This window comes from Pseudoalteromonas sp. NZS71_1 (assembly GCF_015864305.1).
Lineage (GTDB): Bacteria > Pseudomonadota > Gammaproteobacteria > Enterobacterales > Alteromonadaceae > Pseudoalteromonas > Pseudoalteromonas arctica.
The window spans coordinates 1-57,671 of the sequence record NZ_JADYXM010000002.1; the positions used below are offsets into that span (position 1 = coordinate 1).

At 37.9% G+C, this 57,671-nt stretch carries 54 protein-coding genes and 1 tRNA gene (1 of these 55 running past the window's edge); 21 read left to right on the forward strand and 34 right to left on the reverse strand.

Annotated elements, in window-relative coordinates; genetic code table 11:
• The 4 genes from I6F43_RS02935 to I6F43_RS02950 form a co-directional block, all read right to left on the reverse strand.
• The coding region (locus I6F43_RS02935; protein WP_331460592.1) for a FimV/HubP family polar landmark protein at positions 1–2,444 on the reverse strand (2,444 nt) is incomplete at its 3' end.
• A 354-nt stretch (positions 2,445–2,798) separates the two neighbouring features.
• On the reverse strand, positions 2,799–3,815 hold the full coding sequence (locus tag I6F43_RS02940; RefSeq protein ID WP_007586655.1) for an aspartate-semialdehyde dehydrogenase: 1,017 nt from the start codon (positions 3,813–3,815) through the stop codon (positions 2,799–2,801).
• A gap of 48 nt (positions 3,816–3,863) precedes the next feature.
• Complete coding sequence (locus I6F43_RS02945; RefSeq protein ID WP_197100919.1) at positions 3,864–4,985, reverse strand: 4-phosphoerythronate dehydrogenase; 1,122 nt, start codon at positions 4,983–4,985, stop codon at positions 3,864–3,866.
• 265 nt (positions 4,986–5,250) lie between these two features.
• Positions 5,251–7,473, reverse strand: a complete 2,223-nt coding sequence (locus I6F43_RS02950; protein ID WP_197100921.1) for a TonB-dependent receptor — start codon at positions 7,471–7,473, stop codon at positions 5,251–5,253.
• Positions 7,474–7,881: 408 nt separating this feature from the next.
• Between I6F43_RS02950 and I6F43_RS02955 the strand changes: the two genes are divergently transcribed.
• The 3 genes from I6F43_RS02955 (at position 7,882) to I6F43_RS02965 (ending at position 11,060) form a co-directional block, all read left to right on the forward strand.
• Positions 7,882–8,472, forward strand: a complete 591-nt coding sequence (locus I6F43_RS02955) for a LuxR C-terminal-related transcriptional regulator (protein ID WP_165721603.1) — start codon at positions 7,882–7,884, stop codon at positions 8,470–8,472.
• A gap of 1,037 nt (positions 8,473–9,509) precedes the next feature.
• Entirely contained in the window at positions 9,510–10,640 is a 1,131-nt protein-coding gene (locus tag I6F43_RS02960; RefSeq protein ID WP_007586645.1) for a porin, read from the forward strand.
• Positions 10,641–10,652: 12 nt separating this feature from the next.
• On the forward strand, positions 10,653–11,060 hold the full coding sequence (locus I6F43_RS02965; RefSeq protein WP_165721602.1) for a phosphate ABC transporter substrate-binding protein: 408 nt from the start codon (positions 10,653–10,655) through the stop codon (positions 11,058–11,060).
• A gap of 442 nt (positions 11,061–11,502) precedes the next feature.
• Here the strand turns inward: I6F43_RS02965 and I6F43_RS02970 are convergent, their stop codons facing one another.
• The 8 genes from I6F43_RS02970 to rlmE all read right to left on the reverse strand — a co-directional run bounded on the left by I6F43_RS02970 (position 11,503) and on the right by rlmE (position 19,581).
• Positions 11,503–13,128, reverse strand: a complete 1,626-nt coding sequence (locus I6F43_RS02970; protein ID WP_024590962.1) for a methyl-accepting chemotaxis protein — start codon at positions 13,126–13,128, stop codon at positions 11,503–11,505.
• Between the two features lie 198 nt (positions 13,129–13,326).
• Positions 13,327–13,411 (reverse strand) — tRNA-Leu (locus I6F43_RS02975).
• An 81-nt stretch (positions 13,412–13,492) separates the two neighbouring features.
• Positions 13,493–13,846, reverse strand: a complete 354-nt coding sequence (gene secG / locus I6F43_RS02980; protein WP_002962769.1) for a preprotein translocase subunit SecG — start codon at positions 13,844–13,846, stop codon at positions 13,493–13,495.
• Between the two features lies 1 nt (position 13,847).
• On the reverse strand, positions 13,848–14,597 hold the full coding sequence (gene tpiA / locus I6F43_RS02985; RefSeq protein WP_007586641.1) for a triose-phosphate isomerase: 750 nt from the start codon (positions 14,595–14,597) through the stop codon (positions 13,848–13,850).
• Positions 14,598–14,668: 71 nt separating this feature from the next.
• Complete coding sequence (gene glmM / locus I6F43_RS02990) at positions 14,669–16,018, reverse strand: phosphoglucosamine mutase (protein WP_197100923.1); 1,350 nt, start codon at positions 16,016–16,018, stop codon at positions 14,669–14,671.
• A complete protein-coding gene (folP, locus tag I6F43_RS02995) occupies positions 16,015–16,863 on the reverse strand; it encodes a dihydropteroate synthase (RefSeq protein ID WP_197100924.1) in 849 nt (282 codons plus the stop codon). Before folP ends, glmM begins: the two co-directional genes overlap by 4 nt.
• 78 nt (positions 16,864–16,941) lie before the next feature.
• Entirely contained in the window at positions 16,942–18,885 is a 1,944-nt protein-coding gene (gene ftsH / locus I6F43_RS03000) for an ATP-dependent zinc metalloprotease FtsH (RefSeq protein ID WP_033012393.1), read from the reverse strand.
• Between the two features lie 66 nt (positions 18,886–18,951).
• Positions 18,952–19,581, reverse strand: coding sequence for a 23S rRNA (uridine(2552)-2'-O)-methyltransferase RlmE (gene rlmE, locus I6F43_RS03005; protein ID WP_007586629.1), 630 nt, complete (start codon positions 19,579–19,581; stop codon positions 18,952–18,954).
• Positions 19,582–19,669: 88 nt separating this feature from the next.
• Between rlmE and yhbY the strand changes: the two genes are divergently transcribed.
• The gene (yhbY, locus tag I6F43_RS03010; RefSeq protein WP_002963153.1) at positions 19,670–19,966 is read left to right on the forward strand and encodes a ribosome assembly RNA-binding protein YhbY; all 297 of its coding nucleotides are present in this window, start codon (positions 19,670–19,672) and stop codon (positions 19,964–19,966) included.
• Positions 19,967–20,046: 80 nt separating this feature from the next.
• Here yhbY and I6F43_RS03015 read toward each other — a convergent pair whose 3' ends face one another.
• Positions 20,047–20,550 (reverse strand): SixA phosphatase family protein, encoded by a 504-nt coding sequence (locus I6F43_RS03015; protein ID WP_165739750.1) that lies wholly within the window; start codon positions 20,548–20,550, stop codon positions 20,047–20,049.
• Positions 20,547–21,701, reverse strand: coding sequence for a serine hydrolase domain-containing protein (locus I6F43_RS03020; RefSeq protein WP_197100925.1), 1,155 nt, complete (start codon positions 21,699–21,701; stop codon positions 20,547–20,549). Before I6F43_RS03020 ends, I6F43_RS03015 begins: the two co-directional genes overlap by 4 nt.
• Before the next feature lie 113 nt (positions 21,702–21,814).
• Between I6F43_RS03020 and I6F43_RS03025 the strand changes: the two genes are divergently transcribed.
• The 6 genes from I6F43_RS03025 (at position 21,815) to I6F43_RS03050 (ending at position 27,804) form a co-directional block, all read left to right on the forward strand.
• Positions 21,815–22,618: a hypothetical protein gene (locus I6F43_RS03025; RefSeq protein WP_007586622.1), complete on the forward strand. Its 804-nt coding sequence runs from the start codon at positions 21,815–21,817 to the stop codon at positions 22,616–22,618.
• Positions 22,619–23,046: 428 nt separating this feature from the next.
• A complete protein-coding gene (locus I6F43_RS03030; RefSeq protein ID WP_231614016.1) occupies positions 23,047–23,829 on the forward strand; it encodes a MipA/OmpV family protein in 783 nt (260 codons plus the stop codon).
• Complete coding sequence (locus I6F43_RS03035) at positions 23,819–24,202, forward strand: DUF3019 domain-containing protein (RefSeq protein WP_007586617.1); 384 nt, start codon at positions 23,819–23,821, stop codon at positions 24,200–24,202. Before I6F43_RS03030 ends, I6F43_RS03035 begins: the two co-directional genes overlap by 11 nt.
• A 25-nt stretch (positions 24,203–24,227) precedes the next feature.
• Positions 24,228–24,932, forward strand: coding sequence for a response regulator transcription factor (locus I6F43_RS03040; RefSeq protein WP_010553868.1), 705 nt, complete (start codon positions 24,228–24,230; stop codon positions 24,930–24,932).
• Between the two features lie 19 nt (positions 24,933–24,951).
• Positions 24,952–26,244, forward strand: coding sequence for a sensor histidine kinase (locus I6F43_RS03045; protein ID WP_197100932.1), 1,293 nt, complete (start codon positions 24,952–24,954; stop codon positions 26,242–26,244).
• A 204-nt stretch (positions 26,245–26,448) separates the two neighbouring features.
• Positions 26,449–27,804 (forward strand): sodium-dependent transporter, encoded by a 1,356-nt coding sequence (locus I6F43_RS03050; protein ID WP_197100934.1) that lies wholly within the window; start codon positions 26,449–26,451, stop codon positions 27,802–27,804.
• Positions 27,805–27,883: 79 nt separating this feature from the next.
• On the opposite strand, the gene I6F43_RS03055 is transcribed toward I6F43_RS03050, so the two are convergent.
• On the reverse strand, positions 27,884–28,333 hold the full coding sequence (locus I6F43_RS03055) for a GNAT family N-acetyltransferase (RefSeq protein WP_197100936.1): 450 nt from the start codon (positions 28,331–28,333) through the stop codon (positions 27,884–27,886).
• Between the two features lie 74 nt (positions 28,334–28,407).
• On the reverse strand, positions 28,408–29,151 hold the full coding sequence (locus tag I6F43_RS03060) for a sporulation protein (RefSeq protein ID WP_007586609.1): 744 nt from the start codon (positions 29,149–29,151) through the stop codon (positions 28,408–28,410).
• 265 nt (positions 29,152–29,416) lie between these two features.
• Here I6F43_RS03060 and I6F43_RS03065 point away from each other — a divergent pair, with 265 nt between their 5' ends.
• Together I6F43_RS03065 and I6F43_RS03070 are read left to right on the forward strand one after the other, a co-directional pair.
• Positions 29,417–30,991, forward strand: a complete 1,575-nt coding sequence (locus I6F43_RS03065; RefSeq protein ID WP_007586608.1) for a cation:proton antiporter family protein — start codon at positions 29,417–29,419, stop codon at positions 30,989–30,991.
• Positions 30,992–31,338: 347 nt separating this feature from the next.
• Positions 31,339–31,563, forward strand: coding sequence for a DUF3820 family protein (locus tag I6F43_RS03070; RefSeq protein ID WP_007586607.1), 225 nt, complete (start codon positions 31,339–31,341; stop codon positions 31,561–31,563).
• Between the two features lie 88 nt (positions 31,564–31,651).
• Here I6F43_RS03070 and I6F43_RS03075 read toward each other — a convergent pair whose 3' ends face one another.
• The 6 genes from I6F43_RS03075 to ilvY form a co-directional block, all read right to left on the reverse strand.
• Complete coding sequence (locus I6F43_RS03075; RefSeq protein ID WP_024608150.1) at positions 31,652–32,899, reverse strand: ATP-binding protein; 1,248 nt, start codon at positions 32,897–32,899, stop codon at positions 31,652–31,654.
• Between the two features lie 25 nt (positions 32,900–32,924).
• The gene (locus tag I6F43_RS03080) at positions 32,925–33,617 is read right to left on the reverse strand and encodes a response regulator (protein WP_007584133.1); all 693 of its coding nucleotides are present in this window, start codon (positions 33,615–33,617) and stop codon (positions 32,925–32,927) included.
• Between the two features lie 14 nt (positions 33,618–33,631).
• Positions 33,632–34,012, reverse strand: a complete 381-nt coding sequence (locus I6F43_RS03085) for a DUF3019 domain-containing protein (RefSeq protein WP_024594036.1) — start codon at positions 34,010–34,012, stop codon at positions 33,632–33,634.
• 1 nt (position 34,013) lies between these two features.
• Entirely contained in the window at positions 34,014–34,826 is an 813-nt protein-coding gene (locus I6F43_RS03090) for a MipA/OmpV family protein (protein ID WP_197100938.1), read from the reverse strand.
• A gap of 447 nt (positions 34,827–35,273) precedes the next feature.
• Positions 35,274–36,320 carry a GGDEF domain-containing protein gene (locus I6F43_RS03095; protein ID WP_193371818.1) on the reverse strand — a complete coding sequence of 349 codons (1,047 nt, stop codon included), beginning with the start codon at positions 36,318–36,320 and terminating at the stop codon, positions 35,274–35,276.
• Between the two features lie 116 nt (positions 36,321–36,436).
• On the reverse strand, positions 36,437–37,342 hold the full coding sequence (gene ilvY, locus I6F43_RS03100) for an HTH-type transcriptional activator IlvY (RefSeq protein WP_007584128.1): 906 nt from the start codon (positions 37,340–37,342) through the stop codon (positions 36,437–36,439).
• Positions 37,343–37,480: 138 nt separating this feature from the next.
• Between ilvY and ilvC the strand changes: the two genes are divergently transcribed.
• Positions 37,481–38,953 carry a ketol-acid reductoisomerase gene (ilvC, locus tag I6F43_RS03105; RefSeq protein WP_121955330.1) on the forward strand — a complete coding sequence of 491 codons (1,473 nt, stop codon included), beginning with the start codon at positions 37,481–37,483 and terminating at the stop codon, positions 38,951–38,953.
• Positions 38,954–39,145: 192 nt separating this feature from the next.
• Positions 39,146–41,065 (forward strand): methyl-accepting chemotaxis protein, encoded by a 1,920-nt coding sequence (locus tag I6F43_RS03110; protein WP_197100940.1) that lies wholly within the window; start codon positions 39,146–39,148, stop codon positions 41,063–41,065.
• A gap of 88 nt (positions 41,066–41,153) precedes the next feature.
• Here I6F43_RS03110 and I6F43_RS03115 read toward each other — a convergent pair whose 3' ends face one another.
• Complete coding sequence (locus I6F43_RS03115) at positions 41,154–41,483, reverse strand: GIY-YIG nuclease family protein (protein ID WP_007584123.1); 330 nt, start codon at positions 41,481–41,483, stop codon at positions 41,154–41,156.
• A gap of 107 nt (positions 41,484–41,590) precedes the next feature.
• On the opposite strand from I6F43_RS03115, the gene I6F43_RS03120 reads away from it, so the two are divergent.
• Positions 41,591–41,950 (forward strand): outer membrane protein assembly factor BamE, encoded by a 360-nt coding sequence (locus tag I6F43_RS03120; protein WP_004335706.1) that lies wholly within the window; start codon positions 41,591–41,593, stop codon positions 41,948–41,950.
• 133 nt (positions 41,951–42,083) lie between these two features.
• On the opposite strand, the gene I6F43_RS03125 is transcribed toward I6F43_RS03120, so the two are convergent.
• Positions 42,084–42,407 carry an RnfH family protein gene (locus I6F43_RS03125; RefSeq protein WP_007584122.1) on the reverse strand — a complete coding sequence of 108 codons (324 nt, stop codon included), beginning with the start codon at positions 42,405–42,407 and terminating at the stop codon, positions 42,084–42,086.
• A complete protein-coding gene (locus tag I6F43_RS03130) occupies positions 42,404–42,844 on the reverse strand; it encodes a type II toxin-antitoxin system RatA family toxin (protein WP_007584120.1) in 441 nt (146 codons plus the stop codon). The genes I6F43_RS03125 and I6F43_RS03130 overlap by 4 nt, the downstream gene beginning before the upstream one ends.
• Before the next feature lie 147 nt (positions 42,845–42,991).
• Here I6F43_RS03130 and smpB point away from each other — a divergent pair, with 147 nt between their 5' ends.
• Positions 42,992–43,471, forward strand: a complete 480-nt coding sequence (gene smpB / locus I6F43_RS03135; RefSeq protein WP_007584119.1) for an SsrA-binding protein SmpB — start codon at positions 42,992–42,994, stop codon at positions 43,469–43,471.
• 746 nt (positions 43,472–44,217) lie between these two features.
• Positions 44,218–46,809 (forward strand): TonB-dependent receptor, encoded by a 2,592-nt coding sequence (locus tag I6F43_RS03140; protein ID WP_024608153.1) that lies wholly within the window; start codon positions 44,218–44,220, stop codon positions 46,807–46,809.
• Between the two features lie 58 nt (positions 46,810–46,867).
• Here the strand turns inward: I6F43_RS03140 and I6F43_RS03145 are convergent, their stop codons facing one another.
• Together I6F43_RS03145 and fadR are read right to left on the reverse strand one after the other, a co-directional pair.
• Entirely contained in the window at positions 46,868–47,473 is a 606-nt protein-coding gene (locus I6F43_RS03145; RefSeq protein WP_007378637.1) for a peroxiredoxin, read from the reverse strand.
• 364 nt (positions 47,474–47,837) lie between these two features.
• Positions 47,838–48,551, reverse strand: a complete 714-nt coding sequence (fadR, locus tag I6F43_RS03150) for a fatty acid metabolism transcriptional regulator FadR (protein ID WP_004335692.1) — start codon at positions 48,549–48,551, stop codon at positions 47,838–47,840.
• A 550-nt stretch (positions 48,552–49,101) separates the two neighbouring features.
• Here fadR and dsbB point away from each other — a divergent pair.
• Together dsbB and I6F43_RS03160 are read left to right on the forward strand one after the other, a co-directional pair.
• A complete protein-coding gene (gene dsbB, locus I6F43_RS03155) occupies positions 49,102–49,620 on the forward strand; it encodes a disulfide bond formation protein DsbB (protein WP_007584117.1) in 519 nt (172 codons plus the stop codon).
• 1 nt (position 49,621) lies between these two features.
• On the forward strand, positions 49,622–49,924 hold the full coding sequence (locus I6F43_RS03160) for a DUF6170 family protein (protein WP_010553884.1): 303 nt from the start codon (positions 49,622–49,624) through the stop codon (positions 49,922–49,924).
• 24 nt (positions 49,925–49,948) lie between these two features.
• Here the strand turns inward: I6F43_RS03160 and I6F43_RS03165 are convergent, their stop codons facing one another.
• On the reverse strand, positions 49,949–50,245 hold the full coding sequence (locus I6F43_RS03165) for a ComEA family DNA-binding protein (protein WP_024589927.1): 297 nt from the start codon (positions 50,243–50,245) through the stop codon (positions 49,949–49,951).
• Between the two features lie 313 nt (positions 50,246–50,558).
• On the opposite strand from I6F43_RS03165, the gene I6F43_RS03170 reads away from it, so the two are divergent.
• On the forward strand, positions 50,559–50,876 hold the full coding sequence (locus tag I6F43_RS03170; RefSeq protein ID WP_007584105.1) for a YebG family protein: 318 nt from the start codon (positions 50,559–50,561) through the stop codon (positions 50,874–50,876).
• A 275-nt stretch (positions 50,877–51,151) separates the two neighbouring features.
• Here I6F43_RS03170 and putP read toward each other — a convergent pair whose 3' ends face one another.
• Complete coding sequence (gene putP / locus I6F43_RS03175) at positions 51,152–52,630, reverse strand: sodium/proline symporter PutP (RefSeq protein WP_101217622.1); 1,479 nt, start codon at positions 52,628–52,630, stop codon at positions 51,152–51,154.
• Between the two features lie 332 nt (positions 52,631–52,962).
• Here putP and I6F43_RS03180 point away from each other — a divergent pair, with 332 nt between their 5' ends.
• A complete protein-coding gene (locus I6F43_RS03180; RefSeq protein ID WP_197100942.1) occupies positions 52,963–54,189 on the forward strand; it encodes an EAL and HDOD domain-containing protein in 1,227 nt (408 codons plus the stop codon).
• A gap of 234 nt (positions 54,190–54,423) precedes the next feature.
• On the opposite strand, the gene I6F43_RS03185 is transcribed toward I6F43_RS03180, so the two are convergent.
• The 5 genes in view from I6F43_RS03185 to I6F43_RS03205 are tightly spaced (at most 9 nt apart) and all read right to left on the reverse strand, a layout consistent with a single transcriptional unit that may run on beyond the window.
• Positions 54,424–55,155 (reverse strand): MlaA family lipoprotein, encoded by a 732-nt coding sequence (locus tag I6F43_RS03185; protein WP_007585858.1) that lies wholly within the window; start codon positions 55,153–55,155, stop codon positions 54,424–54,426.
• Positions 55,156–55,164: 9 nt separating this feature from the next.
• Positions 55,165–56,418, reverse strand: coding sequence for a c-type cytochrome biogenesis protein CcmI (gene ccmI / locus I6F43_RS03190; protein WP_007585857.1), 1,254 nt, complete (start codon positions 56,416–56,418; stop codon positions 55,165–55,167).
• The gene (locus tag I6F43_RS03195) at positions 56,419–56,880 is read right to left on the reverse strand and encodes a cytochrome c-type biogenesis protein (protein WP_007585854.1); all 462 of its coding nucleotides are present in this window, start codon (positions 56,878–56,880) and stop codon (positions 56,419–56,421) included. It lies immediately after the preceding gene.
• Positions 56,880–57,449, reverse strand: coding sequence for a redoxin family protein (locus I6F43_RS03200; RefSeq protein ID WP_007585852.1), 570 nt, complete (start codon positions 57,447–57,449; stop codon positions 56,880–56,882). The genes I6F43_RS03195 and I6F43_RS03200 overlap by 1 nt, the downstream gene beginning before the upstream one ends.
• Positions 57,446–57,671: the 3' end of a heme lyase CcmF/NrfE family subunit gene (locus I6F43_RS03205; protein WP_197100944.1), read on the reverse strand. Its footprint extends 1,745 nt past the window's final position; 226 of the gene's 1,971 nt are visible here — the last part of the coding sequence; its start codon lies off the right edge, out of view; the stop codon is at positions 57,446–57,448. The genes I6F43_RS03200 and I6F43_RS03205 overlap by 4 nt, the downstream gene beginning before the upstream one ends.

Sequence of the window (57,671 nt, forward strand, 5' to 3'; positions counted from 1 at the left end):
TCTGGCTCTTCTTCAAGCTCTGGCTCTTCTTCAAGCTCTGGCTCTTCTTCAAGCTCTGGCTCTTCTTCAAGCTTAGGCTCTTCTTCAAGCTTAGGCTCTTCTTCAAGTTCTGGCTCATCGTAAAGCTCTGGTTCTTCTTCAAGCTCTGGTTCTTCTTCAAGCTCTGGTTCTTCTTCAAGCTCTGGCTCTTCTTCAAGCTCTAGCTTTTCTGCAAGTTCAGGCTCTTCTTCAAGCTCTGGCTCTTCATTTAATGATGAAGCAAGCGACTCAATATCATCAACATTTAATTCTTCTTGAGCATCTGCTAAATCCTCAACTGAGTCTGCTAATGCATTATCAATTTCTGAATCTCTTACATCTGAATTTTTTAGTTCATCATCAATTAGGTTATCTATGTCGTCTAAATCAAAGTCGTCACTTTCCTCAACTAATGATTTATCTGCAGTATCAACCGCTGCCTCATCAATTAAGCTATCTATGTCGTCTAAATCAAAGTCGTCACTTTCCTCAACTAATGAATCATTTGCAGTATCAACCGCTGCCTCATCAATTAAGCTATCTATGTCGTCTAAATCAAAGTCGTCACTTTCCTCAACTAATGAATCATTTGCAGTATCAACTGCTGCCTCATCAATTAGGTTATCTATGTCGTCTAAATCAAAGTCATCACTTTCCTCAACTAATGAATCATTTGCAGTATCAACCGCAGCCTCATCAATTAAGCTATCTATGTCATCTAAATCAAAATCGTCGCTTTCCTCAACTAATGAATCATCTGCAGTGTCAACCGCTGCTTCATCAATTAAGCTATCTATGTCATCTAAATCAAAATCGTCGCTTTCTTCTAGAAGTTCATCTTCGTCGAGTAACTCTGCATCAATTGAGTCATCTGCCACATCACTTTTTGGGTCATTCGCTTCATCAATTAAGCTATCTATATCGTCTAAATCAAAGTCGTCGCTTGTATCAAGTTCAGCTGAAGTGTTATTTGAGGTATCTAATTCTGTTGATGTTTGATCTAATAATTCATCTATATCAAAATTATCATCATCTGCAAGCTCCTCACTTAAAGCCGCCATTTCATCATGAGACTCTAAGCTATCATCCTCTAAAGCTTCGCTTGTTTGCGGTGCATCAAACTCAGGTAGACTATCGTCTTCATCAAACAAGCTATCTAAATCATCATTAGTTAGAATTTCATCATTGTTTATTGAGTCATCAGATAAGTCTAAATCAATATCTTCAGCGTTTTCATCTGAAGGTTGATCAAACCCTTGCTGCATAAAAATATCGAGTTCATCATCGTCATCGGTATTTTCATCATCAAAAACAATGTCATCACTTAGTAGACTTTCAAGCTCATCCTGATCGAGTAAATTCTCACCACCTGAAAAATCATCTAGGCCGTCATCCAAATCATCATCAGGCAACATATCATTTTCAAGATTATCATCAAGTTGAACACTCAAGTCATCTAAAGGGTCGGGTACAATTGGATCGTCATTTAAACTTGGACCTAAATCATCATCGCCAGTGTAAATTGGGGTTTGTGGTAAAAAGTCATCATCGTTTTGTGGCTCTTCTTGATTACTTGCTCGTTTGCGTAAAAACATAACAATTGCAAAAATAATCAGTAGCCCAGGAATAAACATTAATAAACCCAGCACTATCGGATTTGAAAATAATGAGCTTAAATCAAACGATTCTTTTGGTACTATCTCTTGTTTTTTTTGTTGTGCAATAATCTCGTTTTGCTTAACAATTAGTTCTTTTAATTGATTTTGAATTTCACTGTCTTGTCCTAACTGCAAGCGTAAGTTTTCGAGTTCGTTTGAAATACCTGATAATTGTTTTTTAAGATTATTATTCTCAACTAAAATTTCTTCTACATTGCTTACAGAATTTTTAAATTGTTGTTGTAACTCAACCAGCTTAGTACTTTGCTCTGTTTTTATTTCATTTAATTCTTTCTGTATCTCTTTTTTGGCATCGTCTACATCGACTTTACGAGCTTGAGTTACTTTTGTTTGTGCTGAGGTAATTTCGCTTTGCGTAAGTGTGCCATTTTTTTTCTTTTCCCATAATGCATCATCTTGCTCTGAGCGTTGTTTTGCAAGCTGTGTATTTACACCTTTTATTTCGGCTAAAGTAGGGATTTTTAAATAGGCACCATTTTGAATATGATTAAGATTTTGTTCTAAAAATGAGTTGGGGTTTTTGTTATACAAGGCCTGCATAACTTGATAAATACTGACGGAGTTATCTGGGCGCACTTTAGCCGCTATACGCCAAAGTGTGTCTGTTGGTTTAATTGGCCCAATAGATCGCCCTTGCGCACCATAGTCAACGCCTTTAGGCCCCTTTAATTGGGTACTGTCTTGAGAGTAAACTGGCGTTACTATCAATGCAGACGCTAATATAATAAGTGTAACTAAACCGCGCATGCTGATCCTTTAATATTTAAATATTAACAAAACACTTAAAGCTTAAGTGCATAAATATTGTTGATTATTGCTGTTATCAGCCAAATGGCTGACTCGCATTTATTATTACAATCTATTTTTATTGCAAGCTCTATTCCAATTACAAACTATAAACCAGTTAAGGCTTAATATCCATCGCAACACCTTGAAAATAAATGCCTTAAAACATCTTTATAAATATTAATTTATTGAGTGTTATCAATCAGTTTTTATACTTTTAAAAATAAACGGCAAAAAATTGACAAGCTCTATAAACAAAAAGCGGCAAACAAATAATGTTTACCGCTTCTAAAGTGTGTTCAGCGCTATTAACTATTACATGTAATTAGCAATAAGCTCTTCTGCAATTTGAATGCTGTTAGTTGCAGCACCTTTGCGAGTGTTATCACTTACAACCCACATGTTTAATCCATGAGGATGAGAAATATCAGCACGTAATCGGCCTATATAAACAGTATCGTTACCACTAGCGTCAGACACTGCTGTAGGGTAATCACCTTCATCATCAATTAGCTCGACACCAGGCGCGTCTTTTAAAAGTTGCTTAACGTGTTCAAAGTCATAAGGCATGCGCGTTTCAATATTAATTGATTCTGAGTGACCAAAAAACACGGGAACACGTACACATGTAGGATTTACTGCAATAGTGGTATCACCCAAAATTTTATGAGTTTCATTTACCATTTTCATTTCTTCGCGTGTATAGCCATTATCCTCAAAGCTATCAATTTGAGGAATAACGTTAAATGCAATTTGCTTTGGAAATACTTTATTATCCATAGGGCGTGCATTCATCAAGTTAGCTGTTTGCTTTGCAAGTTCATCAACCGCTTCTTTACCTGCGCCCGATACAGCTTGGTAAGTAGATACGTTAATACGGTCTATTCCGTAAGCATCATAAATTGGTTTAAGTGCTAACATCATCTGAATAGTTGAACAGTTAGGGTTAGCAATAATATTACGATTCCTAAAATCAGCTAGGCTTGAAGCATTAACTTCTGGCACCACTAGTGGGATTTCAAAATCATTTCTAAAGTGCGATGTATTATCGATTACAATACAGCCGGCATCAGCAGCAATAGGAGCATATTTTTCAGATACACTACCACCAGCAGAAAACAAACCTATATGCGCTTGGCTAAAATCAAAGCCTTCAACGTCAAGTACTTCAATGGTCTCACCACGAAACTTTATGTCTTCACCTGCGCTGCGGCTGCTCGCAAGTAAAAAAAGCTGATCTACAGGAAACTTACGATCTGCTAGCGTTTCAATGATTTGACGGCCTACTAAACCAGTAGCGCCAAGTACGGCAACGTTATATTTTTGCGACATATTTCTTCCTCTATAAACGACATTAAAACAACATCGTTAGTTAAATAATTATTTAGCTATGCTAAAGCCAAGTTGACTAAGTGCTGCTAGTTGTGGGCTATCACCTTGTAGGAATAAGGTGCTAAATTCTCGCCTTACCGGATAGTTTTTACGTAAACTATCAAAGCCCTCACCTTCTAAATGACGAAGTAAAATTCCGTCATCGCGGCGTACGTCATAAATTAAATGCACCAAACGGGCAATATCTTGCTCGCTTAGGCTTTGCGTAACAGTTGTGTGTGTAATAGCAGGTATTGGTAAAAAATCATCCAACGATTTACTCACCTCTACACCTTTTAGGTCACACAATTTTTGATACAACATTTGTGTACCTCGTGCTTTCCCCTCAAGTGTATGCCCTGCGATATGCACACTGGCATAACGCACATGCTCTAGTAATTCAGTTAGAATATTGGGCTCTTTTTCCCATACATCAAGTACTATATCTAAATCAGCCCCAGCTTCCATTACCTCAAGCAATGCTTGATTATCAATTACGTCGCCTCGGCTTGCATTAATTAGCGTGGTTCCTGGCTTAAGTGCTTGTAATCGCTCTTTATTCATCATGTGCAGCGTTTTGTGCTCGCCACTTTTAATAAGTGGAACATGAAAAGTAACAACATCTGATTGCGCTAATAACTCATCAAGCGCTACATGCTCTTGTAGTAAGCCCTGTTCGTGCTTAATTGGATCGCATAACAGTACGTCGACATTTAATGCTTTTAATTTTTGCGACAAACACGTGCCAATGTTACCCATTCCTACAATACCAATTGTTTGACCACACAATGGGCGCGCATTTTCTTGGCTTAATGCAAATAAACTACTAATTACATATTCAGCTACAGCAACTGCATTACAACCAGGAGCACTGGTAAAAGCAATATTTCTATCATGTAGTAATTGCGTATCAATATGGTCAATGCCAATTGTGGCAGTGCCCACAAAGCTCAGCTTGTTAGCTTGTGCCAATAGTTCATGATTAACATTAGTCACTGAACGAGTAAGGAGTACATCTACATTTATTAATTGTTCAGGCGTTAATTTACGACCATCAAAACGCTCAACCTCACCAAAGTCTGCAAAGTACTGCTCAACTAAAGGCATATTTTGATCGGCAAGAATTTTCATCACTGAGTCCGTTTGGCAATTAAGTGGCGCCATTGTAACGAACAACCAAGCCTTTACACAAACTAAAAAGGCGCATTTTAGCTGATACAAATACTTAAAAGTGGTTATGTTGATTGTTTTAAATCAGCAATTTAAATTAGGGATTTAAATTATGTGGATAATAATTTTACTATTGAATATATAAAGGCCGAATCACAGCATGATTCGGCCTTTATTATGAAAAATAAACGTCAATTACATTGAATTTTATTTACTTGATTTTAGTTTATAGCTCAAAATCTTTTTTGAATTTCAAACCAAATTCACTGCGGTCATTACTGCGCATTACCCCAACAAAACCTGATTGTTGTAGGCGACCAACATCGTAAACTTCGTTTAGAACGTTTTCACCATACAGTGTAACTTCCATATCGCCATATGGATTAGTGTACGAAATATTAAAACCAACTAGTTCACGAGAATCAATGGTCTCACTTTGGTTGTAAACTGATTGACCTTGCATTTCACTGCGATACGAATAATTAGCATTAAACGCAAGTGTTGCGCCACTCTCTAAATCCATAAAGTAAGAAGGTGCAACCATGACAGTCCAGCGTGGCGTCAGTGCTGGTGAATCGCCTTTACCTATGCCTTGTACGCCCTCAGCCACTTCTGTTATTTCAGAATCTAAATAACCAACTGCACTACGAATAGTAAAGTCATCGGTAATAGCAACAGTTGTTTCAAGCTCAATACCTTGCGCTTTAGATTGACCCGCATTTTCTACAATTGTTACAAAGCCACCACCCGCTGTTGGATCTGAAAACGGTAATGCTAAATCGGTGTAATCAGTCACAAATACCGCAAGCATCATAGATACATTTTCGTGTACTTGGCCTTTTAAGCCCATTTCGTAGTTAATCGCTTTTGTTTCGTCAAACGATACAAATTGATCTGGTCCACCAAATGGACGCGGTGGAAAACCACCTGTTTGATAGCCTTTTTGAATCTGGCCATAAACATTCATATTATTGCTAAGCTGATAAGATGCATTTACATCCCACGTAACCGCATCAAAATCTGCACTTACATATTTACGAGTTGGAAATGATGGGAATATAGCATTTGCATCTTTTTCATCTTTTGAATAACGAAGGCCACCACCTACCGTTAAATCGTCAGTTAAATCGTAGCTGGCATTTATATATGCTGCATACGAATTAGTTTCTTGGTTAATTTCAAATTCGCCGTAACCGCCAAATGATTCTGTTTCACCATCATTCAACAAGCCATTAGGTGTATTAAATGGGCTAAATACAAACGGGCCTGAACGTGTAAAGCCATCTTCATTAAAAAAGTAAAGACCAGATACAAAGTCCATATTATCGAATGTTGCATTTAGCTGAACTTCAAATGAGTACTGATCAGCACCGCCCTCCTCTGGAAACTCAGACAAGTTTAAAGGTGATGCATCATCATCTAGGCCACCTTCATACTCAGATGTACGGTAGCTTGAGATAAACTTAGTGGTATAAGTATCGTTAATTGCCCAGTCGGCTGAAAACGATGTGCCCCAACCTGAGTAAGAGGTAGATTCAATACCTGCAACAGTTGTGCCTAAATCATCAGGGTCTGATGGAATTAAATCTTGAGTCAATAATGGGAAGTCGCCATTAAAAACATCATTTGAGTCTAGTGGGTCTGTCAATTCAATTGTATAAGGCGATTGGCCAGATTCGTTATCAACACCATCTAAAGAAAAAGTGAATGCTAAGTCGGTATTTGCTTGCCATTTAAGTGCAACACGACCACTAAATTCTTCTTCTTCACCAATTTCTTTTCCTGGGTTTGCTAAATTAACAGCTTCGCCCACACCATCACGTGTTTTGTACGATGCACTTGCAGACATACTTACATCATCTGTTAGTGAGTTATTAAAATAAACATCACCGGCAATACGTCCACGACTTCCCAGCTTAGCTGTAGTAGTAACAATACCTTCATCACCAGGTTGCTTTGTAATTACATTTACAGCGCCACCTAATGTATTACGACCATATAAAGTACCTTGCGGGCCACGAAGCACTTCAACACGCTCAACATTAGGTAATGATAAGTTAGAACCCATTTGGCGACCTAAGTACACACCATCAAGATACACACCCACACCCGGATCGGTAGTTATTATGTGATCTTGCAAACCTATACCGCGGATAAATACAGACGCATGCGCAGAATTGCCCACGCCATAGCGGGTAATATTCAAGTTTGGAACATATTTACCAATATCTTCTAGGTTACTCATATTGGCTTTATCAATTAGGTTAGCGCCAATTGAAGTGATAGCGGTTGGAGATTCAAACAGGCTCTCTGTACGTTTACGAGCTGTGACTTCTATCTTTTCAAATGCGTCTTGTTTAGCTGTTTTTTTAGTTTCTTCGGCGTTTACAGAGGTAGTGAGTGCAGCAAAAATTGCTAGACTTAACTGTGAGAGGTTACGTAATTTCAAAATATTCTCCAAAGGATACCGTGTGATTTAGTTATGCATTTATACTTAAGAGTATAAATTTCAGGCATAAAAAAAGATGCGTAATGCATCTTTCCTCTGGATGGGTATTATATGACAGAATTGTGAAGGAATGTATAAATTATTTGAATAAATGTATAAAGAATAAAAGCAATTTAGGCATTGTTAGCTTTAGGTGGATTATCATAAATGAAGAACATTAATATCAACCTAACTAAAAAGTTGTTTTAAAACAAAAAACCGCATAAATACAATTTTAAAAAGCACATAAAACGTACTTTACACATGTACTTTAGTGTATAAAAAAAGAGCTACAACACATTCTCCTACCATTGAAATTAACTAAAAATAAGAATATAGTACTAAAATGTAGTCTATGGATAGAATATTATGAATATTGAAAACACAGCTGATAAAAGCCTCAAATGCTTCACAAATCCAAATTACACTTCACTTTTTTGTGTTGCAGCTGACTTCAACGTTTTACTTGTTAATTATCAAGCTTTAAACGTCATTACCAATTATGAACTTATTAATCAATTCATGCTAAAAAATGGTCACCAAGGACTGGTAATTTTTGATGTCCCAAAAGACTGCGATGTACTAGCATTAAAAGAGTGGCCAAATTTAAAAGGATTGTTTTACGAAGGCACTGACGAAGTACTACTTCAACAAGGATTAGAAGCCATTGAACAAGGAAAGTTATGGTTCCCTCGTGCAGTAACCGATGATTGGATGAGGCAAATGCTAGCGAGTGAACAACAAACTACTCTGCAATCAAACAACTTAACCTGCAAGGAAATGAAAGTATTAAACTTATTATTTTCTGGCTTACATTCAAGTGCAATTGCAGACACCCTATTTATCAGTGAGGCTACTGTTCGCGTCCATTTACATAAAGTGTATCAAAAGATTGCTGTGAAAAATAAACAACAAGCATTACTTTGGTGCCAAAAAAACTTAAATAAGATCAATAGTTAAGCGGGCTTACTTGAAACCTTATTGTGTCTACTCGACTCTGACTCTGACTCTGACTCTGACTCTGAATTATTATTTCAACTGAAAGCATAAAGTCAAAGTTGGACCCACTTAAATACCCTATACAACCAGCAACTTTCTTTTCTTAAACAGCACTCTGGAAGTGCCTTTCATGTCGAGTCAATATCAAAAATCCACTTTTTCGAACTTAATACTGCAAATAAAAATTATACTTTTCTCCTTACTATTTATTAATACCTGAAATAATTACAAGGTATTGATATTACTTATTGTATAAAGCAGTGGCCCGGCACCACAAACTTTCAGATCTCCAGCAAATAATGGACCAGGCCCTAGAGTAGTAATTACTGATAACGAAGGCCACCACTTTCAGAATGCTTGACTCTCCATAGGTGAATTACAATTAATCACTAGTTTTATACTCACGAGGTCATCTGAAAATACTGCAAAGTATTATTTTGTGTAATGGAGACGCTAAATAGCGAGATATAACCTATCAAAAGACTTACTTCATCGTAACCGTATGCATTCATTGCAAAGCAGCATAATAAAAACAAGTTAGCTTCTTCATGAGCGCTATTTCCTTTGGACAATCTCGCTAAAAAAAATTTAATCCTATAATAAAACTTCCGTTTAGAAAGTTGCTATTTGCTTATAGCTAACTTTACTTATTAATAATTTCGACTATATATTTACATAAAATATAAACATTTAAACCAAGTAACTTATGTGAAATACATAGAGTTAAGTAATAGCAACTTTATGTAGCAGTAAATACAGCTCTGATGGCTTACAGATAAAATTATAAAAATAAGTTACAGGAGGCATATTTTTGTACCCGAAGACAGGGCTAAACATTTTTAAACACAAACATTCGCACCTGATTAATTTAAAAAACAAAATAATATTGACTAAAAATTAAATAAAAACCTTAAACCATTCTGTTTATTAGATAAATACTCGTTATGCACTTATACTAATAAAGAAATCAACATTTAAATAACAAATAGGAACAACATATGAAAAAGCTATCTGTAGCAGTGGCTGTATGTGCAGTTTTAGCATCTAGCTATGCTAGTGCTGAGGTAAGAATTAATGGTTTTGCATCAATTGTCGGTGGTAAAAGTCTGGATAGTGACAGTACTTTGTACGGCTATGATGACGATATCTCTTTTAAAAATGAGAGTAAATTCGCTTTACAATTATCTGCAGACCTACATGAAAAGCTAACAGCTACGGCTCAAATTATTGCGCGTGGAGAGGATGACTTTGACGCTACATTCGAATGGGCATACGTTACTTATGAATACAGCGATGAACTGCAATTTAGCGCTGGTAAAATGCGTGTTCCTTTTTACAAGTATTCTGATTTCTTGGATGTAGGTTATGCTTATCGATGGGTACGTCCGCCAAAATCAGTATACGGTATCCCATTTTCAACTTATGAAGGAGTTAGTGTAGTTTACAACTCTCAATTGGGTGATTGGGATTCTACGCTTCAAGGCTTTTATGGTGCGTTCGATGGTGATATTGACGTATTTGGAACAGAATTACCTGCTGAATTAAATAATTTAGCCGGTATAAACTGGAGTCTATCATACGACTGGTTCAGTGCGCGAGCTGCATACATTGTAGCCGACACTAGCATTTCATCAGAGGATAGCGGCCTAATTGGTCTCGTAAGTGTATTGTCTGATAGTGGCTTGACTAATACTGCGAATGACCTAATCACTGAAGAAGATAAAACGAGCTTCGTTGGCGTTGGTTTTTCTGTTGATTATGAAAACTTTTTGTTTGATGCCGAATATACGCAATTTGAGGTTGAAGACAGTATACTACCAGAACAGTCACAGTATTACGCATCAGTTGGTTACCGTATTGACAGTGTAATTGTTCATTTTACTTATGAAGACAATGATGACAAACATGACTCATCACGTTTTAATACCATTGAGTCAATACCAACCTTAAATTCAGCTGTAAATGGTGCTCTTGAAGGTCTTCGTGCACAAAGTAACGTATACACAATTGGTGCACGTTATGATTTTCATCCTTCCGCTGCTTTCAAGATCGACTTTAGTCGTTTTGAAGATGACATAACTGATACAGAGACGGATGTTGTAGCTGTCGGTGTAGATCTTGTCTTTTAATTGGAGCTTATGATGAAAAAATTAATTTTAGTAAGTGCACTTTCATTGTGCTCAATTAATGTATTTGCAGAAGTTGCTGTGATTATTAATCCAAGCAATGCTAGCTCTGTAGATGCTGACACAATAAAAAAGATTTATCTGGGAAAAAGTAAGTCATTTAGTAATGGCGATAAAGTTAATCCTATAAATCAAGACGGTACATCTGTAGCTGATGAATTTAACGACAAAGTAGTGGGTAAGTCTAGCAGTCAGTTAAATGCATATTGGTCAAAGCTTGTATTTACAGGTAAAGGTACCCCGCCTGAAAAACTAACAACTGACCAAGCTGTTATTGATTTTGTTGCAGCTAATGGAAATGCAATTGGCTATGTTGATAGTGCTAAAGTGACCGATAAAGTAAAAGTAATTGCGACCTTTTAGCAGTGAAATTGATATAAAAACCACCCAGAGGTTAATACAGATAGGTTGAGAAATATTTAACCAATCGATAAACCGGCCTTCTGGTTCGTTTATGAAGGCTTCTGAATTTATTCAGAGGCCTTTTTTTTGCAACCCACTACAACACTTTCTCTAGCCAATAGCTACGCACCCAATTCAGAAGACTTCTGTCAACTGAGTGTTACGACGTGTGCAATTAATATTATTAACTTAATTCAGACTATGTTTATTGAGAACTCAGGGAGTATCCCTAAATAAATAGAGCAATAGTAAGCTAAAGTAGAGCATCACATATTACTAATAAAGCGGGAGTGGACATATACTAGGTATGTCAAACCAGATATCCAAACAAAAAAGCCAGTCAGCGGTTAACTAACTGGCATCAACCCTAGGGTAGATTTTTATACTGACTCAGTACTAAGCTTTACTCGATTCTAAACTTAGCGGTTGCATCTAATAGGTTATCAGATAGGTAATGTAGGTTTTTGGCTACGTCGCGTACAGCAAGTAGTGAGTCCATAGTATCTTCGAACGATACATGCATATTTGACACATTATCTACTACCATAGCTGCAACGGATGTTTGTTCTTCAGTTGCTGCTGCTATTTGCGAATTCATACCATTAATTTCTAACATTTGCTCTGCGATTTTCTCTATTGAAATACCTGTTTTTTCTGCGGCTGTAGCATTATCTGTTGCCATATCACGTGCTGAAGTCATAGCAGCTACAGATTCATTTGCGGCAGTCGTTAATGATCCCAATAGTTCACGTATTTCATTAGTAGAATGTGCAGTGCGAGAAGCCAGTTCACGAACCTCATCTGCCACTACAGCAAAGCCTCTTCCATGTTCACCTGCTCGTGCAGCTTCAATAGCAGCATTAAGAGCAAGTAAGTTTGTCTGATCTGCAATAGACGTAATTACATTCAAAATCTGCGATACATTTTTTGTATCGTCCGCAAGCTTATTAATAGTCCCTGCAGCTCGATTAATTTCATCACTGAGCGTACGAGAAGCGGTAACTGACATCTGTACTTGTGTACGACTTTGTTCAACTTCTTTCTCGGCCGTTTCAGCTGCGTGAGAAGCGTTAGCTGCAGATTCTGATATATCACCAACACTCTGTTTCATTTCTTCCATAGATTGCTTAACAATTTCAGCATCAGTGGTTTGCTTTGTTGTAGCACGCTCAGCTTGTTCCATACCTTGAACTAGTCGTGTTGAGTTTTCCATTAAAGGCTCACATACAGCAATAACTTCAAGAACTGTTTCTCTTAGTAAGGAAATAAATGCGTTAAAATTAATAGAGACTTGGCCAATTTCGTCTTCTGAGTTAACAGATAGCTGTGTGCTTAAAGAACCATTGCCGCTTGCTAATAAACTAAGGTTGTTAGCTGCATCACTCGCAGATGAACCTATATTCTTAGCAATCCAAATAGCCATAAACAATAATAAAATTAATGAAATAATGGATACAGCTAACATTAGAGTTAATGCTTCATCAGAGCGCGCTTTAGTGTTGGCAACCAGTTCAAAAAAACGATTATCCGCTTTTTGTTGAGCGCCTTTAAAACTTTCTAAAACAGATCCATATAAACTTGTTTTAAGCTGCGCTTGTTGCTGAATCTTACTAAAATCAGCAGTACCGTTAACCATACCTGTAGCAATACTTGAGGATATTTTTTCATAATCTGACAACTCATTAATAATATCGTTATTAATGTAGGAGTTATTAAGTTGCGTTATTAAGGTAATATTAGACTCTAAAGTTTGATATACCTCGTCTGCTTTAACTATAAGATCTTGCTCACCAAACGTAACCGCTTGGGTATAAAGTTCATCAAGTTTTTCTAAAAGCCCTACGTTTTGCGACGTTATTTTTACAACTTTATACGATGAGTTACTCATTTCATCGAGAGAAACCTTATTATCATTCATAGCTAAATAGTTTATCAATACGATCACTATGAAAGCCACTACCGCAATGCATGTTATTGCATGTATTTTCTTTGTTATGCTTAGGTTTTGAAAAGAGAAGCCTGAAGCCATACTGTGCTACCTTATTTTATTGTCTATATCTATTATCGGCTTGATATCTATAAGTGTGAGCTAAATTTGTAATATTTCTAGTTTTTTCTAACAAATAGAAGAATTATTTAACAATAAACACACATCGCTCATAAAACAATCACAATAAATTACAGATACAAAAAAACCAGTAACATCACTGCTACTGGTTTCTAAATTTGGTGCGGATGGGGGGACTTGAACCCCCATGCCCTAAAGCACCACCCCCTCAAGGTGGCGTGTCTACCAATTCCACCACATCCGCATTTTTTAAGCTTTCGCTCAATTGTTAAACATGTGATTTATTTGAGGACTACAAATCGTTTAACGATAGCTTTACGCTAAATTAGTTTGGTACGTCAGAGCTTTGCTCTTTAGTAGATGTTACTGGAACATCTTCTTCAACAGGAACTACTGTTTCTACTGCTGGAGCTGCTTCTAGGTTTTCCCATTCGTCAGTCTTTTTAATTTGACCAGCAGTTAGGTTTCCTAACACAATGCTTAATACAAAAAATACCGTTGCTAAGCTTGTGGTTGTTTTTGTCATAAAGTTACCTGCACCTGACGAACCAAAAACTGTGCCTGATGCACCAGCGCCAAATGAAGAACCCATATCTGCGCCTTTACCTTGTTGAATTAAAACCATTCCAACTAGAGCCAAAGCCACAACTAAATAAACTACTAATAAAATTTCGTACATCTTATACAGTCCCTTTTGCACTGTTACAGATTGCAGTAAAAGATTCTGCTTTTAGACTTGCGCCGCCAATTAAGCCGCCATCTATATCTGTTTGTGCAAATAATAATTCGCTATTTTTTTCATTAACGCTACCACCATATAAGATGGTAAGCCCTTGTGCTAAATTGCTATCAAGTGATGCAATTTTGTCACGGATAAATTTATGAACAGTTTGTGCCTGCTCTGGCGATGCAGTCTTACCTGTGCCTATGGCCCAAACGGGCTCGTATGCTATCACAGAATCTTTCAGTGCTGCTACACCTAATTTCTCTATTACTGCATCAATTTGTGCAGCAACTACTTGTTCGGTTTGACCGTTTTCTTGCTCACTTTCGCTCTCGCCTACACATAATATTGGTGTTAACCCAACTTGCTGTGCTCTAGCAAACTTTTCAGCGACTGTTGCATTACTTTCGTTATAAATACTGCGGCGTTCAGAATGACCAACGAGTACGTAAGTTGCACCTAAATCTTTTATAAGCTGCGCATCAACTTCACCAGTAAATGCGCCAGGTGTATTTTCAGAAACAGTTTGAGCTCCTGTAGAAACACCGCTAGCTACCATTGCTGGTACAAGTGGGAATGGAGGAAATAAAACAATGTCCATCTCTTGTGATTTTACATCGTTAATAGCGTCAGACATTTGTTTAACTAACTCTAAAGAGCCATTCATTTTCCAGTTGCCTGCGACCATCGCCTTGCGTATTGCCATTATCCACTCCACATTAGAAAGCGGGCGAGATATTAACTTTTCTCGCCCAAAGTTACAAGAGATTATTGTTATTAATCAGTTTGTTTGCTCATAGATTCTACAACAGCTGCAATTTTTTGAGCGCTGTCTATTACAATCTTTTCTTGCTCGGCTTCAACCATAACACGAACCACAGGTTCAGTGCCTGATTTGCGCAGTAAAACACGGCCTTTATCGCCTAAAGCAAGCTCAACTTCTGCTACAGCTGAAAGCACTTCTGGTGCTTTTGTAGGGTCAGTTCCAGCTGTATAACGCACATTAATCATCTTCATTGGATACTTGGTAAAACCAGCACCTAAGTCTTGCAATGTGCGATTTTGTGCAACCATAGCAGCAAGTACTTGTAAGCTTGAAATAATACCATCACCCGTACTAATTAAATCTAGGTTTAGTACATGCCCTGAGCTTTCACCGCCAATTTTCCAGCCTTTTTGCTGTAGTAATTCCATAACATAGCGGTCCCCTACTTTACTGCGAGCAAACTCGATACCTTTTGCTTTTAAAGCGTTTTCAAGGCCCATGTTTGACATAACAGTACCAACTACACCACCACCCAAATTATCATCTTGGGCTGCTTGGCAAGCAATAATATAAACCAGATCATCACCATCAAAAACACGGCCATTATGATCAACCATCATCACGCGGTCACCATCACCATCGTATGCAATACCTACGTCGGCTTTAAGTTCAAGCACTTTACGTTTAAGGGTATCTACGTGAGTAGCGCCACATTCATGGTTGATATTAACGCCGTTAGGCTCACACGCATGTGTTATTACTTCTGCGCCAAGTTCACGCATAACAGAAGGTGCAATATGATAAGTTGCGCCATTTGCGCAATCGACAACAACTTTAAGACCTTCTAAAGACAGGCCTTGCGGGAACTGGCTCTTACAAAACTCTATATAGCGGCCATCCGCACTGACTAAACGCGATGCTTTGCCTAATTTATCTGAAGCAACACATGTCATTTGCTCATCAAGCATCGCTTCAATTTCAAGTTCTACTGCATCATCAAGCTTTAAGCCTTGACCATTGAAAAACTTAATACCGTTATCGTAATACGGATTATGTGAGGCACTAATTACAATACCTGCTTCAGCACGAAATGTTTGCGCTAAATAAGCAACGGCCGGTGTAGGCATAGGACCCAATAATACAACATCAATACCAGCAGCAATTAAACCAGCCTCAAGTGCGGTTTCAAGCATATAGCCCGAAATACGCGTATCTTTACCAATAATTACTTTTTTAGTACCACTTTGCGATAATACACGCCCAGCAGCCCAGCCTAGCTTCATTGCAAATTCAGGGTTTATTGGAGCAGCGCCTACAAGTCCACGCACGCCATCGGTGCCAAAATATTTTCTTTCTTTCATTGTGAAATTCCTTGTTCGCAGGCTTGATATACACCAAGTACATCTGCGGTTTCTTTTACGTCATGTACACGAATAATTTTTGCGCCATTTTGCGCTGCGATTAACGCACCCGCTAAGCTGCCCGCTAACCGTTCATTTGTATTTCTGTTTAATAAATTACCTATCATCGATTTACGAGATAATCCGGCCAATAATGGCAAACCTAATTTATTAAAATCATCAAACCCAGCCAATATTTGATAATTATGGCTAAGCGTTTTTCCAAATCCAAAACCTGGGTCTAGAATAAGTCGTTCAAACTTAATCCCAGCTGTTTCACATGCTTTAATACGTTCACTAAAAAACATACTTATATCAGCAAACAAATTATCGTAATGAGGTGACGATTGCATGCTCCGGGGCTGCCCTTGCATATGCATTAAACAAATTGCTACATCTTCATACTGCGCAACCGTTTCTAAGGCGTCTATTTCTTGTAAAGCTCTAACATCATTGACTATATCTGCCCCTGCAAGTATTGCTTGTACCATTACCTGTGCTTTACTGGTATCAATTGAAATAACGCAATCACTGTGCTGACGTATCGCTTTAATAGCGGGGATTACTCGAGCAAGTTCATCTTCTAAGCTAACATCAGGCGCGCCTGGGCGAGTAGATTCTCCCCCTATATCTAAAATTGTCGCACCGTCATCTAATAATTGCATTGCGCGTTTTAGCGCTATTTTGGGATCTAAAAACTGCCCACCATCAGAAAATGAATCCGGCGTTACATTTAATATTCCCATAATAACGGGCTTTTCAAGATTAAGCGTACGCCCTCTCGGAAGCTTTAATATGTTAGTCATTGCCAACCTTTATTCTTTTTCTAAATAGCTGATACAAAAAAGCCCCGAAGTTCGGGGCTTTCATTACTATTTTAACGATTATTCAGCTTTATCATCAAGGTTTGTTTCATCTTTTTTTGATGAATCATCAGTCTTTTGACTTTCATCAGCAACTGGTTCTTGAGGTTCTTCCGCTTTTACCGGTTTAGCTTCATGACGGTCATGTGCATCACGCGGTTCACGTACTGGTTGGCGTGCCATTAAATCATCAATTTGCTTTGCATCAATAGTTTCGTATTTCATTAACGCATCTTTCATTGAGTGAAGAATATCAATATTTTCTTTTAATATTTCTTCTGCTCTTTGATAGTTACGATCTGAAAGTAATCGAACCTCTGCATCAATTACTTTTGCCGTGTCGTCCGACATGCTAGATGAACGACTACCGCCACCACCCATATACATTTCGTTCTGATCTTCAGCGTAAAGTAACGGACCTAGTTTTTCACTTAAACCCCAATGTGTAACCATTTTACGCGCTATATCTGTAGCTCGTTCAATGTCATTACTTGCACCCGTTGTTACTTTATCTGCGCCGTAAATAAGCGCTTCAGCAATACGGCCACCATAAAGGCTAGAAATCATTGATTCTAAAAGCTCTTTTGAATGGCTAACACGATCTTGCTCAGGCAAGTACATTGTTACACCCAGCGCACGGCCACGTGGAATAATAGATACTTTATAAACTGGATCATGTTCTGGCACCATACGACCAACAATTGCATGGCCAGCTTCATGATACGCTGTCATTGCTTTTTCTTGCTCGCTCATCACCATGGTCTTGCGCTCTGCGCCCATCATGATTTTATCTTTAGCAGCGTCAAATTCAGCCATACTTACAACACGTTTATTACCACGCGCTGCATAAAGTGCAGCTTCGTTTACTAAGTTTGCTAAATCCGCGCCAGAGAAACCTGGAGTACCACGTGCTATAAGAGCAGCTTCTACGTTATCGCCTAATGGCACTTTACGCATGTGTACTTTAAGTATTTGCTCACGACCACGAATATCAGGTAAACCGACTTCAACTTGACGGTCAAAACGACCTGGACGAAGTAATGCAGGGTCTAATACATCTGGTCGGTTAGTTGCTGCGATAACGATAATACCTTCGTTACCACCAAAACCATCCATTTCTACTAGCATTTGGTTAAGTGTTTGCTCACGTTCATCGTTACCGCCGCCCATACCAGCACCACGTTTACGACCAACAGCGTCAATCTCATCTATAAAGATAATACAAGGCGCCGCTTTTTTAGCTTGCTCAAACATGTCACGTACACGTGACGCACCAACACCCACAAACATTTCAACAAAATCTGAACCAGAAATTGTAAAAAATGGCACTTTAGCTTCACCAGCAACAGCCTTCGCAAGTAACGTTTTACCGGTACCTGGAGGACCAACCATTAGTACACCTTTAGGAATACTACCGCCAAGTTTTTGAAACTTAGAAGGATCTCGTAAAAAGTCTACCAGCTCAGTAACATCTTCTTTCGCTTCATCACAACCTGCAACATCAGCAAACGTTGTTTTAATTTGATCTTCACTCATTAAGCGAGCTTTACTCTTACCAAATGACATAGCGCCTTTACCGCCGCCGCCTTGCATTTGACGCATGAAGAATATCCATACACCTATAAGCAGTATCATCGGGAACCAAGAAATAAATATACTTGCTAAGAATGATTGTTCTTCAGGTTGTACACCCTTCACATTTACATCATTTTTAAGTAAATCATTTATTAAGTCTTCATCGTACATTGGCATCGTTGTTTGAAAACGCTCACCACTGCTCTTAGTACCAGTAATATTTCCTGTACCGCGGTCGATAACAACTTCTTGTAAAGAGCCACTGCGGACATCTTTTACAAATTGAGTGTAACTTGTTTGACGATCAACTTGCTCGCCGCCATTAAAGCTCTGAAAGACTGACATCAGCACAACTGCAATCACCAGCCATAGTATTAAATTTTTCGCCATATCGCTCAAGGGGTTAACCTCTTGTATCCAATTAATTTAAATTCAACTAAACGCCAAGCAACTGTACTACAGTTTGTATCCAGTCGCTACTATATATACTTCCCGAGAACGGGCACGTGAGGCATCAGGTTTGCGTATTTTCACTGCTTTAAAACTATTACGTACATCTTGCAAGTATTGATCAAAGCCTTCTCCTTGGAAAACTTTAACAATAAATGCGCCATTTTTCTTTAGTACTTGACTACACATATCCAGCGCAAGTTCTACCAAATACATACTACCCGCTTGATCTACTGAGTTATTGCCACTCATATTTGGTGCCATGTCAGAGAGTACCACATCAACATTTTTACCATCAATACGTTTTAACAACGCATTTAATACAGCCTCCTCACGAAAGTCACCTTGTAAGAAGTCAACACCCGCAAGTGAATCCATCGGTAATATATCACACGCGATCACTTGGCCTTTGTCACCTACTTTTTCAGCCAAATATTGAGACCAACTTCCTGGAGCTGCCCCTAAATCAACAACTGTCATACCTGGACGAAGTATTTTATCTCTATTTTGTACTTCATCTAATTTAAAAACCGCTCGGGAACGCCAGCCTTTTTTTTGCGCTTCTTGAACATATTTATCATCAAAATGTTCTTTCAGCCATCGCTGTGAACTGGCTGACTGTTTTTTATTTGTCATAAATTAACACGCAACTAATTAGTAATATTCTCTAGATGGCGTTAGAATACCCTTAATTCAAGCCATATTCAGCAAAATTTGTATAAACATGACATTATCAAACAAACAAAAGCAATTTTTAAAAGGTCAGGCACATAGCCTTAAGCCTGTAGTTTTACTAGGTTCTAACGGTTTAACCGAAGGCGTAGTAGTAGAAATTCAAAGTGCATTAGAAATTCACGAATTAATCAAAGTTAAAGTTCCAACTGACGATCGTGAAACAAAAGCACTAATTTTTGAAGCAATCGTACGTGAAACTGGTGCGACTAAGCTACAAACGATAGGTCACACTATTGTGCTTTATCGTCAAAGCGTTGAGAAAAAAATACATTTACCGCGTAACTAATTATTCCTGTTAAAGGATTTAGTGCGTTTAAATTAAAAAAACCAGCTTAATGCTGGTTTTTTATTATTTAACGTTTTAAATCAAAAACTCATTTTATGATGGGTTACATCATATTCACTACCATTACTACTGGGCTTCTTATTCAATATAAAGTACTGAGTAAATTGTGTTTCACTCATTGCTGGCACTTTTTCATTCGAAAGTAGCTCGGCTAGTTGCGGTGTTGTATTACTGTGCCCAATAACAACAACTACACCTTTTAGTTTTAGTAACTCATTTTTTAAATCACTTAGCTCACCTGCGTTATACACATTTACGTCGGTATTAAAATATGCCTGCAAAGGGGCCGCTGTTTGTAACGTGCGTTTATAGTTGCTGCTGAAAATATGTATATTTTGATACTCTTTGAAAAAAGTAACTAAATTATTTGCACGTGCCTTTCCCACCTCTGAGAGCGCTGGATTTTTACCCGTTAACTTTTCGCTATGACGAAACAAATATATCTCATCAGGTGCTGCAAACACTAAACTACAATTGAATGACATGACTAAAAAAGTGATTGCTAATATTATTTTATTATTCATATTTTTTTACCTCGTTTGTATTCTAATAGCCTGTCGATAAATTCAGTCGTTAGCTCATTGATTACGCCGGTTTCAGCATTAACTATTAAGCTAAAACCAATATTTAAGTGAGGAAATACAACCACATCACTTCTATAACCTTGCACCCAGCCACTATGATAGTAAAGTGTTTCATCAGCATAGTTATAAACGCGCCAACCTAACCCATAATAAGCTTCATTAAGGTGTTTTTTCCACACCCTGCGATGCATTTCTTTTTTTGTATGTGTATAAGGGCGTGTTTGTTTTGCTAGAGTATCCAATGACAAAACATCAGGATATTGGCCCAGCTGCGCTCTTAACCAAATAGCCATATCACTTGCGCTAGCGTTCACACCAGCTGCAGGTCCCACTTTATAATAATTTTTTTTAAGCTTAGCGCTATACCAGCGCTTTTTACCCCGCACATGAGGTAGAGCATAATTATTGTCATGCACCATTTGTTCAAAACCTAAGCTCGCATCACCCATTTTTAATTGCTCAAAAATAGCTTCTCGTAACCACTGTCCGTAACTTTTATCGGTGCTTTGTAATATCACATCGCCTATAAGACTAAACATAACGTTTTGATAGCCATAACATTCACCGGGTTTGCAAATTGGTTTGACGCTAAGCAGCTTTTCAACAATACCTGGGTAATCCATACGAGATTCAATTAAATTGTCGTATGCATTAGGAACTAATCCACTTGAATGGCTTAAAAGATGAAACACCTTTAAATCATCTTGATAAACAGTCCCTTTAAAATCAGTTATGTATTCGCTAACAGGCTTATCTAATTCCAGTAGGCCGTTAGCAGCCAATTTAGCTGATAACGAGCCTGCAAATGTCTTCGAAACAGACGCGAGTCTAAACCGAGTATGCTTATTAACTTTTTGTCCATTTCGTGATTTAGTTACGCCCATGGTGTGGATGTAGTCTGAATTGTTTATATTTACAATCGAAAGCGCTGCACCGGGTATACCTTTACTTTTTAATTTTTTTTGTGCGTAACGGCCGTACTTTTTTACAAATGCATCCCAATCAGGATCCGCTTTTGCTGCAAAACCCACAGAACTAAACAGCAAACACAAAGCAGATAGGCAATACGATAAAGAGTTGAGATACTTCATTTTTTATAAAATTTATCTTTTTAACTACATCTGCGCAGATAATATCATGAAGTTTTGTTTGTACTAACGTACAATACGACGATTATTTGGTTTTAAGCGAGTGTTTAGTACTTATGCGTTTTTTAGTTGTGTCACTTTTTATTTTATTATCAACTGGTTGTGCTATTACAAAGCAACCGGCCGAACCACTGGCTATGCCATTAAAGCCAACATTAAAAAGTCAGACCTATCAACTTGAGTACACTACAGAGCACTCATCTCCAAAAGTTAAATCGGTTCAACTTCCTGCACATAAAGTAGTTAGAAACCAAACAGTAAAAATCATTACCGATAAGGCAAGCGTAACCGATAAACTTCTATCGCAAATTAGCCAAGCACTGAACGATAAACAACTAAAAGTAACAACTAAAAATAACAGTGACTACACACTGACTATTCAGCAACTCGATTTAACTTTCACAGACGATACTAAGTACGCAATAAAGCAACCAGAGAAGCCATTTACTTTATATTCAAATGTTGCCCAGCAATACCCAACACAGCAGTGCGCTGCAATATTTGCACAAGTTAGTATGCGTCTCACGCACAAGTCATCGGGTGATGTTGTTTGGTTTGCTAAATCTTCAATCGACAGCGCAAGTTTTCATCGTGAACCACTAATTTACAATTTCACTGAAGAGCAAAAAATCACAAATGAGCTTGAGGTTGTCGCTTTTATTCATCAGCAAAACACTGACGAGGCCCGTATTGAAAGACTTGGCAAGGATATTCAAATCCCTCAGTACAAAACGTTGTCAAAACTATCTAGCCTTACCAAACTTAGCGGTCCATGTAACAGAACAGAAGTAAGTGCATTAACACCTATGATGCAGTTTTACTTGAGTAGTATATTAATCGATAAAATTAAAGTTCAGTAAATTAGGGTCTGTTGATCTTTACGGATTAAAATTTGTTCAAACTAGGGGCTATTTAATCGCGGCGCGAGATTTGTAACCTAGTGGGCTAAGTCAAAACCGAGCAACAAAGAGTAAATAGCCCCTAGGAAGAACCCTTTGGGCAGCGCCTGTTTGGCATTAATGCTACGTTATCGCCCATTTATGGGGAATACCACACTGCATAGGCTCTGCCTTACCTAAATACCAAACAGACTGCTGCAAATTTAACCTTGAAAGATCAACAGACCTAACACTTACTACATTTTTTTACAGATTAAAGGAACGAATTAACAATATACTACGCTTAATAACAAATAATAATTAGGCCCTAAGGGATGAGAAACGCTTTGCTTAACCATACTTTACTGAGCATAACACTGCTTTTTTGCTGCATTTTTAGCACGTCGAGTATGGCAAGTAACCGCTATTATGCAGATAATACGTTAGAGCCAACCCAAGGCTTTGCGTGGGATTGGAGTGCTGGTGCGGGCTTTTATATTGAAGATTCTTACCTTGTCGGCATTGAGTCTTACGATAAAGGCGTTGAGCTCGACTTAAGTCTTGCTGTTTCCTACGATAAATTTTACCTTGATTTCGATCACAATCAACTCAGTGGCGGCCTTGTAATAGGCTACAGTCTTATAGATAAATTTGATTGGGGCCTAGATATATTAGGCACAAATACTCAAGCTGGATTTGACGAAAAAGGCCTCGGATTTTATAGCCATGGTGTTATAAAAGAACTCCAAGGTATAAAAAAACGTAATTACGACTTTGACGTCGGCCTTCGACTTTCTCGTCGATTTGAAAATTCTCAATTCTCTTTTGAATACCTTCATGATGTATCTGGCGCGCACAATGGCTGGGTTATAAATAGCTTTTTTAGTCACATTTTGCCGTGGCGAAACTGGGAGTTTAGATCTGGTGTTGGTTTAAGCGCCTACTCTGCTGACTTTACCAATTATTACTTTGGCATTGATAGCGATGAAGCCACCAGCCTTCGCCCGATTTATAGCAGCAATGCCAGTACTAGTATTATTTTTGAGTTCCATGCTGAGTACCCAATAAGCCAAGATTGGGTGTTTTTATCCGGCTGGCTTACCACATGGTTTTCAAAAGAGATTGACGACAGTCCAATTATTTCCCAAGGATATCAACACAAAGCCAAGGTAGGCCTACGTTATGTATTTTAGATGGATCTGTGTATTACTGATCTTCCCCAGTACTTTTACTGTTAAAGCTCAGGAACCTCCTGAAGCACTCATAGCAGTTCCCGATACCTGCGTTGCATTGCGCGAAGGGCGAAATTGCTATGCTGACGTTACGCTAACGTGGGAGCAACCTATCATTGGTAATTACTGCCTACGTGACGCCACCTCAAAGTACATAATGCAATGTTGGCTCAAGCAACAGAGCGGTACCTTTAATTATGCATTTGATTCACAGCAAAGTATTTCATTTGAACTATTTGACAGCAATACCTCTAAAATAATTAGTATTGCCGAAGTAAAGCTTCAATGGGTATATCAAAACAGGCAAAAAAAGCGCCGCTGGCGACTATTTTAATACCAATCGCATTAAGGATATTTTCATGGATAACTATGGCACTATTTTACTCGTTGAAGACGATGTATCACTTGCTCAATGGGTTGCTGAATATTTAACAGAGCAAGGCTACACAACGCATGTTTGTCACAGAGGTGACGAAGTAATTAGCCAAGTCAAAACGTTAAATCCAAATATCGTGCTCCTTGATATTATGCTTCCAGGGCAAGATGGTATAAGCGTGTGTAGAGAACTTCGTAGTTTTTATAATTCGCCCATTATAATGCTCACCGCACGCGATGAAGAAATGGATGAGGTCATTGGTCTAGAAGTAGGTGCAAGCGACTACATAATGAAACCTGTACGCCCTCGTGCATTGCTAGCGCGTATAAAAGCAGCCCTTCGCCAAAATAATGAGCCAAATACTCCACACGTTAACGAGAGTGTTATTAATGTTGGTGCGCTTAGTATTGATACCGAATCTAGAAATGTAAAACTCAACGAGCAAGACGTAAACATATCAAGTGCTGAGTATTTACTGCTTCATTACCTTGCGAGCAATGCAGGCCAAGTGGTCTCGCGTGACGCTGTATTTAAAGCAACCAAAGGCAGAGAATACGATGGGCTTGATAGAAGTGTTGATGTACTTATTTCTGCACTTCGTAAAAAGTTTAATGATGATCCACAAAACCCTGAAAAAATTAAAACTATTTGGGGCCGTGGATATTTACTTGTTTCTACTGCGTGGTGATAAAGTGATGAATAAATAAATGAAAAAGTTTTATATATCGCTTCTAGGCAGTGCACTTTTATCTATTGTGGTATTGGGCTGGCTTATTGATGCTTTTAGTCAACAAGCGCATACCCCACAGGATGAATTTAGTCAGCAAAGTAAAATGATCATGGGTTTTAGCAAGCAGTTAGCTAACATACCCACATCTGAGCGCAGCGATTATGTAAAACAACTGGCGCTAGAGTTTGATGTTTTAATTGATTACAAACCTAATGAATCACTTGCTTTACCGCCTTCTTTATTATTACAAATGCACACGCCGGGTGGGCTGATTTTAGAAGATCAGCAAGGCTTTTATATGCTTTATAGCAGCGCTGTTTTAAATCCTTTTCACTTATCAATGCGTTTAGATAAAATTTTTGATAGCGAGCAACATAACGACATTATATTAACCTTACTCTTTTACGCAGGCCTATGTGTATTTATGGGGTTTATTATTGCGCCCTTGGCTAAACGATTAACCGTGTTAAATGAAGCCGCTAAAAAGTTTGCCTCTGGTAATGTTCAAGCCCGAATAAAAGTATCGCATTTTACTTACATAAAAGACGTAGAGCTTACCTTTAACCGCATGGCCAGCCAAATAGAGAAACTTGTCGCTGAAAATAAACTAATGGCTTCAAGTTTATCTCATGATATACGCACCCCTATCGCGTGCCTGCGATTTGGTTTAGATGCGGCATTAGATAGCCATGATGAGCAAAAAGTAAAACAGTATTTAACCCGTATGGAAAATGATTTAGACCATATGGAATCGATGCTTAGTAGCTATTTAGCTTTTGCTACTTTAGAGCAAAATGCTAATAAGCTGACCTATTCATCAACAAACATTAAGTCCTACCTTGAAGATATTTTAGTGCAGCTTGCACCAAAACTTGAAATGCAAATGCTTAACGTACAACTCAATAGTACAGATAAAATAATAAATGCAGATCTTCACTGGCTGGCTCGTGCAATTACTAACTTATTAACTAACGCATGTGATTTTGCAAACCAACATATTTACCTCAGTGCAAGGTTACACGAGCAACAGCTTATAATAACGGTAGAAGATGACGGTCCGGGTATCGCTCGAGAAAATTTTAGTAATGTATTTAGCCCATTTTTTAGGGAAGAAGATCACCGTAACAGAGCTGATAAAAGTTACGGCCTTGGTCTAGCTATTGTTGAAAAAGTAGCCGGCTGGCATCATGGCAGTGTTAAAGTAAGTAAAAGTACCCAGCTAGGTGGTGCGTGTTTTACTCTCACTATTGCACAGCATCATAATTCGTAAAGCAATAGTTACAGACTGTAATTAACAATTATTAAACAAAATCAACTCGTTATTTTAAACGACTCGATAACAACAATTAAAATCGATGGTTATAACACACACTTTACTTATTAAATTGTGCTAGATCAGCAAATAAGCACTTTTTATTTTTTAACATTTCCAGTAGATTGTCACCGCCGTCACACAATAGAGAAGTACAATAATATGAGCGCAGTTAGAGGCGAGTTCAGCTCTCGCTTTGGTTTTATTATGGCCGCCGCGGGTTCTGCCGTTGGTTTGGGCAATATTTGGGGATTCCCTACACAAACAGCAAGTAATGGCGGTGCTGCATTTTTAGTCGCATATTTAGTGCTTGCGTTCTTTTTAGCCTACCCCGCTTTAATGGCTGAACTTATGATTGGTCGTCATGGCCAAGCAAACGCGGTTTCATCACTTCAAAAAATATCTAATAAGCCATGGCAAAAACACTTTGCTTTTATTGTTGGTTTTGGCGGTATTTTATGTGCTGGCTTTATATTAAGTTTTTACGCCATTGTTGCTGGTTGGATGCTCAGCGCTACAGCTGAACCCATAGCTACTCTTGTCGGTGCCGACACAGCATCGACATGGCTAAGTGAGCAATCACTTACCCGAAACATTATATTCACTCTCGTCTTTATCGTACTAACTGTCGCTATTATCAGTAGAGGCGTTGAGAACGGTATTGAAAAATGGTCAAAACGTTTAATGCCCGCTCTTTTGGGGATTTTATTTGCACTTATTGCTTATGTAATGACCCAAGATGGCGCAATGGAGGGTTTAAAGGCTTACTTAGTTCCTGATTTTTCGTCTATTTTTGACGCAAAACTATTAGTTAGCGCACTAGGACAAGCTTTTTTCTCTTTATCGCTAGGTACGAGCGTAATGATTATTTACGGCTCGTACATTAGCAAAAAAGAAAATCTTGTTTCTTTAGGTGCCTATGTAACCCTTATTGATGTATTTATAGCCTTTGTAGCGGGTTTACTGATTATTCCGGCTATGTATGTAGCGCAAGCTCAAGGCGTTGAAATATTCTCGGCCTCAACAGGTAAATTACTCTCTGAAGATACGTTAGTGTTTCAAGTACTCCCTGCTTTATTTGATGGAATGGGCGAAGTTGGCTTATTTGTGGGCTTTTCATTTTTTGCGTTAATGAGTATTGCCGCTTTAACGTCATCTATTTCAATGTTAGAGGCGCCAGTATCATACACTGTAGAACGCTTTGGGATGAAACGCGTTCAGGCAACCTGGTTGATTGGAGCTTTAATTGCTATCGTTAGCATTATAATTGTGTGTAACCTTAGCAGCTTATTTGGCTTAGTGATTACTTTAACTACAAAAGTAGCTCAACCTTTGCTTGGCCTGATGTGTTGTATATTTGTAGGCTGGATTTGGTACAGAGGCTCATTACTTAAAGCAATTAAAGAAGGTAATCCTGAGGTCCATAACACATTGTTTTGGAAAATATGGCCTTGGTATACCAAGTTTGTGTGTCCACTTGCTATTGGTATGGTGTTTTTACACTCACTCTTGAGCTAAATAATACCTTAACCTTAAAATAGTCTTAAATTAAAATAGCCCACATTAGTGGGCTTTTTTATAGCTGCTTAAATTGGATTTATTTAGCGAGTTTTAAAATCATATCTTGATGAGGTATACCGTCTTCTAAATATTCACTTTTATAATCCTCAAAGCCAAAAGAGCGGTAAAAATCAAGCAAGTAAGTTTGTGCACCTATATAAATATCTCGCTCAGGCCACCGCTCTTTACAGCAGTCTATAGCTTTACTTACAAGTAAAGTGGCGTCGCCTTTGCCACGCGCGCTTTTACTTACCAGCACGCGTCCTATTGCGCTGTATTGCTCATTTTTTTCATAGCATCGCGCATAAGTGTGTAGCCGCCCATTGTCTAATGTATATAAATGCTGTGTATTTAAATCAATATCTACATCATCAAGTTCAGGGTAAGGACATTTTTGCTCTACAACAAACACATCAACCCGCCCACGCATAATAGTAAAAAGAGTCTGTGTATCAAAAGCGTCAAACTGCTCACATTTAAACTGCATATTAAATCCTATAAGCAAAAAACCCAGCTTAGGCTGGGTTTATTAAAATCACTCGCTAGCTTAGTTAGCTTATACTAAGTAAATAAGCGCTCTAGCTGATCACACAACTGCGATAAATTCACATGATCGTGCTCTATGGTCAAATCTACATAACCATCGCCTTTAAAGGCTCTGTCTAGCTCTATAAGCACATGTGTTTTATGTGCCTCTGGTACAAACGATAATTCAATCTCCTGAATGCCAAATAAGCTGCGGCTATTAGGTTTATACTCAAGTTCTTGGTAACACCCAGATAATGACTGAAAAGTTGAAGCCCGTAAGTGGCCTTTTTCTACGTCAGCTTTCATTAAACTAAAACCTAACTTTTCCATCGCTTGCATACACGTTTTAACCGCTTCATTAGGGTAAATGTGTAAATGATCTTTATCTGTTGGGTCAAGTGCTAAGTCTATATCTAGGCCTGTTTCTAGCCATACATGTGATTGATTATAACCTGCATTAATTTCTGTAATAGGTGTTTCAGAATGAAGACGTGCTTCAAAAGGGATGTTTTTAACTTCGCCTGGCTCAATTGTACCAATATCTGTAATTCGCCATTGCTCAATTACATGATTAGTAAAATAATCACCATCATCACCCGCAACTTTAACACGAGTCATTAATAATAAATCTAAGCCTGCGATATCTTGGCTAACATCCCCTGCTGTGATAACTATTTGTGCGTTAAAAAGTTGACCTGGTTGTAGGTGTTCAGTTTCTAAAATAGTGTCTACTTTTGCAGCACCAATACCTACCGACGCTAAAATCTTTTTAAACATATCTCTCTCCTTAAGCTGAGCTGCTCTATTATTTGCTCTGGCTTAAACTTCTTCGTTATCGCATCTTAACCATATTTAAAAGCTAATGTCAGTGAAAAAATGTTATTTACATACTATTTACGATTAAATAAGTGTTTAATGCGCATTTTTCATACGCAGCAAGGCAAGTAATTGATTAGACGCGTTCATTTTTAGGTCTATTATATTTTCAATGGCATAAATTTTTCGTTACACTGCAACACCAAATGAAGTGATATTAAGAATTATGGAACTAATCTATTTTGCTGCCGCGTTTGTTTGTGGTTTTGCCGTTTATCAATTAAAACTACCTCCTCTTATTGGATTTTTATTAGCAGGCTTTGCTTTAAATTTATCGGGATATAAAAGTACAGAGTTGCTCGATACAATTGCAGCACTTGGCGTAACCCTTCTTCTTTTTAGTATTGGCTTGAAACTTAAAGTTAACAGTTTAATTAAACCTCAAGTTTGGGCGCCTGCAACATTGCATATCATTTTTAGCAGTGCGTTATTTAGTGGTTTTATGCTGTTACTTGGCGTATTCGCTATTCCACTATTTGTTGATTTAAGTTGGCAAAGTGCTTTATTGGTTGGATTTGCACTGAGTTTTTCGAGCACTGTATTTGCAGTAAAAGTACTTGAAGAGCGCGGAGAAATGGCAAGCTTACACGGTAAAATAGCCATTGGTATATTGGTAATGCAAGATATCTTTGCTGTTATCTTTTTAGCTATTAGCACCGGTAAAGTCCCAAATTTATGGGCAATTGCACTAATAATTGCTTTGCCTTTATTACGACCTGTAATGTATGGCGTATTGAACCGATCTAAACATGGTGAACTATTACCATTGTTTGGTTTTTTCTTTGCTCTAGTTGCTGGTTATCATGCATTTGAATTTGCAGGCCTAAAAGGCGATTTAGGTGCATTAATAATAGGAATGATGTTTGCCCCTCACAAAAAGGCAGGCGAGCTATCAAAATCCCTACTTAATTTAAAGGACATATTGCTAGTTGGCTTTTTCTTAAGTATTGGTTTGAGCGCAGAGCTAACCACTAACTCCTTGATTGTTGCTATTATACTTATTTTAGTATTACCCGTTAAAATAGCGCTTTATTATGTGTTCACTAACATATTTAAACTACGCGCGCGTACATCATTACTTACTGCTTTTAGCTTATCTAACTACAGTGAGTTTGGTTTAATTGTATGTGCAGTGGCTGCAACTACAGGCATGATCACCTCTGAGTGGCTAGCTGTAATGGCAATTGCTGTTTCTATTACCTTTATAATTGCCTCCCCATTAAATAAGCGTTCAAACGAGTTGTACGTAAAAATAGAGCACTGGTTATTAAAGTTCGAAAGCAAAACTCGTTTAGCTGAAGAGCTACCTGTTAACCTTAACGATACTAGAATAGTCATTTTTGGCATGGGACGGATTGGTACTGGTGCTTATGAGACTATCAACGCGACTCACCCAAATGTTGTTGCAGGTATAGATATAAAACCTGAGGTGGTAGATAAGCACGTTAACAGAGGCCGCAACGTCTTAATTGCTGATGCAACCGACCCTGACTTTTGGCAACGAGTAAATCACTCGCAAGTAGAAATGGTTATGCTTGCGATGCCAAAACACATGCAAAATATCTTTGCCTTAGAGCAACTACAAGCCTCCGGTTATAAAGGTCAAGTAACAGCTATTGCAAACTACCCTGATCAACAAAAAGAACTAGAAGAAATGGGTGTTCATTCTACTTATAACTTTTACCTAGAAGCCGGTAGTGGTTTTGCAGAGCACGTTAAACAAGAACTATTTAACGAATAATTACTTTTTATGACGTCTATAATATAACAAGGCCTTAATCAGTTAAGGCTTTGTTATTAGTTTTTAAATAAAAAGCAATTCTATTTACATTCCTTTACAAGCCAATTCACCACAACAATGAAAAACAGGTAGACTAACTGTGTTGGTTAAATAAGAACCCATGTTCTAATAATAACTTAATTAGATCCCAGCTAATTAAAGTTCAACTAGGTTTATATCAACATAAAATTATTAAATCAGAGGGCCTACTCCCTCGCAAAATAGGCTGTTTCTTGCCCGTCACAGCCTATTTTATATCTCTAAAATCCCTTACACTTACGCATACTTTAAATACATAAGTAGTTTTTATGGATCCAAAACAACTAAAAATAGCTATTAATACCATAATGCCGTTTGGAAAATATGCAGGACGGCCATTGCTTTTACTGCCAGAGCCTTATTTAGTCTGGTTTAATCAGCAAGGGTTTCCTGACTCAAAACTAGGGAGTCAACTTGCGATGATGTATGAGGTAAAACTAAATGGCCTTGAGCAAATGTTAATGCCATTACTTGAAAAAAATAAAAATAGTTGAGAACTTTTTTAAGTACTTGCGGTCTATTATATTGCTACTTGTTGATTTTGGTTTTTAACCGCAAAAAAAGCGCCTCTAGGCGCTTTTTTTATGTCTTTAATTTGAGGGGTAAATATACAATAAATTTAGCACCACCTAAGCTTGAGTTTTCTGCTTTACACTCTCCTTGGTGCCACGATACAATTTTAGCAACTATAGCGAGTCCTAAACCAAAACCACCGGTATCCTTGCCTCTACTTTTATCTAGTCGAGTAAAAGGTTTAAATACATTTTCTCGCTCAGCGGGAGCTATCCCCTCACCATCATCTTCAACAATCAATACGATGTGTTTTGTCTCTTGTAGCAATGAAATTTTAACTTGTTTATGAGTGTATTTGAGCGCATTGCCAATTAAATTTTGAAATACTCGCGCCATAAAGTGACTATCACAGTAATAATTTAAATGCTCAGGGAGGTTTACAGAGAGCGTTGTTCGGGCTTCAAAGTTTAGCTTTTCAACAGTTGTTTTTACCAGCCCAGCTAAGTCACAGTTTATTGGCTGTAAACTAGGTTGTTGAGAGTCTAATCGCGCGTATTCAAGCATTTCAGAAACTAGTGACTCAAGCTCGCTAATGTCTGTTTGCATATTTGTTAGGTATTTCTCACCTTTTTCGTCAAGCATTTGTTCTTGCAGCATTACTATTGCAAACTTTAAACGTGCTAATGGTGTTCTAAACTCATGCGACACCGATGAGGTAAGTTCTTGCTGCGCACTAAGTAAAAACTCAATACGTTGCTGCATTACCTTTAATGTATCAGTAATAGGTAAAAAGAAAGACTTAGAAGAGTCGTTTAGTTGAAAGTCTTGCAAACCCTCTACCGCTTCACACGCTTTACGTAGCTTTGCAAAGTCGCGCCATAGTAAAAAGCTCCACAGCCCAACAGGTATACCTACAATAATAAGTAGTAATAAATACGGCCAAACAGAAGATGATTCCTGCGTTAATACACCTACCGGTCCTACTTGAAGTAATGAATCATTACCGAGATCTACATACCAAACAATGCGTTGTTGCTTATCGTATAAGTATAAGTAGTGGTTTTGGTTGAGCTGCGATTGTTGTTTTTGAGGGAGTATTAAATCACGTCGTTCAATCACTTTACTTTCAAAGTTGTGCTTTAACTTTTTAAGACCATTTGAAGTTTGTGAGAGCAACCAGAGTGATTGCCCAAACTCATCATCTAAGAAGACCTGCTGTTGCGACTCTTCGTAAGGCCACAATTGCTCTATAACACCGCTCACTACAAACAAAGAAACGATGATATATAAATATAAGCTGGTAAACAGTTTTCCCATTAAAGCCGACTAACCTTAAATAGTTCTAAAGATCCCATGCATCAGAAACAAATAAGTAGCCTTGTCCCCATACAGTTTTTATACGATATGGCTTATCGCTGTTGTCGCCTAATTTTTTACGAATTCGTGATACGCGTACATCCACCGTTCTATCAAGTCCATCGTATTGGCGACCAATCATATGTTGGTGCACATGTTCTCGACTTAGTACTTCACCCGCATTTGACGCTAATAGCCATAATAACTCAAACTCGTGCGAAGTTAATACAATCTCCGAATCACTTAGTTTTACAATACGACTTGTTTTATCAATGACTAAATCACCAAACTGGAGCTCTTCGCTTGATTTTACCATGGGTTGTCCACGACGCAGTAATGCATTAATTCGCGCTAGTAATACACGTGGCTCTGCTGGTTTTATTACATAATCATCAGCGCCAAGCTCTAAGCCAAGTACTTGGTCGAAGTCTTCACCTTTAGCAGTCAACATTAAAATTGGTAGAGTAAATTTATCTCTTACTTGGCGGCAAACGCTAAAGCCATCTTTACCTGGCAGCATAACGTCTAAAATCATTAAATCGGGTGTATTGTTTTCTAGGTAATTAAACACTTCGTCACCACGGTCTAATACTTCGACTTCAAGGCCATTATGTTCAAGGTAATCTTTTGTTAGTTGTTGTAAACCGAGATCATCTTCAACAAGTAAAATTTTTGGCATTAGTTGCTCCTAAATTAAAAAAAGCTCCACGGAGAGCGAAGCCTACGCCTATTTTTTTTAGCATGGGCGCTTTGTACTTCAACCTGTGTTTTTGCTATTAACACACCCGTATGAGGATTGATTAAGGAGTATATGGTCTCCACCTGAACACGCGCTTTATAATTAAATTGCCCAGAAAGTTGTTGCTCCCAGCATTGAAGCCGTTGCTCTTGCTGATACAAACAGACATCACTGTAGGTGTTTAATTGCCATTTAAATTGTAAATCAAGATCGCAAAAACCCTGCTGTTCAGAGACGACGCAGACTTTTGGAGAAACGCTAAAAAAAGGGGTTTGTGCCACACTAAAACCACTAAAAAAAGTGGTAATAAAGACAACTAATATTGAATACTTCATATTAAAAAGTACGATCGAATCCTATAAATGCAGTCATTGAATAAGTACGTTCAAAGAGCGGACTGCCATCCATAGCCGAATAGTCGTAATATGCTACATGAAAACGAAGAGAGTCAGCCTTACTCAGTGGCCAACGGGCGTCGATTTTAGCATAAGGTTGCCAACTACTACCAACGTCTATTTTGCCAAATTGAGTTTCACCCTCATTAAGTCCATAAAAATAGCTATTTAGTTCCGCAGATTTATAGTTTATTCCAAGTGTTGGCTTTATTTTGAGTTTTCCTATCACAGTATGATACTGCCACTGTAATGCTGCGCGTACACCTCGATAAACATCGGTTATATCATGCAGAGCCTGAACCGAAAAAACATGGTCTTCATTTACATAGTGATATGCAATACCCGCATCCAGTGCAATTTGCCGTTTATATAAATTATCAATATCAACATAGCGAGAGGACCAGGCTTCATCTTGCATTACGAACTGATTGTTGAGGGCACTACTTTGTAGTGTAAATACATTTTTAGGATGCCAGTCTATAAAAAAGCGAGACTCAGAGTTGAGTTCACCAACTAGATTAAAGTGATGCTTAGGGGTTTGCGAAAATGAATAACCAAGACGGCCATTATCAAAAAACCATTGCTCTGCATAAAACGCAACTTGAGGAATAAGCACGAGCGGAATATTATCTCCACCATGCAAAGGGTTGGTTATAACTCCAGCCCCCACGCTTAAACTCAAATGCAGACGATCGGTTGTTATATCTTGCTCTGTATAATCGTCAGCATGCTTGCTTGCCTGTGTTGCTTGCACCGAAAGGCAAATAAACAAAGTGCTAAAACATAGAGCTGTTAATAATGAGAAGGCATACCGCATCAGCGTAAATCAAAGTATCAAAATAAGTGAGTTCCCCATACTAGCAAGGTCTTTTTAAACTAGCTCTAGCTGGTTACAATTATTCACAATTTGTATACAAAAATGTTAACTTTATGCTTTTCGGACTATTTATCTTTCAAGGTAGTTGTGTCTAAGGATTGTACTTTGAGTTGCTTGTGTAGTTTTTGACTAATAGTACTTTAAGATACTTTGAAAATGAGGCACAACGTAGCAAATGCAATTATTCAAATAAAAAATTACTAAGAGCTAACTCGCTACAGCTCTATTGGGTTTTACCTGCTTGTTTACCAAAACTGAAGTTGGATTAAATCGCCCTAAATTGAGCGGCTTTAACCCAAATAAATCAAAAACCTCTGGCACTTATTAAATATCAGGGGCTATTTCTATACGATTTCGTCCATGTGTTTTGGCAATGTATAAGGCTCTATCTGCACGCTCAACTAAAACAGTACTATTTGTAAATGGCCGTAAAATTGCTAAGCCAAAACTTGCTGAAATAGCACGTTTTGCAGTTACATCATGCTTTTTACGAATCGCCAATTTTGCTATTGCTAAACGAATACAATCTGCAAATGCTATTATATCGTTAATAGTGTCAAAGTAGGCTGTTATGCAAAACTCCTCGCCACCGTATCTATACACATTTGCAGCTTCAGTTGTATTTTCTCTCACTTTTTTAGCAACTAGCCTAAGCACTTCATCACCCTTTTGATGGCCAAAATCATCGTTAAAGCGCTTAAAATGATCAATATCAAACATAATGAGTACGGCAAGAGAGTCTTCTTGCGCTTGCTCTGAGTATTCGAGGCAAAAGTTTACAATATCAGAATCAAACTTACCTCGATTATAAAAACCCGTAAGCGTGTCGGTATCGGCTGCTTCCTTTGAAATATTGAGTGCTTCTTTTAAATCTTTTATTTCATTGTAGGCAACGGCTAATTTAGTCTGAAACTCCCGAGCATAATCTTGCATTGCAATAGAATCGTCGGTTAAACGCTCAACACAACCTAGTATCTCATTGTAAGAGTTTACATCAACAAGCATATTTAATTCATTTTGTGAGTCAACTAAACTCGTCGTAAAGCTTTTAGAGTGATCAAGCGTTGTGCTTATATCTTGCTGAACTTGCTCCATAGTTGTATGAAATTTTTCAGTCATTTCTTGAAAAAAAACGAGATCGTCTTGCGTTAAATGTTTATCAAAAATTTCTTTTGCTTTGTCTTGTGAACATGTTTGTTGCAGAGCAATAACATGGTCTAACTCAGCATTTAATGAAGGTTTGTTTCCTTGAATATAACAGTACCAAATTGCATAGTTGATGGGTGTAACCGGCATTCGGTATTTTACCATCAAAGGAATCGCCTTTTTTAGGCATTGAGCAGAATGAGCAAGTGATACGGCGTGGTTCATAAATAAACTCTCAAGCGTCATTGTTTTTATTATTAGCGCTCAATGTTAAGTAATAGTAAACTTATACGCAACCTATATTCATACTATTTAACTAACTTGCTTATTCTCTGCGCGCATTAAATCGCTTTTGCATCTAAAGTTTGCGCAATATTCCACAAAGCACTGATTGCAGGGTCATTTAACTCTTTCCTTAATACTGCCAAACCAATATCAAACCCATCAGGCGCTTGCATTTTTGGTGTTAGTATTTGTACTTTATCTTGCAGCGGGCTGTTATCTAGCACTATTTTAGGGACCATTGCGACACCTAATCCTAAGCTCACCATAGATACCATTGCTTCGTGCCCAGCAACTTGTGCGTAAATTTTCCCGTGAATATTATTTTTGCGCCACCAGTGTTCTAACCTTTGGCGAGAAAAACCTTGTTCTGGCACTATAAATTCTAAATCAGACCAATTAATGTCATCACCATTCTGCGTTAGTTTTTGTGTGATCGGGCATTGAATTTTTGGTCCAATTAATAAAAGTGGAGAATGCCCTATATCTACAAAAGCAATTTGCGCCGGTAACTTATTTGGCTTAGCTGCAATAGCCATTAGCTCGTGCCCATCTAATACACGATTTATAGCAAGTGCAGGGTCGCCTGTATTTAATGTTATTTCTATATACTGATGCTGCGCACGAAGTTGCTCTAATATTTGATGTAAAAAACTATAAGATGCAGTAACCGAGCAATAGATACTTACTTTGCCGTAAATATGTTGTTGTGGGTCTTTCACATTCGTTTTAAAACGCTGCCAATTAGCAAGCGTTGCTGTGGCGTAATCAATAAACGACTCACCCTCACGCGTTAATTTAACACTGCGGTTATCGCGTACAAATAATGCAACACCTACCTCTTCTTCTAAGTGTTTTATATTGCGGCTCAAAGTGGGTGCGCTTATATGACAAAGCTCGCTTGCGCGTCCAAAATGAAGTGTTTTAGCCAGTGCTAAAAAGTAGTTTAAATGTTTATGATCCATGCCAAACCCAGTATTTCATATTATGAAACACTTTAATTCAAATATATCATTTTACGCAAGCAACGATTTTACATATGGTGTTTGTAAGCGCAACAAACCTTGCGCATCTAACAAACATGACTTTATAGGACACTAACAATGGCGAATTATTTCAATACCTTACCTTTACGCGAGCAATTAGCGCAATTAGCGCAATGTGAATTTATGGACGCAGGCGAATTTGCCGATGGCGTTGACGCACTTAAAGGTAAAAAACTAGTTATTGTAGGCTGTGGCGCACAAGGTTTAAACCAAGGCTTAAACTTACGTGACTCTGGTTTAGATGTTTCTTACACATTACGTGCTTCAGCTATTTCTGAGCGTCGCCAATCATTTTTAAATGCGTCTGAAAACGGCTTTACTGTTGGTACTTATGAAGAATTAATTCCTACCGCTGACGTAGTACTTAACTTAACGCCAGATAAACAACATACCGCTGTAGTAAGTGCAATTATGCCACTTATGAAAAAAGACTCTACACTTGCTTACTCTCATGGTTTTAATATCGTTGAAGAAGGCATGCAAGTACGTGAAGACATTACTGTAATCATGGTTGCACCTAAGTGTCCTGGTTCTGAAGTACGTGAAGAATACAAACGCGGTTTTGGTGTACCAACTCTGATCGCAGTTCACCCTGAAAATGACCCTCAAGGTCTTGGTTTAGCACAAGCTAAAGCGTATGCAGCGGGTACTGGCGGACATCGTGCAGGTGTACTTAAATCATCATTTATTGCTGAGGTTAAGTCTGACCTAATGGGCGAGCAAACCATTTTATGTGGCATGTTACAAACTGGCTCTATTTTATGTTTTGATAAAATGATAGAAAAAGGCGTTGATGCGGGTTATGCATCAAAACTAATTCAATACGGCTGGGAAGTAATTACCGAAGCACTTAAGTACGGCGGCGTAACTAACATGCTTGACCGCCTTTCAAACCCAGCAAAAGTAAAAGCGTTTGAACTAAGTGAAGAGCTAAAACTAATTATGCGCCCGCTTTATAATAAGCATCAAGATGACATCATCGACGGCACTTTCTCACGCACTATGATGGAAGACTGGAATAACGATGACGTAAACTTACTTAAATGGCGCGCAGAAACAGCAGAAACTAACTTTGAAAAGACCCCTGCTGGCGATGTAGAAATCTCTGAACAAGAATTTTTTGATAACGGTATTTTAATGGTAGCAATGGTTAAAGCAGGTGTTGAACTTGCATTTGAAACCATGACAGCAGCAGGCATTATCGAAGAGTCAGCTTACTACGAGTCATTACACGAAACGCCATTAATCGCCAATACTATTGCGCGTAAAAAGCTTTTTGAAATGAACCGTACTATCTCTGATACTGCAGAATACGGCTGTTATTTATATAACCATGCATGTTTACCATTACTTGCTGATTTTATGAAAAACGTTGATACAGACATTATCGGTAAAGGTCTTGGCGAGCACAGTAACCAAGTTGATAACCAAACATTAATTCAAATTAACGCTGCATTGCGCGAACACCCAGTTGAGAAAGTAGGTGCTAAATTACGTGGCTACATGTCAGCAATGAAAAAGATTGTTTAACCCTAAACAATAAATGTTTCGCTTGTTAGAAACCAAGCCCGTATGCTTTTTGCATGTGGGCTTTTTTATGCCTGTTAATAAAACTTTAACCAATCTGGTATATCTTTGCCTATTCTGCTTAGCCAATATTTAGTTCCAAATAAATAATGTGCTAATATGTTTTTCTATTTAGTTGTAAAATTAATTAATATCATGACGATACAAAATCTTTCGATCACTCAAAAAATCACAGCTTTAGGCAGTGTTATTGCTATATGCGTAGCCGCACTGATTGGTTTGACTTCCCTACACAGCTCAGAGGATATTATTGAGCGACGTATGATTGAGTCAGAGCTCCCTAGTAAACTGCAAACAATCAGCAATCACATAGGCGGTGAAATCAACGAGTTACTCGGTGCTGCTCAGCAACTATCATCAAACGAATTTATTTTACAATGGGCTCAATCAAACAACCAAGACGATACATTACTATTAAAAGAATTAAATCGCGTTGCCCAGCAATACGATTTAGCCACAGCATCTTGGGCAAATAGAGACACTGCACAGTACTGGAACCAGAATGGGTTTTTGCGTGTGTTAAAAAACGATGCAGCCGATGGCTGGTTCTTTGCTTTTAAGCAATCAAAACAACCTTACTCTATCAGTATTTATCAAGAGTCAGCCAATGATGTGAAAATGTTTGTAAACCATCAGCAGGCCAATGGTACTGGTTTAGCAGGTCTTGCAAAAAGCATCACTGATATGCAAAAGCTATTACAGCAATTTAAAATTGAGCAAACAGGCTTTGTATTCATTGCAGATAAAAATGGATTGATTCAGCTTCATAAAGATGCAAGTAAAGTAGCTAAAGCAAATATTGATGATTTGTATACTGCAAATATCCACAGCCAACTATTTAATAGTAATGGCTTTGCACTAGAGGAAATTAATTTAAATGGCGAACCGACACTTGTAGCTGCTATGCCTATTAAAAACACCGATTTATATGTTGTAGCTCAAGTGCCAAAAAGTGAAGTTTTCGCAAGCGTAAACACCCTCCAATGGCAAATATTTACTTTTACGGTAATTACAGCATTGGTTGCGAGTTTAATCAGTTATTTGCTTGCTCGCTCACTTTCATCTCCACTTTCTAAAATGGCTGAGTTATTTTCACGCCTAGGCTCAGGCGATGCAAATTTAGCGTACCGCTTACCAGAATCGAGCCAACCAGAGCTTAACAATCTAAGTAATGGCTTTAATCAGTTTATTAATAAAATAGAAACAGCCATTACTCAGGTTGCAAGTGAAAGCCACGATATACGTCAAAGTTCTGATCATGTATTTGAACAAGCAAAACGAAACTCTCAAGCAATAGACAACCAAAAAGAGCAAACAATATCTGTCGCAGCAGCAATCAACGAAATGGGCGCTACAGTACAAGAAATAGCGCAAAGCGCAGCAAATACAGCAAAGTTAACCGATAACAGTCGCGAAAACACCATTCAAAGTCACAAACAAGTGCTCCAAAGCCAAGCAACTATATCAGCCCTTGCCAGCGATATTGATGGCATAACAGAGCAAGTTACTTTGCTTTCTAAAAAAACGGTTGATATAGCAAGTATTGTTGACTCAATTAGAGGCATATCGGATCAAACTAATCTACTTGCTTTAAATGCTGCAATTGAATCTGCTCGCGCAGGTGAACACGGACGCGGCTTTGCTGTTGTTGCTGATGAAGTACGTGCACTGGCAAACCGTACATCGCAATCAACCACCGAAATTCAATCTATGATTGAAGAGCTTACAAAAATATCTGATGATGTAGTTAATGATATTAGCCAATCGAAAGATAAAGCTCAGCAAAGCGTTGGTGCAATGCAAAGCTCTGTTGAATTACTTGATACGATAACCGAAACAGCAAATCAAATAAACGATATGGCTACGCTTATAGCGACTGCAACTGAGCAGCAAAGTAATGTGGTTGCCGATGTAAGTCGTAATATTGAGCAAATTAGCGAAATTAGCGATAAAGCAATGAGCGAACAAATCAATACAGAGCAAGCGATTCGCGACTTAGCCAACAGTGCACAAACACTTGATGCGCTTGTAGCTACCTTTGAAAAGCATCGCTAAGCAGCTCTAATATTACACGCCAGCTATGAGCAAAAACTATATTCGAAGATAGTTTTTGCTCATAACGAATATGCTTAATTTACACAAACTAAGTACTTTTGCTATCGCCAGTATTAAATGCTGAAACATACGCTTCCTTTTTAGCTCTAGGGAGCTTTTTTAATTGATACTCAAGCTTACTTGCTTCACTTTTATTACCTACTTGTTGTTGATGGATAAGTAAAAGAGGCCCTTTTCCTCTAAGGTTTTTAGCCCCTTTACCAGCTTGATGAGTTGCAAAGCGTTTTTCAACATTAGTCGTGATCCCTGTGTACCAATGACCAAATCGTGTTTCAACTATATATAAAAACCAAGTAGACTCAGTTTTTAAAATATTCGTTTCAATATGCTGTAAACTTTTTTCATTATCAGTGGTCAAAACATTACCTTAATGCCCTTAACATAAAACAATTGCTTAAAAGGGTTTTACCTTCAGTGACTAATCGGTATCATGCAGATTATAAAAAATAAGGATCACAACTAACAATGCAGTCGTTAAAAACTTTTTCTCTTTGGCTTATCGTCGCTTTAACACTTAGCTCAGCAGCAGGTTGCTCTAGCTGGGTATACCGAATTAACATTCCACAAGGCAACTTTTTAGAGCAATCGGATGTTGAAAAACTTCGTGTAAATATGACCCGAGAGCAAGTTGTTTATGTATTAGGTAGACCTATTGCCGAGGACGCCTTTGATAACAATACTTGGCGCTATATTTACAGCTTTAATAAAGGCCGTAAAAACGAACAAAATAAAGAGTTAGTAATTAACTTTGAAAATGAAAAGTTAGTTTCAATCTCAGGTGATTATGACCAACCTGAAAACTTTACTACACCGCTAGAGCAATAAACGTCTCAGGTAGTAAAAAAGGTGAGCATGGCTCACCTTTTTTATTGGTTTACTTAAAAAGCTTTTACCATTTTAAACGACGTTAGCGTGTGATTTAATCTGTTAAATTGTTCGAAGTTTATGCCGATTGGTATTACTTCTCGAGTGGGCGACCACCCGTTATTTTATTTGCACGCCCCTCTTCTTTTGCTTTTTCTGCACGTTTTCTGCGGGCATCTTTAGGATCTGCAATTAATGGACGGTATATTTCTATACGGTCACCGTCTTTTAATTCATAGTTAGCTTTTACAGTTCGATTCCACACACCTAACGTTAGCGATGTGGCATCTATTTCTGGGCACTTTTCTATAATACCTGACTGAATAACAGCTTGCTCGACTGTAGTCCCTTGTGGCACTTCAATTGATAAACACGTGGCCGTGGTCGGTAATGCAAAGACCACTTCAACATTAATCATACTCGCGCTCCATAAACCTGTTTTGCACGTTGAGTAAATGCACTCACCATATTTTTTGCTACATCGTTAAAAATTTTTCCAAAGGCAAGCTCTATTAACTTACTTGAAAATTCAAACTCTAGGTGCAAATGAACCTTACATGCTTTGGCGTCAAGCTCTTGAAAATGCCAGCGCCCTTTTAACGTCTTAAACGGACCATCAACAAGGCGCAGTAACACGGTTTGCTCATCAACAAAGGTGTTTTCGGTGGTAAACCACTTTTTTATACCCGCCTTAGATATTTCTAAACTCGCGGTCATGTTATTATCGTGCTGTGAAACAATTTTTGAGTCTGAGCAATTTGGTAAAAACTGTGAATAAGCTTCTACATCATTAACTAGATCAAACATCTCTTTAGTGCTGTACATAACCAGCGCACTTTTTTCTATTTGTGGCATACTCACTCCCAACTGTGTGGGCGAATTTTAGCAAGCTTTGCGCGTTTCCCCAAATTTTCATGCGGCTTAAATTAAAGCTAAATTTTTAAAAGCATTATTAAAAAAATCGATGTAAAACATCTCACATTACGTATATTATAGGGCACTATGGCTAAGAAAAATTCATCAAAATCGACAAGTAATACCATCGCGCTAAACAAAAAAGCGCGACATGAGTATTTTTTACACGATAAGTTTGAAGCGGGTGTTGAACTACAAGGCTGGGAAGTTAAAAGTATCCGAGCTGGTAAAGTAAATATCACAGAAACTTATATTCATCTTAAAAATGGCGAAGCATTTTTACTTGGCAGTCAAATTCAGCCACTTATAAGTGCATCGACCCACGTAATTTGCGACCCGCTACGTTATCGTAAATTGCTATTAAGCAGACGCGAACTTGACCGTTTATTCGGTGCTACAGAGCGCGATGGCTATTCTTTAATAGCTACAGCGATGTACTGGAAAAACTGCTGGGTAAAACTTGAGTTTCATTTGGCAAAAGGTAAGAAATTACACGACAAACGCGAAGACGGTAAAGATAAAGACTGGTCGCGTGAAAAAGAACGCTTAATGAAGCATAAAGCATAATTAAAAACGCCTAATTTATTAGGCGTTTTTAATTTCACCTATATAAAAGCTCAAATAATACCAATTCTCTTAATTAAATAATCTACTTTGAAATAAGAAAATCGTATCGATAACAAGACAAAACTTGTTATACCAATCTGCTTATATATGGGGTCTATTTAACGTTAAGAAAATTACGCTAGAACTAGGCAAAAATTTTTATATCTAGTTGTTCTAAATAAAAAATTTTTAACGACGTTATAGTGCAATTTAATTCGTTAAATTGATCAAAGATTTATGCAGGTTGGTATTACTTAGCCATTATCAGCAATTACTCCTGCATTACCCCACCTCCTGTATCTAGCAGTCGTAAATCAGAAAATTTCAATGCCTTTAGCATCAGCTTTAACCCCTCAAATTGATTAAGTATTACTGCGAATTGGTATTACATAATTGAATAAATTAAAAGCAGAAAAACAAACATAAGTTTTAATTTATAGAAATAAATTATTACAAATTATTTTAATCATTAGCTATTCCACACATGGCTTCATCTAGCTATATAACAATTATTAACCCTATGTCCTATTCACGCTTAGTTTCACCTAGAAAACAAAGTATAAATAAGGTCATAAAACCCACAAAAAAGCATTAAAACTAATACTTAAATCACAAATTAAGCTAATTGCTAACACTTAAGTTACATGATATTAATACCCGCGCTTGTTAAGCAAATAATTTTATAATATATCAACAAGGACTTAAGGATGAAGCAATCAACTGCATTTACACCAAGCATTATTGTGGGCGCAACACTCGCATTATCAGCAGGTTTTACAACAACAGCCTACGCAGCAGAAGAAGCTAAAAAAGTAGAGCGAATTCAGGTTACTGGTTCTCGTATTAAGCGAACTGATATTGAAGGGCCTTCTCCGGTACAATCAATCGGTAGAGCTGAAATCGAAAACATGGGTTACGATAATTTACAGCAACTTCTAGAAAGAATGCCTGTAGCAGGTAGCGGTACTTTCTCTACTCGTGGTAACAACCAAGATTCAACCGCTAACGGTTCAGCTGCAGTAAGCTTACGTGGCTTAGGAGCCGATGCAACACTGGTATTAATTAATGGTCGCCGTGTATCAATTAGTGCCTTTGCTGAAGGTATCACCAACTCATTTGTAGATATTAACAGTATTCCTGTTTCTGCTATTGAGCGTATCGACATACTAAAAGATGGCGCTTCAGCTATCTATGGCTCAGATGCAGTAGCGGGTGTAGTTAACGTTATCTTAAAGAAAGATATTGATGGTGTTGAGATTAATCTAGGCTATGGTGGTACAGATGGTCCAAATTATGAAGAAACAACAGCAAGCCTAGTTTGGGGTACAACAAGCGAAAAAAGTAGTGCATCTGTTATTATCGATTACTTTAAAAACACATCTCTTTCTTCTGATGAAATGGGCAGCCTTGGCACTGCAAACCAAGCACCTTATGGTGGTGAAGATTTCCGTTCATCTCGTGGTTTCCCAGGCTACTTTTATGTGGATGGCGTTAAAACAATCGACCCTGCCTGTCCTGCTGAAAATGCAACTTCAAGTGGTAGCTGTTTATTTGATTACGGCCCATATGGATATGTTGCCCCAGCATCTGAGCGTGTAGGCGCTATTTCACAATTTGAATACCGCTTTGATAACGGCATTACTGGCTTTTTAGAAATGGCTGTTCAACATAACAGCTCTGTCGCTGCAGGTGCACCAACACCACTTGATGAAGATGCAGGCCTTACGGTACCCGCTAATCACCCAAACAATCCATTTGGTGAAGACATTCAAATTGGTCGTTACCGTACAGTAGATGCAGGCGCTCGCCAATGGGACATTGAGTCAGACACCTTACGCTTTGTTGCAGGGTTAAAAGGCGAAATAAACGATTGGAGCTGGGAGACAGCGGTACAAAAAGGTCGCAGCAAATCACTACAAACAGGCGATCGTACACAAGGCTGGGTACGCACCGATTTCTTACAACAAGAAATTGATGCCGGTAACTATAATCCATTCGGTGGCACATATAACGACCCAGCTGTAATTGACAGAATCACAACCAGCTTAGTGCGTCGCGGTGAGTCTCATATGACCTCTTTTGACGCTAACATTACAGGTGAAGCGTTTAGTTTTGGTGGCGAAGCTGTAATGATGGCCGCCGGTATTGAGTACCGTGAAGAAGATGTAAATGATATCCCTGATGATCAATTTCAACGTGGCTTAATATTTGGTACTGAATCAGTATCAGCTTCTGCTGATCGTGAACAATACGCTGCATATGTTGAGTTCTCAATCCCACTTGCTGAAAACCTCGAACTACAATTAGCCGGTCGTTACGATGATTATAGCGACTTTGGTACAACTACAAATCCAAAAATAGCTCTGCGCTGGGCACCGACTGATGAAGTAACGGTTCGTGGTTCTTGGGCGCAAGGCTTTAGAGCGCCTTCATTAGCGCAAATAGGCTTAGGTCCATCACAAAAAAGCCAATTTTTTGTTGATACACAGCGCTGTGAACAAACAGGATTAGATTGCCAAGCACTTGATTACAACATTGAGTTCTCTGGTAACCCTGATTTACAAGCAGAAGAGTCAGAATCATGGAACGTGGGCGTTATCTGGGCACCAACAGCTGAGTTTGGTTTAAGTGTTGATGTATGGAGCATTACTCAAGATAATAAAATCGATGAAGAAGAATTTGGTCCTATTTATGCTGCAGAATGTGGTAACCAAAATAGTACCGTATGTGTTCGTTTAGCTCCTACAGGCGGAGCAAGCTTAGGCACAATACAAAAAATACACAGCACATTTAAAAATTTATCATCGCAAGAAGTGTCTGGTGTTGATGTTTCAGCAAACTATAACCACTCTCTTGATGACTTAGGTTTACTTAAATTCAATCTAGAGTGGGCATATCAAGATAAGTTTGAAAAAGATGGTCGTGATTACACGGGTGAATATGGCTACCCAGAGCATCGCTTTATTTTCTCAACCAACTGGGAAATTGGTGAGTTTAACACCAATGTAAATATCAGTTATGTAGGTGAATTTGAAGATACGCCTGATATCGACTTTGATGGCAATTTAGACTTTGATAGCAATACTTCACGTATGATTGACTCGCAAACGCTTGTTGATTTACAAACGTCGTACCGTATTACTGAGTCAGCTAAAATATCTTTAGGTGTTAATAACTTATTTGATGAAGAGCCACCATTTGCAATTGGTGATGGCGATGGCGATTTATACGGTTATGCATCAGCTGTGCATAACCCTCGTGGCCGCTACTTGTACACTAAAGTAAGTTTTTCTTTCTAATTAAAGACACAAAAAAACCGCCAATTGGCGGTTTTTTTATTTAAAACTAAGGGCTAAATTATAGCTCGCCTTCGTTTTCAGATAAGAACTTAGCAACGCCTTCAGGGCTTGCGTCCATACCTTTTTTACCTTCAGTCCAACCAGCAGGACATACTTCACCGTGCTCAGTGTGGAACGCTAGCGCGTCAACCATGCGAAGCATTTCGTCGATGTTACGACCTAGTGGTAAATCGTTCACTACTTGGTGACGTACATTGCCTTCTTCGTCGATTAAGAATGAACCACGAAATGCAACACCTGCTTCTGGATGCTCAACGTCATACGCTTTACAAATTTCGTGTTTAACATCTGCAACTAGTGCGTATTGAACTTTACCAATACCGCCGTCTGCAACAGCAGTGTTACGCCATGCGTTATGTGAGAATTGTGAATCGATAGAAACACCAATTACTTCTACGCCACGCTTTTGAAACTCTTCAAAACGCTTATCAAATGCAATAAGTTCAGAAGGACATACAAACGTGAAATCTAGTGGGTAAAAGAAGATAACTGCTTTTTTACCTTTAATTGTTTCATGAAGGTTATAGCTATCTACAATTTCACCGTTACCAAGAACAGCTGCAGCGGTAAAGTCTGGTGCCTGGCGGCCTACTAATACACCCATTTTATTCTCCAAATATTTTGAGTTTGTTTTCAATTGCTTTCGCAATGCTGGTACTTATATGGGCGCTAAAAATTAAAAACCAATAGCGCACACATATAATTAATTGGCATTCTAAAGTTATTCACTACAAAAGAACAATCGCATTTAACGATGTGAGCAATCGAAAATAACGAACACTTACAACTTGCATTAATCTGCTTGAATAATAGGTCTATTTTGAAGTGTAAATTGCGTTGTAATTAGATAGAACTTTTGACGTTACTGAAGAAGGGTTAATACATTAAATTGTTTAAAAATTCATATAATGTGGTATTAATTTTTACAGGTACAAAAAAACCTGCAAATGCAGGCTTCTCGTTTAAATTTAATCCATTATATCTGAGGGCATATCGCCTCGGATTTTTTGCCAAATCTCACCTGTTTGATGACCGTATTTACGCATCATCGAAATAGCACCATCGTGCTCTTTATTTTCTGCCAAGATTGTTAAATCTTTATAAAACTGACGAGCAAGTTCACGAGTTCCAGCATCAGAGAAGTAATGACAACCAATCTTTGAATAAAAGCCTCTAAAACCGTTGAGTATTAATACATAAATACGGTTATTACCCGCAACGGCTAATTCATGATGAACTTTGTAATCGTAGTCAGCAAATGCCTGCGCAGTATCTTCTAGCTCATGACTTTGTGATAAAATTTCAATTACACGTTCAGGATTTAACTTAATTGCAGCACGTGTATAAATAGCACTAATATTAGTACGTGCAGATAAAAGCTGATCTGTCAGCTCAGGCATCTTGTCTTCATCTAAGCGCGCTAGTGTTTCAAGAATATTTAAGCCAGACGTTTCCCAAAAGTTATTTACTTTTGTTGGTTTACCATGCTGAATTGTTAACCAACCATCACGTGCTAAACGCTGTAATACTTCTCTCAAGGTCGTTCTTGTTACACCAATTAACTCTGAAAGTTCTCGCTCGGCAGGTAGAATTGAACCTGGAGGGAAATCGCCGTTCCAAATAGATTCAACTATATATTCTTCAGCAAATCCTGCTGGGCTTTTCGCTTTAAAAATTCTCATCCAGTTCCCACTCGAATTAATCAACACTCATCGTTTTACACGAATAACTGACTGATTGTACCAGACGAAGCATAACTAACAAGTAAAGTCAGGTATATTAATAAGCAAATGAGTAGAAATTAAAGATTAATAAATAATAAATAATAAAATTTAGGTTTTTCTAATATAGCTACAATGTATAAATATACAGAGCAATATTCATTGTAGGTACATTGTAATTATTGGTATTTTTTATTTACACCATACCTAGCTTAATCAACTTAAAACACATAAGTACATTAAAAAGGAACACCTATGCAACAGAGCGTTCTAACCGCAACTTTAAAGAATTGATTAGGCAATGTACCATGTAGTATAAGTAAGCGATATAACTAAGCTTATGTATCAATGGGAACTAAGTAGAGCGTCATGTAGCCTCTGCTGAGGCTGCATTGAGTGGTCAATAATTTCATCTTATAAAAAGCGACTTCGGTAGCTTTTTTTTCCTTTTTGTTGCCGCATACATTATCCTAGGTCATAATCTAACGTCTTATTTAAACGCGGAATTTTTATGAACTGGCTTGCCCAATTACCCACCCAACGTACCCCGTGGCTTTTATTTACAGCTATCGTTTTTTTACTTGAAGTGACCGCCCTTTTCTTTCAATACCAAATGGGATTGGCGCCTTGCATAATGTGCATATATCAACGTACAGCCGTACTGGGTCTATTAGGCGCAGGAATCGTAGGTTCGACTAAACCACAGAGCAAAGCAGTTCGTATATTAGCGTATGTAATTTGGGGTGTATCGAGTGTTTGGGGATATTTAATTGCTCGCGAGCATATTGATATGCAAACCACCACAGACCCTTTTGCATTTAGCTGTGAGTTTGAACCAAACTTTCCGTCGTTTATGCCGTTACATGAATGGATACCTAGCTTTTTTCAGGCGACCGGGGATTGTGGAAATATAGATTGGCAGTTTGTTGGTTTGAGCATGCCTGCTTGGATGGAAATTATATTTGGGATTTTCTCACTAACACTATTTATTATAGTTATTGGCCGTTTATTAATTAAAAAGTCGATTTGATATGTTTACATTTTTTTCAAGCCAATTAGATGAGCTTAAACATCTAAAAGTACGCAAGCGCCAAGACGTAATAGCACTTTCTTTAAGTATGTTATCGCCAACTGATAAAGTGTTACTGCGTATTATTAAATTAATATTACTAAGTCCACTATTTTTAATATTCACGGTATTTAAAGGTTGGATATTAATCCCGTTTTTGATACTCGGCGGACTTTGCTACCCACTTTTAACAACACCTATTGAAATCAACTTTGCTAAAAAACACTTAAGCGATGCATTAAAACAATTTAATCAGGGCGCATAGCGCCCTGATTGTTATCTACTGCTATTAAAGTGAAATTTTCCCCTCTAATTTGGCTAATAGTTTTTTACCAATTCCTTTAACTTGCGATAAATCACTAACGCTTTTAAATTCGCCGTTTTCTTCACGGTAATCCACAATTGCCTGCGCTTTTTTCTTACCTATACCCGGTAGCTTAGCAAGCATATCTGCATCAGCATTATTTATACTAATTGTCTCAACTTGAGGCATTTGCTTAGTTACTTCCGATAATTGTGCATATACGGTAGTTGCAGGTAGTAAGCATAATAAGCTTATTATGAATAAATTTTTTAACGTTTTCATCAAACTTGTCCCTATTCTTCTTTTCTTAATTTTGAATGTTGCTCAGGAAAACCAAAAAGTAAGGAACTGAAAAGCTCATCATTTAAAGTGTACCTAAACGCATTATCACTATGATCCGAAATCCTGAAAATGCAGCTGGTACAACAAGTGATTGCTTAACTAAAGTAAAGTTACCGTTTTTTGTCAAATTTAAGACACCTAAAAATTAATACTTCGCGCTTGCAAATTTACGCCCAAACCATTACTGTACATAAAAACAGTAATCTAATGGTTTTTACAAACCACGGTGCCAAGCAATTTTGCAGGAGAAATCATGGCTGTTGTTGTTAAATATGTTGTAGAACGAAACGGAGTCGAGCGTATGACGTTTACTACCAAAAAAGAAGCTGATGCTTATGACAAGATGCTCGATATAGCAGAATCACTTGAGCTAATGCTAGAAAAGGTAGACGTACCGCTTAGTGAGCAACAAATTGAATCACTTGCTTTAGAAATAGCGAAAAGCAAAGATGACTTTATGACCATATTAAAGGGCGGCAAAGATCCAGTTGTTACCAAAGCGCCAGCAAAAAGTAAAAAGTCAGATAACGTTGCATCAATTGAAGATAACAACGATAAAAAAGCAAGTTAACTCGTAGATTGCCCTCTCCTCGGACGGGACAAACTAAATAAAAAAGGGAGCAACTTAGTTGCTCCCTTTTTTATTATACCAATTCGCTTAATTAAGTGATCTATTTTGAGGATGGAAAAACGTGTTGATAGCTAGGCAAAAAATTTGATATTTAGTTGTTCTAAATGATAATTTTTTAACGCCGGTAGCAACACGTTTAGCACCGCAAAATGATTAAGTATTATCGCGGATTGGTATTACTTACTACTCATTTTAAAATGAATAGTAATTGCTATTTAAAGCTCTTTTTCTACTTCATCAAATAAAGCAGTGATATTTTGCTCTGGCTCTTTTGTTACTAAGCTAACAACAACAATTGCGATACTCGCTAAAATAAAGCCAGGTACTATTTCATACATGAAGCTACTTAAACTTTCACCATTAATAGTAAACGGACCATAAATCCAAACAAGCACTGTAAACGCACCTACTAACATACCAGATAAGGCGCCAGCAAAATTCATACGTTTCCAATAAAGGCTAAACAATACAAGTGGTCCAAAAGCAGCACCAAAGCCTGCCCATGCATTACTTACTAGGTCTAAAATAGAGCTATCTCTATCGTACGCTAAATAAATTGCAAACAGGGCAACAAATGCAACGCTAATTCGACCAACAGTAACTAATTCAAAGTCGCTAGCATCTTTACGTAAAAATGTTTTATATAAATCTTCAGTCAATGAACTTGAGCTTACTAGCAATTGCGATGAGATAGTACTCATGATAGCAGCCAAAATTGCAGCTAGTAAAAAGCCAGCAATAAGTGGATGGAACAATAACTCAGAAAGAATTAGGAAAATCGTTTCAGGATCTTCAACTACAATATTATTCTCATAAGTATAAGCAGCACCAAATATACCAGTACCAACAGCACCAAGGGCAGCAACAATCATCCATGTCATACCAATACGGCGAGCTTTAGGCATATCCTTAACACTACGTACCGACATAAAACGAACGATGATATGTGGTTGACCAAAATAACCTAAACCCCATGCCATTGCAGAAATAATACCCAATGCAGAGCCTGCTCCAATCCAGTTAAGCATATCTGGATTTACACTATGTAAAGTAGATTCTAGAGGTTGTTCAAGTAAAGAGTATGCAACAGTAGGCACTAGAATCAGTGCGATGAACATAATACAACCTTGCACGAAATCAGTTAAGCTAACCGCTAAAAAACCACCAAACAAAGTGTATAAAACAACGACACCCGTTGTAATGTATAAACCCACTTCATAACTTAAACCAAATGAGCTTTCAAACAATTTCCCGCCGGCTACAACACCAGATGACGTGTAAAGAGTAAAGAAGACTATAATCACAACAGCTGATACAACACGTAATAAGTTTGACTTATCATTGAAGCGATTTGAGAAGTAATCTGGGATTGTTATAGAGTCATTTGCTTTTTCAGTGTACACACGTAATCTAGGTGCAACTAACAGGTAATTTAACCAAGCACCAATCACCAAACCAATTGCTATCCATGTACTACTAAAACCAGTAACAAACATCGCACCAGGTAGGCCCATTAAAATCCAGCCACTCATGTCAGATGCACCTGCAGATAGTGCAGCAACACTTGGTGATAGATTTCGTCCACCTAACATGTAACCTGATACATCGCCAGTAGATTGCTTATATGCATATAGTCCGATACCCAACATTACAACAAAATATAATGCTAGTGAAATAATCATTCCTGTTTCCAAATTAGCCTCCGCATAATTATTAATAACAGGCTCTTGATCCGAATATTGACTCTTAAAATATTATAATAAAGACACTATTAGGATAAAAACCATTCTCGCTGACTATATCATGCCTAACAATAAAATCTCCAACTTGTTGCTTCCAGCTGATACAAAAATACTCATGTTGAATAATTTTAAAGCGAATTGGTAAAATATAATAAATTAAATAGAAGAAACACCTTAATTTATAATGATAATTTATTAATCATGCAAATATACGTAATGCTATTTTGAATCTTTTGCCATATATTAATACAATACCCAATTACATCACTCTTACGGAACTGTTTATGTATTTTTACGCTGCACGTCAACCGATTTTAGATAGAGATAAAAAACTTATCGGTTATGAGCTTTTATTTCGTGATGGCGTTGATAACGTATTTCCCGATATAGATGGTGACGAAGCAACAACACGACTTATAGAGGGTAGCCAGTTTAATTTTGGTTTAGAAGATTTAACCGACAATAAACCTGCCTATATAAACTTCACCCTAGAAACACTATCAAAGGGTTACCCTACACTACTAGGTAAAGACACTATAGTTGTAGAAATACTTGAAACTATCCAGCCTGGTAAGCGTTTATTAGCTATCGTTAAAGATTTAAAAGATAAAGGTTACACTATTGCTCTTGATGACTATATTCATCAACCTGTATGGCGTCATTTTTACCCATTTATTGATATTATTAAAATAGACTTTTTAGCATCCGATATAGATACAATAAAAACGGTTCTAAACGATTTAAAACCGCACTCACATATTAAGTTACTTGCCGAAAAAGTAGAAACCTATGAAATTTACCAACAAGCTTTAGAGCTTGGGTTTGATTATTTCCAAGGATTTTTCTTCTCAAAACCTGAAATGGTACAAAGTAAGGCTCTACCACCTTCAGAAATGGCATTAGCTGAATTACTTTACGAAACATCAAGTATTGATATGGATCTTAAGAAAATCACTGATGTGTTTGAACGTGATGTAAACCTATCTTATAAATTACTTAGGTATTCAAATTCTGCCGCATTTGCAAGACGCGCAGAAATAAGTACCATTAAGCAAGCTCTTATAGTGCTTGGCGCCAACGAAATTAAAAAGCTATTGTCACTACTGTTTGCAGCACAAGTATCAGCAGATAAACCTGTAGAGCTAATTAGGCTATCGCTTACGCGCGCTCGATTTGCTGAATTGCTCGCTATATCCCATGGGCAGTTTAAAGATACCGGCATGGCATTTTTAACCGGTATGATGTCGCTTATGGATGCTATTTTAGATGAGAGTATGGAAAGCGTCATGAAAAAGCTTCCACTTTCTAATGATATAAAAGCAGCGCTATTAAACGATGAAGGCTTGCTAGCAAAATATTTAAACTTAGTTAAATACTACGAACAAGCAAACTGGTCAGCTGCAAACGAGCTAACGAAAGAGCTAAATCTAGGTGAAAAAGTTCCCGATGCTTATCATGAAGCGCTAGCTTGGGTTAATGAACAAATGCAGTTAGTAGTGAACGAAAAATAAACTACCTGAACTCTGGTTAAGATATTTAAATTTATTTTTCTCTAGCCAGAGATTTTCAGTGAAAACAAGGCGAACTTACGCGTCAATAGTTGGCCTATTGCAAGTAAATTCAACGTAGTTAGCGCTGAAAATAGCTGCTCGAGATAGATTTATTATCCAGAGTTCAGGTTAAATATATAAACAGCAAATAAAAACGCCAGCATTTAGCTGGCGTTTTTATGAGTGGCTTTTTAATTATAAACTTTCTAAAAAGTCTTCATCAAAATCAGCTGGCTCTTCTTTTATAGGTGGGTTGCCATCGTACAGCTCATAAATTTGACGCTGGAAGTAAATATCTTTTACAAATAAGTACGGATCAAGTGAATCATTTAATAACCCTTCTTGTGGGATTAATGATGCACGAGCTTCTACCGCTTTTAAAACAAACACTAGAATAGTTTGTGGAGTCGTTAGGGCAACTTCAGGCAATACAAAGTTGTCGACTACATCACCGGTCAGGTTACGTGCTGTTGTAGGACCCATGCCTGGTAGCATTAAATAAGCGCCATCACCCACGCCCCATACACCTAACGTTTGTCCAAAGTCTTCATCTACAATTTCAAGACCAAGTGAACTGGCAACATCAAAAATACCAAAAATACCAACCGTAGAGTTAACTAAAAAACGCGCTAAGCTCACACTTGCATTACCCGGCTTACCTTGCAAACCCGCATTAATCATATCGACAGGTGCTGTAATATTACCTGTAAAATTAACAATACCGTTTCTTACCGGTACAGGCGTTACTTCAACATAACCTACAGCAACTGGGCGCAATAAATAAGCATCCAGTACATCCATATTAAAGTCATATAATGGACGATTAATACTTTGCAGCGGATCTCTGTCATCTACTTTGCTTTGTGGTACTTGAGCACACCCGGCTAGTATCAATAAACATAAAAAAGTAAAACTGTGTTTTAACATCTAACGTCCTTAAGGTATTAATGTATCAATTTGAAGTTGGTAGTCACTTACACTTTCACGCTTTAACGACTCTGAATGACCTTCTAGCTCACCAGAACTTGGCATAACCGAGTCATCTATAGAAATACGCGCCGAAATAATAATATTTTCTGCACTAGATAAGTTAAGCCCTGCAACCATTGCACTACTATCACTCAACTCAACTGTAATTGGAAATGAATATTTAGCGAGTTTAACAGCAGCTAATGGCATTGGCGAACCACTTGCTGCTTTTGCAAATATAAACAAGATACCGTCTTTTGGCTGTTTATCTATAAGCTCTTTTGCAATGTCGACTGTAACTGCAATAGCACCCGTTGTAGTAGTAACTGGCATAACAGAGCCTTCCGTTTGCATTTGCTTCTCTATATCAGCGATACGCTCAGAGATCATGCTATAACGAGAATCATTTTTTTCCATACTCGCAAGTAAAACTTCAAATGCAGCTTTGGCTTGAGGCCAATCTTTACGTTCATAAGCAATGAGTGCTAATAACGAAATTGCATCTAAATTGGTAGGCTCAACTTTTAGTACTTTTGAGAGCATACCTGCCGCACGGGTCATATTAGCTTCGCTGCCTTCTAGTAATAAAACTTGGCTATAACTAATAAGTACCTGCATATTATCAGGATTCATACGTAGTGCTTTATCAAATGACTGCTGCGCCATGTCAAATTCATTAAGCGACATAGCAACTCGTCCAAGTAGCATCCAAGCAACTTCATCATCGCCTGAGCGGCTAAGCTTAGTACGAAGCGCCAATGCAAAAGCCTGCAGTTCATTTTGGCTAAGCGGCTCACCTTTTTGCATTACAGCACGCTCACCATAATCAGCTAAATTATCCATGGCATCATGCCAAGCCGAAATTTGCTGCTGACTACCTGTTAAACTATAAAAAACACCTGTTAGAGCAAGAACAAATGCGCCACCAGTTAAAGCAAAAATACGATTATTACCTTTGCTGTTTAGTGATTTTTCTGGTGATAACTCATTCAATAAACGGCGTTTTAATTCAATAATTGATTCTGCATGATTTACGGTATCAATACGCTGATTATCTAAATCGGTTTGTAAATCAACTAAACGCTGCTCATAAATGCTAATTAGCTCAGCGTTGGCGTTATGAGTAATTGTTTGAACGCGCTCTTTTTTTAAAAAAGGCAACATCACAAACCCAAGAGCAACCAGTGTGAGTAAAGCAAAACACGCCCACATTAAAATCATTTAACTTTGCTCCTGACGTTTATTTTGTTCAATTAGCTTAGCTAACAGCATTTCGTCGTCACTGCTCCACGTTTGTTTTACTGATGCTTTTCGCTGGCGAATAACAATAAAACCAAAGCCGACTATGACAATTAATACAGGTAATACCCAAAGTACTAAAGTCGCTGGTGTAACTGGTGGGTCGTAATGAACAAAATAGCCAAAGCGGTCAATCATGTAATCAATCACTTCGTCTTTGCTCTTACCTTCTTTAACCAATACGAGTACTTTATCGCGCAAGTCTTTAGCAACAACAGCGTCAGAGTCCGCAATGTTTTGATTTTGACACTTAGGACAGCGCAGCTCTTTAGTTAGCTCTTCAAACAATATCGCTTGTTTGTTGTTATCAAATTGATAGCGATCTTGCTCTGCAAACGCACTGATGCTTACAAAAAGGCTAAGCGTAAGTAGTAACCATTTCATTATTTAAGCTCCTGCATAATTGGCGCAAATTTAGCTCGCCATACTCGCGGGTTTATATCGCCCGTGTGATGCAACAAAATAGTGCCGTTTTTATCGACTAAAAATGTTTCAGGCGCACCCGAAACACCTAAATCCAACGACAAAGTACGATGTAAATCTAAGATATTAAATTGATATGGGTCACCCGCACGTTGCAGCATATCGCTCACTTCGGTGCGAAGTGATTGCATATCAAACGGGCCATCAAAGTCAGCATCGTAACCTTGTACGTAATAAAGCCCAATAATTTTAACGCCTTGCTCACGTAACTTAGTTAAATAACCAAGTTCAACTAAACATGTTGGGCACCAAGTACCCCATACATTTAATAAGTAAACTTCGCCTTTTAAAGACTCGTTGGTCCACGGCTTATTGTCTTGCATTAAATCAGGTAGATTAAATGCTGGCATTTCTTGACCTAACCGACCCGTTTGAATTTCACGAGGATTAGCAAAAAGGCCTTGGTATAAAAATACACATACAAAAGCAAATACTAAAAGCGGCGCAATAGCTAAAATTTTACGGTTCATAAAACATTCTCCGATGCAGCTCTACGCGCTGTTTTAGCTGATGTGCGGTAGCGTTTATCAAATAAAATCATAAATCCAGCTAGGGAAATAAGCACACCACCAATCCACATCCAACGAACAAACGGTTTATGATAAATGCGAAGTGACCATGCACCTTGGCTTAGCTGCTCACCTAACGCTAAGTATAAATCACGTGTAAAGCCTGCATCTATTGCCGCCTCG

Bases quoted from the DNA above. Each gene is read 5' to 3' on its own strand.
- I6F43_RS03040 (WP_010553868.1), top strand. From the start codon at position 24,228: ATGGATAACTATGGCACTATTTTACTCGTTGAAGACGATGTATCACTT.
- ftsH (WP_033012393.1), bottom strand. From the start codon at position 18,885: ATGGCGAAAAATTTAATACTATGGCTGGTGATTGCAGTTGTGCTGATG.
- I6F43_RS02965 (WP_165721602.1), top strand. From the start codon at position 10,653: ATGAAAAAATTAATTTTAGTAAGTGCACTTTCATTGTGCTCAATTAAT.
- I6F43_RS02955 (WP_165721603.1), top strand. From the start codon at position 7,882: ATGAATATTGAAAACACAGCTGATAAAAGCCTCAAATGCTTCACAAAT.
- yhbY (WP_002963153.1), top strand. From the start codon at position 19,670: ATGACATTATCAAACAAACAAAAGCAATTTTTAAAAGGTCAGGCACAT.
- I6F43_RS03145 (WP_007378637.1), bottom strand. From the start codon at position 47,473: ATGGGTGTATTAGTAGGCCGCCAGGCACCAGACTTTACCGCTGCAGCT.
- I6F43_RS03165 (WP_024589927.1), bottom strand. From the start codon at position 50,245: ATGAAAACGTTAAAAAATTTATTCATAATAAGCTTATTATGCTTACTA.
- folP (WP_197100924.1), bottom strand. From the start codon at position 16,863: ATGACTAACATATTAAAGCTTCCGAGAGGGCGTACGCTTAATCTTGAA.
- ilvC (WP_121955330.1), top strand. From the start codon at position 37,481: ATGGCGAATTATTTCAATACCTTACCTTTACGCGAGCAATTAGCGCAA.
- I6F43_RS03070 (WP_007586607.1), top strand. From the start codon at position 31,339: ATGGATCCAAAACAACTAAAAATAGCTATTAATACCATAATGCCGTTT.
- I6F43_RS03180 (WP_197100942.1), top strand. From the start codon at position 52,963: ATGTATTTTTACGCTGCACGTCAACCGATTTTAGATAGAGATAAAAAA.
- I6F43_RS03025 (WP_007586622.1), top strand. From the start codon at position 21,815: ATGCGTTTTTTAGTTGTGTCACTTTTTATTTTATTATCAACTGGTTGT.
- I6F43_RS03015 (WP_165739750.1), bottom strand. From the start codon at position 20,550: ATGAATAATAAAATAATATTAGCAATCACTTTTTTAGTCATGTCATTC.
- I6F43_RS02960 (WP_007586645.1), top strand. From the start codon at position 9,510: ATGAAAAAGCTATCTGTAGCAGTGGCTGTATGTGCAGTTTTAGCATCT.
- I6F43_RS03120 (WP_004335706.1), top strand. From the start codon at position 41,591: ATGCAGTCGTTAAAAACTTTTTCTCTTTGGCTTATCGTCGCTTTAACA.
- I6F43_RS02970 (WP_024590962.1), bottom strand. From the start codon at position 13,128: ATGGCTTCAGGCTTCTCTTTTCAAAACCTAAGCATAACAAAGAAAATA.
- I6F43_RS03020 (WP_197100925.1), bottom strand. From the start codon at position 21,701: ATGAAGTATCTCAACTCTTTATCGTATTGCCTATCTGCTTTGTGTTTG.
- secG (WP_002962769.1), bottom strand. From the start codon at position 13,846: ATGTACGAAATTTTATTAGTAGTTTATTTAGTTGTGGCTTTGGCTCTA.
- I6F43_RS03045 (WP_197100932.1), top strand. From the start codon at position 24,952: ATGAAAAAGTTTTATATATCGCTTCTAGGCAGTGCACTTTTATCTATT.
- I6F43_RS03060 (WP_007586609.1), bottom strand. From the start codon at position 29,151: ATGTTTAAAAAGATTTTAGCGTCGGTAGGTATTGGTGCTGCAAAAGTA.
- fadR (WP_004335692.1), bottom strand. From the start codon at position 48,551: ATGAGAATTTTTAAAGCGAAAAGCCCAGCAGGATTTGCTGAAGAATAT.
- I6F43_RS03125 (WP_007584122.1), bottom strand. From the start codon at position 42,407: ATGATTAATGTTGAAGTGGTCTTTGCATTACCGACCACGGCCACGTGT.
- ilvY (WP_007584128.1), bottom strand. From the start codon at position 37,342: ATGGATCATAAACATTTAAACTACTTTTTAGCACTGGCTAAAACACTT.
- I6F43_RS02940 (WP_007586655.1), bottom strand. From the start codon at position 3,815: ATGTCGCAAAAATATAACGTTGCCGTACTTGGCGCTACTGGTTTAGTA.
- I6F43_RS03055 (WP_197100936.1), bottom strand. From the start codon at position 28,333: ATGCAGTTTAAATGTGAGCAGTTTGACGCTTTTGATACACAGACTCTT.
- I6F43_RS03185 (WP_007585858.1), bottom strand. From the start codon at position 55,155: ATGTTAAAACACAGTTTTACTTTTTTATGTTTATTGATACTAGCCGGG.
- I6F43_RS03065 (WP_007586608.1), top strand. From the start codon at position 29,417: ATGGAACTAATCTATTTTGCTGCCGCGTTTGTTTGTGGTTTTGCCGTT.
- ccmI (WP_007585857.1), bottom strand. From the start codon at position 56,418: ATGATTTTAATGTGGGCGTGTTTTGCTTTACTCACACTGGTTGCTCTT.
- I6F43_RS02945 (WP_197100919.1), bottom strand. From the start codon at position 4,985: ATGAAAATTCTTGCCGATCAAAATATGCCTTTAGTTGAGCAGTACTTT.
- I6F43_RS03170 (WP_007584105.1), top strand. From the start codon at position 50,559: ATGGCTGTTGTTGTTAAATATGTTGTAGAACGAAACGGAGTCGAGCGT.
- I6F43_RS03095 (WP_193371818.1), bottom strand. From the start codon at position 36,320: ATGAACCACGCCGTATCACTTGCTCATTCTGCTCAATGCCTAAAAAAG.
- I6F43_RS03080 (WP_007584133.1), bottom strand. From the start codon at position 33,617: ATGCCAAAAATTTTACTTGTTGAAGATGATCTCGGTTTACAACAACTA.
- smpB (WP_007584119.1), top strand. From the start codon at position 42,992: ATGGCTAAGAAAAATTCATCAAAATCGACAAGTAATACCATCGCGCTA.
- dsbB (WP_007584117.1), top strand. From the start codon at position 49,102: ATGAACTGGCTTGCCCAATTACCCACCCAACGTACCCCGTGGCTTTTA.
- I6F43_RS03195 (WP_007585854.1), bottom strand. From the start codon at position 56,880: ATGAAATGGTTACTACTTACGCTTAGCCTTTTTGTAAGCATCAGTGCG.
- glmM (WP_197100923.1), bottom strand. From the start codon at position 16,018: ATGAAAGAAAGAAAATATTTTGGCACCGATGGCGTGCGTGGACTTGTA.
- tpiA (WP_007586641.1), bottom strand. From the start codon at position 14,597: ATGGCAATACGCAAGGCGATGGTCGCAGGCAACTGGAAAATGAATGGC.
- I6F43_RS03140 (WP_024608153.1), top strand. From the start codon at position 44,218: ATGAAGCAATCAACTGCATTTACACCAAGCATTATTGTGGGCGCAACA.
- I6F43_RS03035 (WP_007586617.1), top strand. From the start codon at position 23,819: ATGTATTTTAGATGGATCTGTGTATTACTGATCTTCCCCAGTACTTTT.
- I6F43_RS03030 (WP_231614016.1), top strand. From the start codon at position 23,047: ATGGCAAGTAACCGCTATTATGCAGATAATACGTTAGAGCCAACCCAA.
- I6F43_RS03110 (WP_197100940.1), top strand. From the start codon at position 39,146: ATGACGATACAAAATCTTTCGATCACTCAAAAAATCACAGCTTTAGGC.
- I6F43_RS03050 (WP_197100934.1), top strand. From the start codon at position 26,449: ATGAGCGCAGTTAGAGGCGAGTTCAGCTCTCGCTTTGGTTTTATTATG.
- I6F43_RS03085 (WP_024594036.1), bottom strand. From the start codon at position 34,012: ATGAAGTATTCAATATTAGTTGTCTTTATTACCACTTTTTTTAGTGGT.
- rlmE (WP_007586629.1), bottom strand. From the start codon at position 19,581: ATGACAAATAAAAAACAGTCAGCCAGTTCACAGCGATGGCTGAAAGAA.
- I6F43_RS03200 (WP_007585852.1), bottom strand. From the start codon at position 57,449: ATGAACCGTAAAATTTTAGCTATTGCGCCGCTTTTAGTATTTGCTTTT.
- I6F43_RS03160 (WP_010553884.1), top strand. From the start codon at position 49,622: ATGTTTACATTTTTTTCAAGCCAATTAGATGAGCTTAAACATCTAAAA.
- I6F43_RS03130 (WP_007584120.1), bottom strand. From the start codon at position 42,844: ATGCCACAAATAGAAAAAAGTGCGCTGGTTATGTACAGCACTAAAGAG.
- I6F43_RS03075 (WP_024608150.1), bottom strand. From the start codon at position 32,899: ATGGGAAAACTGTTTACCAGCTTATATTTATATATCATCGTTTCTTTG.